The organism is Thermosipho africanus Ob7, assembly GCF_003351105.1.
Classification (GTDB): Bacteria; Thermotogota; Thermotogae; order Thermotogales; family Fervidobacteriaceae; genus Thermosipho; species Thermosipho africanus.
This window is the reverse complement of record NZ_NKRG01000004.1, coordinates 115,344-173,014: the sequence shown is the minus strand read 5'-3', so window position 1 is coordinate 173,014 and position 57,671 is coordinate 115,344. Positions and strand designations below refer to the sequence as shown.

Genomic DNA, 57,671 nt, shown 5'->3' with positions numbered 1-57,671 from the left:
ATTAATAACAATTCCAGATGGAATCTTCATCTCTCTAACTAAATCAACAGCTAGTGAAAGATCGTGTAACCCAAATGTAGTAGGTTCAGTAACAAGAATTGCAAAATCTATATTCCTTAAACTTTCAACAACTGGACACGAAGTTCCTGGCTGAGAATCTATTAACACTACATCAACATTTTCATCTATGTGTTTCTTTAATTGCCTTATTATTCTAACTCCAGACGGCTCACCTATATTCAAAAGCCCCATTCCAAATTTTAAATTATCATTTATCTTCCCCAATACAATCTTCCCAATACTTTTTGGAACTTCTGTAATAGCATTAACAGGACAAACCATCGAACATACACCACAACCATGGCACAAGTTTTTAAAAACTACAGTTGCATTTGGAAAGGAGGTAATAGCACCAAACTGACATGCCTTTGCACACTCACCACATCTTATACATGCATCATTATCAACTACCGGTAATAATATATCAACACTCTCTTCTTTTTCCACATTTACGTTAAAAAAAAGATGATCATTTGGTTCTTCAACATCGGCATCAAGTAATTGAACTTTATACTTTTTAGAAAGTGTATAGGCCAAATTAGTAGAAACAGTTGTTTTACCAGTTCCACCTTTTCCACTTAATATTGTTATCTTCATATCCAACCTCCTATCTTAAGTTAAAAGAGGGTTGGATTTCCAACCCTCTTTTAACGTATATTTACCACCAAAACCTTCCAAATCCTCGACCTGCCCCTCTACCAAATCCGCCTCGACAATATCCGGCAAATCTGCCATATCCTCTACCAAAACCTCTTCCATATCCTCTTCCATATCCGTAAAACCAACCAACTACTGGTTTAAACCAACCGTATCTTGGAGTATAAGGTGCATTTTTGTTAGAACATGGTCCCAATCTTCTTCCAACTGGTCCTGTTCCCATTGGTCCTGTGCCATCGAATCCTGGCATTATCTATCACCTCCTTGATAATTATCAAGTTCTCTTAATCTCTCTTCTACAAAACGCAATTCTTCTTCAAGATATCTTTTATAATCCATTAACATAGCTCTTTCTTCTTCAATTGAGGGTTCATAATAACCATAACCTGCTCCATATCCAAAGCCTCTACCAAAACCACGTCCATATCCTCTACCAAATCCTCTTCCGTATCCCATTCCTCTTCCATATCCGCCTCCGTATCCACCATAGAATGGCATATACCTCACCTCCTGTACTGGTCTTACTATTTCCATTATTTATTATATGATATTTTATTATATATGTCAAGTACATATATATACATAAAAAATAAAATTTTTCCAATAACCAATTTTAAAATTATTTAAAGTCTTTTAAAAACATATAAAGCAGAAATCTCAATTTTTTATCCACTTTGACCTTCACACCTTTTCTTTAAAAGCTCATATTCCTTCTTTAATTTATCATACTCTTCTTTTGGAACAAAGCCTGTCGATTTAATCAATTCAATTATATCTTTTTTCATATTGTCTTCAAATTCGTTAAAATGTCTGATCACTGCATTTCCAAGCTCTTTTGCAATATCTGCAGGTAATACTCCTTGATTTACAAGATCAAGGAGTATTTCAATAAAATCATCGGTATTTCCTTTAAATATCTTAATAAATCCCTGAATTAACTTTTCTACCATTTCTTTTTTTAAACTACCAAAAACTTTGCCCTTTATTCTTGCCTTCAAAAAAATTTCCTGGGTAATATCATTCCCCAGGTTATCAATAACCTTTACAGCTTCACCATTTTTAACAAAATTTGCAATATCGCTTAAAGTAATGAATTTTTTTATACTTGTATCATATAACTTTCTGTTTTTATATTTTTTAATTATCCTCACTGTATTCCCCCAAAAATCTGGGGGAGAACCCCCAGAAAGTTTAATAACTAACCTTTACACCGATCATCACTACATTTGTATCGCTATCATCTATTTTACTGTATAATCCTCTTGCAAAAAGTGCCGTATAATCATCAACATTATATGATCCTTCGTACATAACATCAATTTTTTCAGATTTCATGTTATATTTTACCATACCTTTTACACCAAATTCATCCTTTTTATAATCTCCATATACTGATATAGCACTATCATAATACTCAAAATCGTATAATCTTATGTATCCATCAAATCCTATAAGTCCTTGGGTTCCAATTTGATATTCTATGCCAAATACATTTTCTAAAACACTTGGCACTTTCTCCTCTATTTCCACTTCTCCTAATCCTTCAACTGGCAAATTAAATGTACTTTTATTTTCGGATTCAAAACCAGTGTAATTATGAACTATAAAACTGGTTGATGGTATTTGATAAACAAATGATAACGATGCAGTGTAAACAAATGGCCATTTAAGATGAACTCCATCTTCTAAAATTTTATCGACAACTAGATAATTTGACTTTTTATAAGCAAGCAAAACACCATAATCAACACCGAGTACATTTCCACTCCAATTTATGGCATAGGAAAAGTGATCTGCAAATTTTTGATCTTTAAAAACAATCGGTAATCCTCCACCCTGCATTGAAGCTAAAATTGCCATCTTTGTTTCATCAGGCAAATTTGTTTTTACAGTATAAACATACGAAGCTGGTGTAGAAGATGGCAAACTTTCAAATGTCGAAAAGGTGTAGAGCCCTAAAGTTCCGTAATTTGTTGTGTAAGCATACTTTGCACCTGTAATAGAAAGTTTTTCACCTGCTAGGTAACTTCCTATTTTATCGTATACTTTAAAAACTTCAGAATCCACTAGTTTTTCAACAAATTTTCCTACCTTTAAATCTCCAAAATTTGTATATGTTTCAACATACGCTTCATTTACATTTACAACTGCTAAAGGAACAAAAAATGACGCAGTAAAAAACTGTCCATCAAAGTATACATATGAATTATCAAATGTTTGATCAAATCTCAAAGAGGATTTTGTGTAAAATGTTCCATCAAACTTTGTATCAGTACTAAACTTTACAGGAATGAATGTTAAACTGTTAGTTTCAAGTGAAAAATCGTTTCCGTCATAGTATAAATATCCTCCTTCGAATAAAAGAGAATATGAAAATCCAAAACTTGCTAATATCACTAATAAAGCTAATACAACCTTTTTCATTACAAGTCACCCCCTAAAATTTTAATATTGGCTTTGAAATAGTCATAGGTGAAAAGAAACTTTCTGGTATACCTATGTCAAACTCTACATCATTTAAAATAATTTCAGTTTTAGTATTTTCCTTGATGTTGTTTGCCAATATCTTTGTTGGAACATTGTATCCTTGAATATTTTCAATCTTTTCAAAAGTTATAGTTTTATATTTTTCACCTTGCCAGTTAAAAAATTCGATATAGACAGGTATTTTAAGTTCTTTGTCTATCTTCATATTCAACTCTTTAAAATCCAATTCTGCATCATTATGTGTGATATGAAGGTAATAATATTTTTCATCCTCTTTTACAAGTTCTGCTTTATAATTTTTATCACTTACTTTGTAAACAAGTTCTATATCTTTGTATGTAAAATCTGATCCAGCAAATCTATCATTTTTTGCAGCTCCGCTTATTCTTTTTGTGGTTCTAAATGCAGGCATGTAAAGATATATGTTATCTGCACCTTTTACAAGTAATGTAAGTCTTTTATCAGAAACCGGTTTTTCAAAACGTATAATGGCGTACACATCATCTTCACTCTTTTTGTAAAGGTATATAACAAACTGCTTTTCCTTTACTGTGCCTTCTTCATCAGTCATCTTCAATGTAAATACTGCTTTTTCATCTTTTACATTTTGATAGTTATCCTTAACCATATCCAATACTTGCTGTCCCGTCAGTGAAAAAGCAAAAATTGAAAAAACTAGTATTGATACAACTGCCCAAACTTTCCTCATGACTTTCTACCTCCTTTATTTATTAGTAAGAACGCTGATGATAAGAATAATATTGTAATAATTGCACTCAAAAGTAAAGTTATGCCAGTTAATACTCCAAATTGTCTTAGCATCCTAATACTTGAAAAAAAGAACGTAAAGAAACCAAAAGAAACTGCAAGCGCATTAAATAGTATCCCTCTTCCACTTGTATATATTGTCCTTATAATAGCAGTTTTAGAATCTTTTATCCTCTTACTTTCAATCTTGAATCTTGAAATAAAGTGAATTGCATAATCAACCCCTGCGCCAATCGCAATAGCAGCAATAGATATAGTTGCGGTATTTAACGGTATGTTAAACATTCCCATAAGTGCAAAATTAAAGAACACTGTAAAGATAGAAGGTATAATACCAATTACCCCAACTTTGAAGGATCTCATTTGAAGCAAGAGAAGTAAAAATACAACTAAAAGTGTAAGTAACATCGATTGATATTGATTTTTAAACAACAAATCACTAACATAAAGAGCTATTTCCTGTGCTCCAGTATGGACAGCACTATAGGTAGGTTGATCCGATGGGTTATAAACACTATCTTCTGCAACAATCTTTAAATATTGTTCCGTGTTTTTGTTATATGGAACATTTAATTGTTCTGCAAAATACATTGCTTTCCATTTTTTGACACTTAAATAAAGCTCATTGTATAATGCATAGCCAAAGTCAGGATTATCTTCCATAATTTTCTCAAAATCTTCTTCAGAAAAATCTTTTAAGTTAATTACTCTTCTTAGAACTTCTTCTTTGTCATCAACTGAAAAACCATACATTTCTTCTATATGCCTAATTGAATTTAAAATATCTTCTCTATGCAGTTTCGAAAGAGTTGAAAAACTTACATTTTTAACAGCTTCGTACAACTTCTTTAGATTGTCCTCTTTGACATTTAAAATGTTAGAATAGTATTTAAAATCAACATCATTTGATACTCTAAATCCCTTTGGAATACTATTTAAAACTTTATCTATTTCTTTTAAAAGCCTTCTAGTTTCACTTTCACTCTCAGTCTTAACTGTTACTTGAATAATTCCCCTATTCAAATCTTTATTTACAACTGAATAAATAGTGTCATTACCAAGCAAGAAAAACCAGAGATTTGAAAGTTCATCTTTAGAAAATGGTATTGAATAAAAGCCAGTAAATGCTTCACTCAAATCCAAAATTGTATCCACAATTGAAAAAGTATTAACTACTCCAGGAATTTTATTTAATTTTCTTTCAATTTCATTCATCGCAATTAAAGTTGATGGATCCTTAAAATCTCCCTTTATATCAACAAACAAATAATCACTACCACCAAAATTTTCATCCAAAAATTCCTTATCAACTATTATCCGCTCATTTGGATTTAAGGAATTTACAATATCCATATCAGTTTTGATCCTAAGTAAGAAAGGAATACTTACAATTGCAAGGATAATTAGGATAGATATTGTAAGCTTTGGTTTTAAAATCAATTTGGAATGATTTTTATTTTCAACGTGGAAAACAGGTTTTGGATTTATGTAATACAGTAATGCGGGAACAAAAAAGAGTGCTATAAAGTTACATAACATTACTCCTATACTTGAAAATATTCCCATTATCCAAACCGGTTTTATATCAGCAGTCAAAAGTGAAAGAAATCCAACAGCAGTTGTAAGTCCGCTTAAAATAACTGCAAGACCAACATCTGAAATCGTTGAAATTACTCTTTGAGCTCTTTCTCCTTTTTCTTCATAATATTTATTTACAACATGTATAGAATAGGCTGTACCTATGGAAATAAGTGCAACTGGAATAATTGAATTTGCAACCGTTATGTTAAAACCAAATAATGCAATTAGGCCCATTGTCCAAATTACACTTACAATTACACCTAAAATGGGTAAAATTGCACCTGAAATTTTTCTGAAAGTTACTGAAAGAATAAGTATTACTATAAATATCGAAATTGGGACAAGCCTTAAAATATTTTTTAATGTAATTTCTTTTACCGCTTCGTTGACAGCAGCGACCCCAAAAAAATGTACATCTTTTGGGTATTTATTTTCAATAACTTCTTTTAATCTTGAAAAAGTCTCAGACTCTTTTCCACTCTCAAGAGAAACAAGCATCAAACCAGCTTTTGCATCATCTGAAATAAATTTATCCTTTAAAGTTTTATACTTTAAAAGATAGGTAGGATTAATATCCCTTGTTTTTAATATTTCAGAAACTGTTGAAACTTCTATTCCATAGTCTGTTTCAACAACTAAAGGAATATTCGTAAGAGAAGTTACATGCTCTACACCTTCAAGTTTTGAAATTTCCTGGGTTAGATTATCAATAGCCTTTAAATCATTAAACGAATCAATAGAAAATCCAACCATCAACATCGAATTAATACCAAATTCTCTTGCTAGCGAATCATACTTTCGAACCAAAGGATCATCCTTTGGCGGGTATTTGGTAATATCATCTTGTATTTGTAAATCCTTAATCTCATAGCTAAAAAATACGGTTAATAATACAGTGATCAAAACAACCCAAATAGCATTTTTTTGTACAAATCTTCCAAGTTTTTCCAAAATAACACCTCCTTATTATGCGTTGCATAATATACTTTAAAACATTTTATATTACAAATAAAGTATCAAATTTGTTAATTTTTTATGCAATGCATAATACACAAAAAAGATTTTCTAACAAAAAGAAAAGATCTATTTGTTTATACCTGTATATACAGGTATAAACAAATCTAATTGAACCTCAATGACTTTGACTTTATGTTAAACAAACTTGTAAAATCAAGTTAACAACCACAATAAAGGGGAGGTGTTTTCATGAAAAAATTTTTAAGTGTCATTATTGCAGTTTTAGTCGTAAGTATCTTATTTTCACAAGTAGAAGTAGTATTTTGGCATGGTCTTTCAAGAGATCCTGATAAAAGTAGTATTGACAAAATCATTGCAGAATTTGAAAAAGAAAATCCGGACATTAAAGTTAAAGTTGTACTTGTCCCTGCTGCAGAAACCGATTCAACCAAACTTTTAACAGCTGTAGCAGCCGGTACAGGGCCAGATCTAGTTTATCTAGATAGATTTACTGTCTCACAAAGAGCTGCTAACAATGTTCTTGAACCTATGGAAGATTATTTAAAAATGGCAGGAATAAATATCGAAGAAATGAAAAAGCAATTCTACGATTTTGCCATTGAAGAATGTATTTTCAATGGAAAAATGTGGGCTCTACCATTTGATACAGACGTTAGAATTCTTCTTTATAATAAAAAACTCTTAGAAAAAGCAGGCTATTCAAAGCCACCAAAAACTGTATATGAAATGATAGACGTAGCTGAAAAACTTACCGTTGAGGGAAAACGTGGAAGGTATGAAACTGTAGGCTTTATACCATGGTATGCACAAGGTTGGCCATATACTTGGATATATGCATTTGAAGGTAAAGTATTTGACAAAAAAACGGGAAAATTCGTATTCGCAACTGATCCAGGCGTTATTGAAGCATATAAATGGCAAAAAGAATGGGCAGATAGATTTGGCTATGAAGCATTAAATGCTTTCGGCTCACTGCAAATAGGGGATTTAAATCCATTTACGGCAGGAAAACTTGCAATGATCGTCGATGGAAATTGGACTATATCTGGGCTAAGAATGTTTGCTCCTAAAGATTTTAAATATGAAATCACTGGTATTCCAACAAAAAGTGGTCAACCAGTTACCTGGGCCGGTGGTTGGAGCCTTGCAATTCCAAAAGGTGCTAAAAATAAAGAAGCCGCTGCAAAACTTGCATATTTTATTGCTACAAAAGGTCAAGTAATTTACTCAGTTGATACGTTGCACCTTCCAACATATAAACCTGCAGTAGATGATTTTCTAAAGAAAGATCCTTCGCAAAAGGTTTTTGTAGATTTACTGGATCACGCAAAAACAAGACCACCACTTCCAGTCGGCGCACTTTTGTGGGACAAATTAGTTGAAGCAAGAGATTTTGTTTTAACAGGTCAAAAATCAGTTGAGCAAGCTCTATTAGACGCTCAAAAAGAAGTACAAGAAGAATACGACAGAATAATGCAAAGAGTAGGTGGTAAATAATGAAAAAAATAATTATTATATTATTCTCAATTCTTTCTATAGCTATTTTTGCACAAATTCCTGAAAGTTCATACTGGTATCCAAATGATATTTTAGATTGGTCCCCACAAACAGACTCACAAGCAATTTATAACGTTTCACATGTTCCACTCGCAAGAAGAGTTATAGGATCACCTATTACCGATAGTGCAAGCAAAGACATAAAAATAATGACTTTATCAATAATGAATCCATCAACCAGTGGAATGCCTTCTCAAGGAAGTAACAATTCTTTTAAAGCATACCCTTTCACTTTCTGGCAATATGTAGATTATTTAGTTGCTTGGGCTGGTTCAGCCGGTGAAGGAATTATTGTACCACCAAGTGCAGATGTAATAGATGCCGCCCATAAAAATGGTGTATACGTGCTTGGAACAATCTTTTTCCCTCCTAATGTATATGGAGGAAGAAGAAATTGGGTAGATCAATTACTAAGAAAGGAAAATGGAAAATTTGTCATAGCAGACAAATTAATTGAAATAACAAAATACTATGGTTTTGATGGCTGGTTTATAAACCAAGAAACAAACGGCTGTAAAGATTCGCATGTAAAAGATATGATAGATTTTCTAAATTACATAAAAGAAAAGGCTCCATGGATGAAATTAGTCTGGTACGATTCAATGTCAAATACTGGTGCTATAGAGTGGCAAGGTGAATTAAACGAGAAAAACGTTGTCTTTCTAAAAAACAATGATAAGTATATTTCCGACGCAATATTTATAGACTTTAGATGGCAATCACTTAAAAGACCAGAGACTATTGAAAACACAATAAATACTATGAAAAAATACAATATATCTAAAGACAGAGTATTTGTAGGATTTGATCTTCAAGCAAATGGATACTATACGTACTCAAACTGGCCAAAAATTATAGATGAAAATGGAAAATTAAAAGTATCATTAGGTTTTTATTGCCCCAGTTGGGCTTATTATTCCTCAAAAGAAATTAAAGAATTCTGGGATAAAGAAGAAACCCTTTGGATAGCAGACCATCCTGTGCTAAACTACCACTCAAAAGAAGATTTTTTCAAAATCGAATGGAATAAGGATTATGAACAATACAAGTGGCAATCTCCTGCAAAATTCGTTGTAGAAAAATCCCCTGTTACATCCCTTCCGTTTATAACATTCTTTAATGCAGGACATGGATACAAGTTCTTTATAGACGGAAAAGTCGCAAAAGATTCTGAATGGAATAATAGAAGCATGATGGATGTATTCCCAACATATAGATGGAAAATAGATGGAAATGATGTAAATATATCAGTTGACTATTCAGATGCATACTATGGTGGTTCATCACTAAAATTTGAAGGAAAACTCAAAAAAGACCAAGAGACAAATGTAACTTTATATATCACAGATTTAAAAATCAACGATAACACAACTTTAGAAAGTGTAATAAAGGGCACTGGAAATATAAAGGTATCCTTAGTTTTAAATTACAGCGACAACACTTCAAAAGAATTTCCTTTAAAATTCTTTAATGATTGGGTTAATACAATCTACAACTTAGAAAACAACAAAACCATTACATCAATTTCTCTCAAAATAGTGGCAATAGAAGATACAAGTTACAGCTTTAACTTAGGTATGATAGGACTTATACCTGTCAAAAATTATGATACACACGTAGGAGATGTAAAAATTGACAATATAGAATTCAAAGAAGGTCTCTATGCTCAAATTAATCTTCACTGTGAAAATTCAAAAGCTAAATACTATGAAATATACAGAATTCTTCAAAATGGTGAAAGAAGACTTGTATGGGTATCCTACAATCCTTACACATATATCACTCAGATCAAAAGAGATGGGAAAGAAAAATTTACCACACTGGAAGTTGTTGGAGTTTCAGAAGGATTTACAAAAAGTACTCCTAAAAAAGTTACATTTCAATGGCCTCCATATCCAAAGCCAAAGGCGAACTTTGAAGTAAGCAACACTATTATATTCCCAGAAAGTACTGTTACATTCAAAAATCTCTCTTCTGAAGTTACAGAAAAGGTCCTATGGATTCTTCCTGGAGCAACTCCAAACGTGTCTAGAGAATGGAATCCTACAGTAACTTATAAAGAAGAAGGAATATATCCTGCCATATTGGTCGCAATAAACAGCGAGGGGGAAGATGTAAAAATATTCAATCCACTAATTGTGGTTACAAAAAAAGCAAAAGAAATTAAAAATCTTGCTTTAAATAAAAAGACTTACGCAAGCTCTAATGTACCAGCAGAAAAACCTTCTATGGCTGTCGATGGAACAGTTGAAAACAATAGTAAATGGTGTGCAGTTGGAGATCTTCCACATTGGATAGTAATTGACTTTGAAAAAGAAGTAATAATTAGCAGTGTCACCATAAAACACGCTGAAGCAGGACATGAATCTGCTGACTGGAATACTAAAGATTTTAGACTCCAAGTAAGTAACGATGGAATAAACTGGAAAGATGTTGCAATAGTAAGAAATAATACAAAAGGAGTAAGCACACATTCATTTGCACCTGTAAAAGCAAGATTCTTTAGGTTATTTATTGAAACTCCTACACAAGTCGGAGATAAAGCTGCAAGAATCTATGAAATTGAAGTATATGGACTTGAATCATTCTAATCTATTTATCGCCCCATGTGCTCTAGCACGTGGGGCATTCACAGGAGGGATTTAGATTGAAAAAGAAAGAGCTAAGAGAAATTGGCAAAGGCCTTATATTTATTTCCCCTTGGTTAATTGGTTTTATAGTCTTTACATTAATTCCATTTATAGCTTCTTTTTACTATTCTTTTACCGAATTTAGTATTACAACGGATGTAAAATGGGTTGGAACAGAAAATTACAAAAGAATATTCAACGATCCTTTATTTTGGAAAAGCCTTAAAAACACACTTGTTTTTGCAATAGGACTTGTTCCACTTGGTCTTGTTGTGGCACTTTCAACAGCATTTCTTATGAACAAACCATTGAAAGAAGTTTCATTTTATAGAGCAGCAATTTATATGCCATCAATTGTCCCAGCATTTGCGTTTTCTGCAGTTGTAACATGGTTTTTCCATCCATACCTTGGACTCGTAAACAGCATTTTAGAACTTTTTGGAATTAACGGCCCGTTGTGGCTAAGTAGTGAAAAATGGGTAAAACCTACAATAATAATTGCGGCACAATGGGGTGTTGGAAGCGCAATGCTTATATTCTCAGCAGCATTAAAAGATATACCAAAAGAACTTTATGAATCTGCAAAAATAGATGGTGCAAAGAGTTTTACTATGTTCAGAAAAATAACCTTGCCATTAATAACGCCAACTATTCTTTACTATCTTATTACTTCAACTATAGGAGCTCTTCAAATATTTGATCTTCCAATGTTGTTGACAAATGGCGGACCTGCTAACGCTAGCATGTCACTTTCCATGTATATTTATAAACACGCATTTACATATACAAATATGGGGTATGCTTCTGCGCTTTCCTGGATATTATTTTTCTTGACATTTGTTTTGACAATAATATACTTTATCACTTCAAAAAAATGGGTTTATTATTTTGGAAATTAAGGGGTGAATGCAATGAAAAATACATATATAGTAAGAAGAATAATTCTTATCTTAATAACATTCATTTATTTACTCCCATTTTTCTGGATGGTTGGAACATCCTTAAAACCAGATAGTGAATTATTAACTTTTCCACCAAAAATATTTCCTGAAAATCCAGATTGGTCAAATTATGCAAAAGCTCTAGAAAAATTCCCTTTTTTTACATACCTTAAAAATAGTATAATAATAACCATAGGAAACTTAATTGGAGTTATTTTATCTGCTCCATTTGTTGCATATGGTTTTTCAAAAATAAAGTGGCGCGGAAGAGAATTTTTATTTGCTACAATGATGGCAAGTATAATGCTACCTGGAGCAGTTACAATGATACCTGTATTTTTAATATACAAAAAACTTGGCTGGTTAAACACATTCCTTCCACTTATAGTTCCAGCATTTTTGGGTGGAGGTGCTATGAATGTTTTTTTAATCAGACAATTTTTCAATACTATTCCAAACGAAATTCTTGAAGCTGCTAGAATCGATGGAGCAAGTGATTTTAAAATCTTCTTCAAAATTATGCTACCTCTTTCAAAACCAGTTCTTGCACTTATATCACTTTTTACATTCACAGGAAGTTGGAATAATTATATGGGGCCATTAATTTATATAACCAGTGAAAGTAAATACCCACTTGCACTTGGAATGCCTATGTTTATGAGTCGATATGGAACGTATTGGAATCAGGCAATGGCAGCCGCAACACTTACGCTCATTCCTACTATTATTTTCTTCTTTGTAGCACAAAAATACTTAATCGAAGGAATTAAGCTTTCCGGATTAAAGTAAGGAGGAGATCAAAGATGATTCCCTGGGAAGATAGACCAAAAGATTGTAGTGATGTTATATGGAGATATTCAAATAACCCTGTAATTCAAAGAAACCAAGCTAGAAATTCAAATAGTATATTCAACAGTGCAGTTGTAAATTTCAAAGAAGGTTTTGCAGGAGTTTTTAGAGTTGATGATACAGAAAGAAATATGAATTTAAGACGTGGTTTTAGCAAAGATGGAATAAATTGGAAAATTGATGATAATACTATAGATTTTATTCGAGAAAATGAAGAGATAGAAAGTGAATACAAATATGATCCAAGGGTAGTATATATAGAAGATAGATACTGGATTACTTGGTGCAATGGCTATCATGGTCCAACTATAGGTGTTGGATTTACTTTTGATTTTAAAAAATTTTACCAAATAGAAAATGCATTTTTACCATACAATAGAAATGGTGTGCTTTTTCCAAGAAAAATAAATGGAAAATACGCAATGCTTAGTAGACCGTCAGATAAAGGACATACACCTTTTGGTGATATTTTTTACAGTGAAAGTCCTGATATGATTCACTGGGGAAATCATAGATTTGTAATGGGGTCAGGATACAGTCCATGGCAATCACTTAAAATCGGAGCAGGACCTAGCCCCATAGAAACAAAGGAAGGATGGCTTTTATTTTACCATGGAGTACTTTTATCATGCAACGGTTATGTCTACAGTTTTGGAGCAGCTTTATTAGACCTTGACAAACCATGGAAAGTAATAAAGAGATCAAAAAAATATCTTTTATCACCACAAATGATATATGAACAGATCGGTGATGTTCAAAATGTAGTTTTTCCAGTTTCTGCACTGGTCGAAGACAATAAAGTTGCAATATATTATGGAGCAGCTGATACAGTTACTGCACTTTGCTTTGGCTATATAAATGAAATAATTGATTGGCTTAAATATGAAAATTAATAGGAGGAACGAATATGATCCCACTTTATCTGAAAATTGCAAATTATCTTGAAACTAAAATCTTAAAAGGAGAATATTTACCTGGAGATAAGATCCCATCAGAAAATATACTTTCAGAGCAATTTAATACAACCAGAACAACTGTAAGAAAGGCATTAGCAGAACTTGAAAAAAAAGGGATCATTACCAGAGTATTTGGCCTTGGCACATTTGTTACAGAAATAAATATAGTTTCAAAGAAAAAAATAGGGATTATAGTTCAAAACACAAAGATCGTTTATGGAATAATAAAATTCTGCTCTAAAATTGGAAGCAAATGTTTTGTTGTCGAAAGAGTAGAGAATCTTGAAGCTGAAAAACAGGCAATAAAACAACTTTTATCTATGGGTGTTGATGGAATAATTATGGAGCCAACTGTAAATAGCATAGCAAACGACATTTTAAAATCACTACTCCAAAATAATTTTCCAGTTGTATTTGTTGATAGATCTATCGATATAGGTTTTCCAGTTCCTACCGTAATTAACAACAACTACAGTGGAGGAAAAATGCTTGGTGAACACATGAGAAAAGTTCATAAAATAAAAAGTGCAATTTATGTAACCAGTGAAGATATGACAATTTCAAGCGTATATGAAAGATACAATGGTATAAAAGACGGGCTCAAATTTTCTCCAGAAATAATCAAAGTCCCAAAAATAGACGGAGATTATTCACAAATAATTAAATTTGCTAAAAAGGTAGATGCAATATTCTTCTGCAATGATATGATGGCTGTTAGGGGAATAACCACACTTTTACAAAATAACATCAAAATTCCAAATGATATTAAAGTTTTAGGATACGACAATGATTATGTTTCAAAAATCGTGAATCCAAAACTTACAACCGTAAATCAGGATTTATCTCTTATTGGAGAAACTGCTGCTTCATTAATGGTAAGTCTCATAAAGAACGAGAAGGTAGAACTTGAAAATAAAATTGAATCAAAACTCATAATCAGAAAATCTTGCGGATGCAAAGAAGAGGAGGAGAAAAATGTACAGAGGAAAAGACAAAGAAATTAGTCACTTAAAAAGAGCTCTTTCTGAAATATATCCATATTGCATTCTAAAACGTGAAGAATACAAAGGTTGGAAACATGATGGAAAAGAAATTTCTATACCATATGAATGGTCTCTCCAAAAAATTACATTCGAAAATGAATTTAAAATTGACAGTAAAAATACATACTTAAGAGCATGGTTTGGTGGTGAAACACTTATATTTATTGATGAACAACCAGTAGGAGAAATAAATCCATTTCATAAGGAATTTGATTTATCACCATATTGTGATGGAAATGTTCATTCAATAAAGGTTGAAACTGTTCCAAGAGGATTATTTGGAACAAAAGAAAATCCAGTTTTCAACGAATCCTTCTTAATTTACTACGACATTGAATTAAAAAAGGCCCTAAACTTTGTGTATAACGTAATTCAGGTTGCAGAAGAAACCTCGGACCAATATTTAGCACAAGCTTTAATTAATATTACCGATGAGTTTCTCTCATCGATTTATGTTCCAAGAAATACTAAAGAATATCTAAACAATGTTCTAGACAATCCGGCAATTATACAAGAAATTAAGAGTGTATGGAATCCACCCAAACTTGAATACACCAATTCCAGAAATAACAGTGACATTAAAAAGAGCGTTCTAGAAAAATTTAATAACTTTAAGGAAAAGGTTAAAAATATTCCATTTCCAAAGTATGGAAAAGTTTTTGTAGTTGGACATGCCCACATAGATTATGCATGGCTCTGGCCTACAAACGAAACAAAAAGAAAAATAGCAAGAACTTTTTCAAATGCGGTAACTCTTTCTAAAAAATACAAAGAGTTTATCTACACACAATCTTCTGCAAAAATGTACAAAGATATAAAGGAAAATTATCCTGAGTTGTTTGAAGAAATAAAAAAATTAGTTTCCGAAAATAGATGGGAGCCTGTTGGAGGAATGTGGGTTGAATCTGATTGTAATGTTCCTTCCGCTGAATCATTAATTAGGCAATTTTACTATGGCCAAAAATTTTTTGAAAAAGAATTTGGAAAAAAATCTAAAACTTGCTGGCTCCCCGATGTTTTTGGTTTTTCATGGATTTTACCACAAATATTAAAAGAAGCTAACATAGACTACTTTGTCACAACCAAACTTTACTGGAACGAATCAAACGAATTTCCATACGATTTATGTAAATGGCGCGGTATAGATGGCAGTGAAGTCATTTATTACAGCTACAAAAACATGGAAGAAGGCTATAACGGAAAAATTTCAGCTAAATCTTTAATTAACACATTTGAAAATTTTAGGCATAAGGATATAACATCTTCAATTCTTCTGTCCTTTGGATACGGTGATGGCGGAGGCGGTCCAACAGAAGAAATGTGTGAAAACTACTACGCTTTAAAGGAAATCCCAGGAATACCACAAGTTGAATACAGTACTGTAGATGACTTTACCAAAAATCTTCCAAAAGAAAATATTCCTGTCTGGGATGGAGAGTTGTATCTTGAGCTTCATAGGGGAACACTCACCTCACAATCTAGAACAAAAATATTACACAAAAAATGCGAAGATAAACTAAGAGAAATTGAAATATTAAACGCACTCTATGGAAAAAATTATCAAGAAGAAATTGATGAGCTCTGGGATATAGTTTTATACAATGAATTTCATGATATTTTGCCTGGTTCCTCAATTCACGAAGTATATCAAGACGCAGAAAGAGATCTCAATAAAGTTTTAGAAAAAGCAGAAACTATTAAAAGACAAATTCTAACAAAAACTAGTAAAAACAAACTCGTAATATTTAATCCTTCTTCATTCAAACAAAAAATATACTTTGAATCTAATAAATTATTAAATCTTGAATTAGATGGAAAATCACTAAAAGTTCAAAAAACGTACGATGGAAAGTATCTTTATTATATAGATAAATACATTAACCCCCTTGAAACTATACAGTTAAATATCAAAGATAAAATACCAGAATTTGAAGACAAACCATTTGAAAATAAATTAATAGAACTTATCATATTTGAAGATGGAAGCATAAATATATTCGACAAAAAAACTAATAAATATCTCTTCAAAAATAGTGGAAATATTTTAATGCTTTACAAAGACATTCCATATTACTGGGAAAACTGGGATATCGATGCAAATTATGCAAAAAGTGGAAGAAAACTCAACGCAAATAAAATCGAAGTAGTAGAGGAAGGACCAATAAGGAAAGTGATTAAAGTTGAATATAAAGTAGAAAATTCAAAAATTGTTCAATATTACATTCTTCAAAGAGATTCAAATTTGGTTGAAGTAAAAACAGAAATTGACTGGCATCTTAGAAGAAGCTTGCTAAAAGCTTTATTTCCAACTAATGTATTAAGTAGATACGCAAAATTTGATCTTGACGCCGGATACATTGAAAGGCCAACTTACAAAAATACTAATTTTGAAAAAGCCCGCTTTGAAGTTCTAGGACATAGGTGGGTAAATATTTCTCAACCTGACTTTGGAGTGTCTATAATTAACAATGGAAAATACGGTCACAGCGTTGACAACAACGTAATTGGGCTTTCACTAATAAAAGCTGGAACATATCCTGATTTTTTTGCAGATGAAGGCTTCCACGAATTTTCATATGCAATTGTTGAAAGCTCAAGTGTTAAAGATACTATACAAATCGCTGATAACTTTAATAAAAGAATATCTGCACTGGAAAAATTCGATACTAAGGGCTTTTCAGTAAGAATTTCTCCTGATAACTTTAAAATACTAGCACTAAAAAAGTTAGCGCAAAATACTATAGTGCTTAGACTTGCTGAAGTTGTTGGGACAAGCGGAACATTAGAAATCGAGATTGAAAACTTAAAAAAAGCATATTTTTCAAATATACTAGAGGAAGTTAAAGAAGAAATAAGTGTGAAAAATAATAAAATAATTTTAGAATACGAGCCATTTAAAATATACACATTCATATGCAAGCTTTAGAAAAATCCCCTTCCTTTAAATAAGGAAGGGGATTATATTTTTATTATATTATTTTTTTAACCGCTGTGTAGCCTACCTTTCCGTAATTCTCTTCAAGCCTTTTTGCTTAAAAAAATATTATATATTTAATAAAAAAGATATAAATATGTTACTTAATATTTTCTGATATGTAGTATTAAATTAAAATCTAATTGTTAGAATGAAAATGCCCCTTTTTCCTACAAAATCCCACCACAAAGAAAGGAGGAATCCTCATGCAAGTAAACTACATCACAAAAATCGAAAAAGTTCCACAACTTTCCGAGGAAGAAAAAAACAAGTTAAAAAAAGTGACGGAAAAGTACAAGTTTAGAGCTAATGATTATTATTTAAAATTGATTAATTGGGATGATCCAAATGATCCCATAAGAAATTTAATAATCCCACAAATCGGTGAGTTAGAAGAATGGGGAAGACTCGATGCCTCAAATGAAAAATCCTATACAATTTCTAAAGGCTTACAACACAAATACAGAGACACCGCACTTTTATTAGTCAACGATGTTTGCGGTGGATTTTGTAGATTTTGTTTTAGAAAGCGCCTCTTTATCAATGTAGGAGAAGAAGTAGTTAGAGATGTTTCTGAAGATCTAGAATATATAAAAAAACACAAAGAGATAACAAACGTGTTATTAACCGGTGGCGATCCACTATTACTTGCTACAAAAAAACTTGAAAAAATAATAAGTCAGATCAGAGAAATTGATCATGTTCAAATAATAAGGATTGGAAGTAAAATGGTCGCATTTAATCCATATAGAATCACCGAAGATCCTGAATTAATAGAATTAATCAAAAAATATTCAACTGATGAAAAGAAAATATACATCATGACACAATTTAACCATCCAAGAGAAATAACTAAAGAAGCTATTAAAGCTGTAAATATGCTTCAAAAAGCGGGGGCAATTCTTGCAAATCAAACACCTTTGATAAAAGGTGTTAACGCAGACTGGAAAACGCTTATGGAACTATTCAAAAAACTTTCATTCATAGGTGTTCCTCCATACTATGTATTTCAAGGAAGGCCAGTTGCAGGAAATAAACCTTTTGCAGTTCCAGTAGAAGAAGCCTATCAAATATTCTTAAAAGCAATCATGAATGTATCAGGACTTGCAAAAAGAGCAAGATTTGCAATGTCACATGAGACAGGAAAAATAGAGGTTTCTGCTCTTACAAAGGAACATGTTATATTTAGATATCAACGTGCACATGATCCAAAAAACGCTGGAAAAATAATGGTATACAAAAGAAATCCAAACGCATACTGGTTCGATGATTATACCGAACTTGTTGAAGAGTATGTTGTAGAAAATCCAATCCTTTAAAAATAAGCCATGGACATCCATGGCTTATTTTCTTCCTTAAACTTTTTTCCGACCTTCATTTTAATTTTTTCCCCCTTTAAGATATAATTTAATTGGCCAAACTATTATTTAGGGAGTGAAGATAATTGGAATTTGCACTCAGCATAGACTGTGGAACCCAAAGCCTTAGGGCTTTACTTTTTGATGAATTTGGAAATTTGCACGATATGGTAAAGATCCCATACACCCCATACTATTCACCAAATCCAGAATGGGCAGAACAAGATGCAAATATCTACTGGCAGTCTTTATGTAAAGCTGTTAATACTTTAAAAGAAAGAAACAAAGAAAAATTCAAAAAAATTATTGGTGTCAGTATAACTACACAAAGGGATACAGCGGTCTTGGTAGACGAAAATGGTGTTCCATTAAGACCTGCTATAATCTGGCTTGATCAAAGAAAATCTTCGTACAAAAATCCACTTAATTTTTTCGAAAATATTGCCTTTTCAATAATTAAAATGAAAGAAACTGCAATAAGAATATATAGAAAATCAAGACCAAATTGGATCAAAGAAAACGAACCCGAGATCTGGGACAAGACTCACAAATTCCTTCTTCTATCAGGTTATCTATTATTCAAACTCACAGGTAAATTCATAGATTCAACCGCCTCTCAAATTGGACATATCCCATTTGATTATAAACACCAAAGGTGGCCAAAAAACAAAAATAGTTGGAGATGGAGAGTATTTGGAGTTGAAAGAGAAAAACTTCCAGAGCTTGTTCCACCTTGCACAATTGTTGGAAAAATTTCAAAAGAAGTTGCAAGCCAAACGGGAATTCCTGAAGGTACACCTATTATAACTTCTGGATCAGACAAGGGATGTGAAACTATTGGTTCTGGATGTACATCTTCAGATTGCGCAAGTTTAAGTTTTGGGACAACTGCTACCATTCAGACTACTTCAAAAAAATATTTTGAACCTATTCCTTTCATACCACCATATCCAGCGGTTATTCCAAATGCATATAATCCAGAAATTGAAATATTTAGAGGCTATTGGCTTGTAAAATGGTTTATAAAAGAATTTGGAGAAAAAGAACTTGAATTATCAGAAAAATTAAACGTTGCTCCAGAGATAATATTAAATGGATTTCTTGATAACATACCCGCTGGATCTGAAGGGTTAATCTTGCATCCTATGTGGACACCAGGCCTTGATATGCCAAATGCAAGGGGAGCTATAATCGGATTTTCCGATTATCATACAAAAGGTCATGTTTACAGAGCAATTATAGAAGGTATAAATTTTGCATTAAAAGACGGAATGGAAAGAATAGAAAAAAGAGGAAAAATAAAAATAAAAAAGCTCACAGTCTCTGGAGGCGGCTCACAAAGTGAAAAAATATGTCAAATTACAGCAAATATGTTTAACCTCCCAGTTTATAAACCAAAAACTCATGAAACTTCGGGTCTTGGTGCTGCATTATGCGTCTTTGGTGCACATTCTACAATAGATGAAGCAATAAATAACATGATTCACTACAGTAAAGTTTTTTACCCAGACAAAGAAGAAGCTGAAATCTACAATGAATTATACAAAAAAGCATACAAAAAAATTTATTCTTCACTACGTAATATTTATTCCAACATCAAAAAATTAACAGATAACAACGATTAAAAAACTAGCGCCCAAAGGGGCGCTAGTTAAAATTAGTGAGATGAAAGAAATTTAACTATATTAACCGCAAGTTTTGCATCATCACCATAGCTCCAACCGTCGTGTAATATATCATTTTTATCCCCGGTTCCATCATCAAACGGAGAGCTATCTCCTATAGCAACAACAAAACCTTTTCCGTAACTACTTAAAACTAAATAAGGCTTTTTATTTATATCGGAAATTAAAATTTTTACATCATCTCTTAAAACCTGGATAGTACTTCCTGCCCAAACCCCAACATTATTTATTCCTTTTGTTATTTCGTGTTCATACACGTATTCTAATGGTTCTTCTTCTATACTATCCCCAGTAAATTTAAAACCAAAATTTTCTACAAATTCATTAAATATTCTTGGAGAATCCCAACCGTTCCCATTTCTATCTGAACCACCATGATCAGCTATTAAAAATAGACCACCACCATTTTCGACAAACTTTAATATTGCATCTATTTCCTCCGCTTTAAAAGGTCTGTTAGGCTCAGGGATAATAAATACTTTATAAAGGCTTAAAAGCTCATATGTAAGATTCTCTTTTGTACTTTCAACGTACATACCAAGCTCATTCTTAAGTGCTTCTGCAAAATCAGAATATGCTCCATATATTACCCAATCTGCATTTCCTGCCTGCTGTCCGTGTCCTTCATCAAATAAAACTCTTTTAGCAAATACATCTTTTTCAGGATTAATAGAAGCAATTACTGATCCCATCTGGTTTTCATTCATATCTTTTACAAACCTTATCATTATCTTAACTGTTGAATCTATTTTTTTATCAAGTTCAAGTATAACTACTCTATTATCAAAGTACATCGTGTGCCTTTTTATACTTCTTCCTGCAATTCTTATAGTCTTATTATCTAAAACGCTTTTTTCAGAAACTGGTTCATTAAAAACAATATATACCTTATCATCCTTTAAAAATACTGATTTTACTTCAGGCGGAAAGACATCTCCAGCTTCAATATCGTCCATACTTCTTGGCCAAAGTTCAAAAAATGATTGATATCTTCCAAGGACTCCCTTTACTTTAAGATGCATTCCAACTCTAAAATATGATGTAAGTATACCGGTATTTTCACGAATAAATACCATACCATTTCCACTTCCATCATCAATATATACCTTTCTTGGATCTGATTGCTCTATTTTTACTACATCACCCTCTACTTCTACAAACAATCCTTGATATTCTTCATTATTAATATCCTTTGTTGATATTTTCCTTGGTTGAGGTAAAGTATTGTTTTTAGATAAGACCTTTATGTAATACTTTTCTTTGTCAGCATCAATTACAAGTTCTCTATTTAATCTATGTGTCCACATGTATCCACTAATTTCAACTAAATCCCCTCTGTCTATACCTTCAAAATGACCTCCACGAAGGTAAACATTAATTCCTCCACTTTCATCCTGGATAAAGATAATGTTTACATCAAAAGGACCTGGTTCAACGGTAACAATTCCTCTGACAATTACATCTTTTCCATCGCTAAGAGCCTTTGCATCTGAAATACTAATAACTGATGAAAATAAAAATAATGGAACAAGTATCAAAAGCATAAAATAAAATTTTTTCATACCTTTCCCTCCCGTATTTTAATTTATCATATTATTGTATCATATGTTATAATTTCAATGAAAGGGGGTTTTAGTTTGATAAAAGATATATTCTTTGACCAGGTAAAGCCTGCGTATGGTTGCACCGAACCCATAGCTGTGGCATTATCTACAGCTACTGCAAAGAAATATTTGAATGAAACTTTAGAAGATTTAAAAGAAATAAATATAACTCTTGATAAAAATACATATAAAAACGGACTTGTTGTAAATATTCCAGGCACAAATATATTTGGCCTTGAAATTGCTGCTGCTCTGGGATACTTATGTGGAATTCCAGAAAAAGGACTTGAAGTCTTAAAAGATGTAAATTCTCAATGCTTGAGTAAAGCCACGAACCTTAAAAATAAAATTAAAATAGAAATTAATGATATGCCATATCTTTATGTAGAAACAATAGCTGTATCAAAAGATAATCACACCGTTAAAATTTTAATTGAAGGGAAACATGACAACATTGCAAAAATAACCATTGATTCTAATACAATCCTTGACAAACCCTTTAATCCATCAAAAACCACATTAGAAAACATAAAAAAATACTCAATCGATGAAATTATCGATTATGTAGAAAATCCGGACAAAGAAGTTTTAGATTATGTTGAAAAAGCAATTGAAATGAACATAGATATTGCAAAATATGGGATGCAAATGAAAGGAAATTTTTCAAATGCTGCAATAAACGAATATGTAAAATACGTAAGTGCAGGTGTTGACGCAAGAATGAGTGGAGTTTTAAAACCAGTAATGACTGTTGCTGGAAGCGGAAACCAAGGGCTTTCATGCATACTACCAATAGCAACAAAAAGAGAAGAATATGATAAAGAAAAAATCTTAAAAGCAACATTACTAAGTATATTAGTTACAATATACATAAAAGCATATACTGGTCTTTTAACCCCTATTTGCGGGGCAGGAAGTATTTCTGCCACGGGATCTGCAGCAGGGCTCACATATCTAAAGGGTGGTAATAGACAGCAGATCAAAAATGCAATTAACGACACAATTGGAACATTGTTTGGGTTAACTTGCGATGGGGCAAAAAGAGGGTGCGCTCTAAAGGCCGTCACAGGAACACTTACCGCTATTCAAGTAAGTGAGCTTGCAATAAATAACATTGATGTTCCCTGTGGAAATGGTATAGTTGCAAAAGATGTTGAAGAAACAATAAGACGCGTTGGAAAACTTACCAATTCTGTAAAGCAATTTGATAAAGATGTATTAGACTACATAGGAAAATGTTAGTGGAGGTGTAAAAGTTGAGGTGTCAGCACTGCAAAAAACAAGCGATATTAAAATCTCCAAGGCTATGCGAAGATCATTTTGTAGAATACTTTGAAAGAAAAATTGGTAAATTCTTAGAAAAGTATAAGATAAAAAACAAAAAATTATTGGTAGCCATATCCGGTGGTAAAGATTCAGTTGTTGTAAGCTATGTTCTCTCAAAACTAAAAGAAAAATTCAACCTTCAAATTGAGTATTTCTTTATAAGGCTTGGAATACCAACATTTACAGAAAAATCCGAAGAAATAGCTACAAGGGTAACAGAAAGTATAAATTATCCCCTAACAATATATGATTTGAAAAAAGAAGAAGGCTTTACTATCATGGATGTAAAATATAAACCATGTTCATATTGTGGAATGATTAGAAGATACATTCTTAATAAATATGCGTTTGAAAACGACTTTGATTACGTTGTTCTTGGCCACAACTTAGATGATGAAGTTTTCTTTATTTTCAATAATATGTTCAACAAAAATATCACACAGCTGCAAAGAACAGGTCCACTTACTCAAACTATAAAGGAGAAAAAGCTTGTTGGTAGAATAAAGCCACTATATTTCCTTACAGAAGAAGAAATTCTACTTTATGCTAAATTAAAAAATCTTCCACATATAGGTTGTGCTTGTCCAAATTCTCTAGAAAGCACCCAGAAAAAATTTAAAAAAGATATAAAATTTTCAAGGGATCAAAAATTAAACATCGTTTATTCGATACTTGAAATGAAAAAGTATTTGCCAGAAGAAAAAGTAGAACTTAAATTCTGTGAAAAATGTGGATATCCAACTACTTCTGATACATGTAAATTCTGTAGAACTAAAGAAAAAATTCTAAGCACGCTTTAAAAAGGAGGTCTATACCTTGCAAAATAAGACTTTCATGTATATCCTTATACTTGTTGTAATTGTATTTTTAATATTTGATCTATTTACAGTATTTAACAGACGTCCAAAGTTTGATATAACATTTTACAAAACTGTTGTTGAAACGGATTACTCTGACACCGCTACAATTACAACAATTGCTGGCCTTTCATTTAAAGACGAAAAATCAATGTATGAATATAAAGAGAGTTACACAAATGCATCATCAAAAACTTTCTTAAATTACTTTGAACAAATTTCAAAGGAAATTGGTAAAACAATTACTGTAGTTAGTTATGAAAATTCTGCAAAAGAACGTGCAGGAATTCTTGAGATAGAAGAAATTGCAGTATTAAAAAATCTTGTAGATGTTTCAAACAATACTTATACTCTAAACATGGGAAATATCCAAATAAATCCAAATCCCAATTCTCTTTTTATTGTTTACATACCAAAAGATGGTATTTTAGTTTCTTCAAATCCAACGCCAACTAGCTTTGAAAACAATAAATTAAGTTGGGATGGAGAAAGCCTCAAAAACTTTCCAACGGTTATCTATAGGAGGAAATGATGGGAATTATAGAATGGTTGGTATTAATTAGCACAATTTCAACTTTATCTTTTTCATGGGCAGTTTACTTAATAAATTTACATAACAGCAAAAATCTTCCTGAGAAAATCAAGGAAGATGAAGAACGTTTAATTCAACTTATGGGAAGAGTAAGAATCTTTGTCGATTCCAAAATAGAGATTTTAGAAGAAAAAATGAAAGAATTAAACGATTTAATATCTCAAGTAAATGACCTTTATTCAAAATTAGTTCTGGAAGTATCTGAATATCAAAAAAACATTAAAACTAATTCTAAAACATCATATGAAGAAAAAAAGGAAGTTGAGGCAAATTCAGAAAATTTTGAAAAAAATCTAGAAGGAACAATAGAAAAAAGAGAAACCAAAAAAACCGAATTGACAAGAGAAGAACAAATTATAGAGCTATACAATCAAGGAATTGAAGAAGCTGAAATTGCAAAGAAATTTGGAATGGGTATAGGAGAAGTACGACTTATTATAGACCTATTCCATAGAACAAAAAGTAAGTAATTGACTAAAAAAACCACAGTTAATAATATTAAATACAATCATAAGATTATTGAGATTTTCTTGGTTAAAAGATTATTTATATTTATAAGGTAGTATTTTGAGAAAAATATCACTTAACTAAGCTTTAATTGAGTTAAAAAGAGGTGTTTAATTTGAATTACCTCGATTTATTTAAACCCTTTGTATACAAAGGCGAATTTATTACTCTTCCTTACAGATTATTCTCACCAAAAATAGAAAATAATAAAAGATATCCTTTAATTGTATTTCTTCATGGAGCAGGAGAACGTGGAAATGATAATATAAAACAAATTACAGCAAATAAAGGTGCAACTGTTTGGGCATCTTTTGATGTTCAATCAGAAAATCCATGTTTTATTTTGGCTCCTCAATGTCCAGAAAATAGCTGGTGGGGTAGCTATAAAAAAGATGACTTTGTTTTTGAAGCTAATACTCTTTTATACACTGTTATGCTATTGATTAATAAAATCTCAAAAGAAAATCCAATAGACGAAAATAGAATTTACATCACCGGTCTTTCAATGGGAGGCTTTGGTACTTTAATCCTATTATCAGACTTTCCAGAAAAATTTGCTGCAGGTGTAGTTGTTTGTGGCGGCGGTGATCTTGACAAGGTGTCAAGATATAAAGATGTACCAATTTGGCTTTTTCATGCGGAAGATGATCCAGTAGTTTCCGTAGATTTTTCAAGAAAGCTTTTTGAAAAAAGCAAAAGTATAAGTGGGAATATTAAATACACTGAATATCCAAAAGGACTACTATCTTCACAAAAGATTCATCCTCACGCAGCTTGGGAGTTGGCATATAACGATAAAGCAATGATCAAATGGCTCTTTAATCAGGTAAAAAAGAGATAGGGGGAATTATTTTGCAAGAATTAATATATATAATTTTGACTACCTTAGGATTATTAGTAGGCGTGTCTTTAGGATACAAATTTGGATACAAAAAAGGGAAAAATGATAGGAATGCAGAAGAATTATTTTCTAATCTTTCTACAATCAATAACCTTTCTATTCAAATAGCAGAATTAAAAGCCAAATATGAAGAAATAGAAAAAGCAAGGTTTGAAGCTGAAAAGCAAAGAGAAAAGCTTAATGAAGAAAAAGAAAAAAGATTTAAAGAGTTTATAGAAAACACTCAAAGATTATTTTCAGAGATAAGCAACTAAACTATTAAAATTGATGAAGAAAAAGAGAAACGAATAAATGAGTTAGTTGAACAAATGAGAAAATTCTTTGAAGAGCAAAAGAAAAATACCGAAAAATTTTTAAACGAGCAAGGAAAATCGAGAGAAGAAATCGAAAAAAGAAGGGATGCCCAAATTGAAGATATGAAACGAATGATTTCTATATTTACAAAAACTGTTTCTGGAACGAAAACCAGAGGCATGACTGGCGAATTTCTTCTAAAAGAAGCATTAAAAGAGTCAATAAAGGTTGGATTAATTAAAACGAATTTAAAAACCGAAGGTGGAGAAGTAGAATTTGCCTGGGATCTTGGTGACGGAAAATATATTCCAATTGATTCAAAATTCCCAGATGTATTTCAGCTGTTAGAAGAATACGACAAAGTGGAAAGCTCAAAAGAACGAGATAAATTAAAGAAAGAAATTATAGATAAAGTTAAAAAAGAAATACAAAGAGTTCAAAAATATCAAAATCTTTTTAATACCATAGATAGTTGTATTTTAGTTGTACCCGAAGCTATCTTAGAAATTGCTCCTGAACTTGTTGGACTAGGCCGAGAAAATAATGTATTTTTATGTAGTTACAAAGATGTTTTTGTTATAGCTCATACATTACAAGATAAATATATAAAGCTAAAAGAAGAAGGCGATATTGGAAAATATAAGCAAATGGTTTCTTACTTTTTCAAATTATTGAAAACATTAATAGTAAGGTCTCTACAATTGATAAAGCATTAACTACAATAGCAAATGCAAACACTTTTATCAAAGACTATATTAATAAAGCTAAAGAAGCTGGCTCTAGTAATAATATAAATTAATATGGAGGTGATTTTATGATAGGAACCCATCCCTACGTTAAATGGGCTATTGAGGTTATTGAAAATTACATCTTACACTCAAAAGTAATAGAGCCCGATCAAAATTCTCTTCCAAAAGAACTTTTTGAAAAAAGAGCAGGCTGTTTTGTTACTTTACACACCAAAAATGGTAATTTAAGAGGATGTATAGGAACATTTGAACCTACTCAAGAAAACCTTGCTTTTGAAATAAGAAACAATGCAATTGCTGCAGCTACACAAGATCCAAGATTTCCACCAGTATCAAAAGGAGAGCTAGACAACATAGTAGTGTCCGTTGATGTTTTAAGTGAAATTCAACCTGTATCTTCTATCAGCGAACTTGATCCTAAAAAATATGGAATCATAGTTGCTAAAGGATTTAGAAGAGGTTTGCTCTTGCCAGATATAGAAGGAGTGGATACTATAGAAGAACAAATAAGAATTGCAAAGCTAAAAGCTGGAATTTTTGATGATGACTTTAAAATATTTAAATTTACTGTTGAAAGATACCATTAATTTAAGTATATTACATTCCATAGTTTTTCTATTTCACTTTCATATCTTTTAAAAACTTCTAAAACCTCCGGTGCAAAATGCGAAGGCTGTGTTCTTCCGTCACCTTCTAATATAATTTTCATAGCTTCTTCATGAGTAAAACTTTTCTTGTATGGTCTTTCTGAACGCAATGCGTCATATACATCAACAATATGAACAATCATTGCTTCAATTGGAATTTCAGATTTTTCCAAGCCATATGGATATCCTGTTCCATCATAATTTTCATGGTGATAAAGGGCAATATTGCGAGCAACTTCAAATTGGATACTATCACCTATTAACCTTGCTCCATATATAGTATGCTTTTTCATTTCTCCCCATTCTTCTTTTGTTAAATTTCCTTTTTTCATTAAAATTTCACGTGGGATAAATATTTTTCCAATATCATGAAGTGGTGCATGATAACGTAGATAGTACGCAATCTTTTTTGAAAGCCCCAATTTTTCTGCAATAAATGCTGCTAAAATACCCACTCTTTCTATATGATTTCCAGTGTTCTCATCATATCCTTCTGCAACTCTTGCAAGTCTCATACTAAAATCAATATAAGAATGTTCAAGTTCATTACTCATTCTCTCTATTTCTCTATAACTAGTTTCTAACTCTTCATTCATTGCATTTAACTCTTGCATATATGCAACCAATTCTTCAGCCATCAAAGAATATTGACTTGCTATTTCTTCTATCTCCTTTATTTTAAACTCGTATGGAATTTCTCTGTATAATTCTTTTTTACTTTTTAATTTATTAATATTGTTAATCAATACATCAAATTCACCTGATATATCTTTTGAAATCTTTGCAGAAAATCTGTATGTAACAAAAAAATCACAACAACAAAAATTACAGCTAAAAGGATAAAGATATAAAGTATTCTATAAACAACTGAAAAATCAAAAGAAATTTTTAATACCATCGGTCCAAAAATGCTATGAGCACTTTCTAAAATAATTGGATAATAAAATTCATAATTTTTCCTATCTATTTTTCTTTTATAACCTTCTTCTCCAATTATTTCTTGGAACCTCTCTTTTACAAAATCATTAACTTTACCATCAAGTGCTTTACCATCTTTCGAATAAAGTTCCACTAATTTGACAATCGAGAAATTAGCGTTTAAATTTCTCAAATTGTTAAAAAAGCTGTTTAATGTAGATGTAGGAAATTTCATAAAAATTAAATACACTTTATCTTCAATTCTGATATATAATCTATTTTCAAAATATCCATCATTTATATCTTTTACAGAATAATAAGTTATATTATCTTCATTTAGCTTTGTCCTTAAAAATCCCGTTATATAATTTATACTTAACTCTTTTAAAGAAATATCTTTAAAATAGTAAGGAGCTCTTGCAAGCAAATATATTAAATACAATTCAAAATTTTCCGGATTGTTTTTTATATTAAAAATTGTTTCGTCAATCTTTCTTTCAAAATTATAACTAACTTCGCTAACTGTATCGTTTAGTAATTCTATACTAACCTTAACAAAATTAGATGAAACACTTTGAACTTTTTCATTTGCTTGTTTCATAATAATATATACTATTAATGAAACTATTCCAAATAAAATAACAAGGCCTAAAATCACTGATTTAAAAAAATGCGTAATAAAATACTGTTTAAAACTCGCCATTTTTCACCTCAAATATTGTTAACTGACCTTCTGCAACTTTTTTTCTACTCTTTATTTGCCTTAATTGTCCTTCTTTTAAAACTCTTACCTTTTTCTCAAGTTCACTCTTTTTAGTTATAACCTCTAAAATTTCCTTGGCTCTTTCAACCACACCATCTGGAACTCCCGCAATTTTAGCAACTTCAATACCATAACTTCTATCTGCAACTCCATCAACCACTTTATGTAAAAAAACTATACCGTCATTTGTTTCTTCAACTTCTATCGTTAAATTTTTTATACCATTATACACATCAGAAAGTTCTGTAAGCTCTGTAAAATGAGTAGCAAATATTGTTTTACATTTTATCTCGTTGTATATGTACTCACTCATTGCCCATGCAATACTTATCCCATCAAAGGTACTAGTTCCTCGACCTACTTCATCTAAAAGGACCAGACTATCTTTTGTCGCTTTTGACAAAATTAATGCAACTTCACTCATTTCAACTAAAAATGTACTCTTTCCAGTTGAAATATCATCTCTTGCACCCATTCTAGTAAAAATTCTGTCAAAAATTGGAAGTTTTGCATTCTTTGCTGGAACAAAACAGCCAATTTGGGCCATAACTGCTATTAACCCAACTTGCCTTATGTATGTGCTTTTTCCGCTCATATTAGGTCCCGTTATAATATACATTCGTCTTAAACTATCCATGTATATATCGTTGGGAACAAAGTTTGATACATACCTTTCAACAACAGCATGTCTTGCCTCTTTTACAATAAATTTTTCATCATCAAACTCTGGTTTTACATAACCATAGAGCTGGGATACATACGCAAAGGTTGATAAAACATCTAACTCTGCTATTTTTTCTGCAGTTTTTTTAATGTCATTTACATATTTTAATATCATTTTAGTTAACTCATCAAACAAAGCTTTTTCAAGAATTTCAACCTTTTCTCGTGCTGACATTATCTTTTCTTCAAATTCTTTGAGTTTTTGAGTAATATATCTTTCCGAATTTACAAGTGTCTGTTTTCTTATATAATAATCTGGTACATTTTTCACCTGACCTTTTGGAACTTCAATATAATATCCAAACACTTGGTTAAAACCAACCTTCAATTTTTGAATATTTGTTCTTTCTCTTTCCTCTCTTTCAAATTCTTTCAATTTGTCTTCAGAGTGAAATAAAAGATTTCTATAATCATCAAGCTCAGGAGAATATCCATCTTTTATTACATTCCCATCTCCAACTGTACTTGAGGGGTCTTCATACAAAGACCATTCAAGCAAATCTACAACTTCTGGAAATTCTTCTATTTCTTGTACATACTTTGAAAATTTTTCATTTGTTTTCAAAGCTTCTAAAATATTTGGAATAATATAAAGCGTATTTTTCAAGGAAATTAAATCTTTTGGAGATACTTTTCCATATTGAAGCCTGGTTAAAATTCTTTCCACATCAAATATTCCATTTAAATATTCTCTTATCTCGTTTAACAATAATCTATCATTAAAAAATGCATCAACTATTTCTTGACGTTCAATTATATCCTTTTTTACCTTCAAAGGTTGCAAAATCCACTTCTTTAAAAGTCTTGAACCCATGGCAGTTTTTGTTTTGTTTAAAATATCGTATAAATTCTTTCCTTTTTCACCAGGAATTAGAGATAGATTATCAACTGTCTTTGAATCTAGAATCATCCATTTACTTTCTTCCAATTTTTTTGGTTCTTCCAATGCTAAATTACTCATTAGTGTGTATTCTAAATATTTTAACAATGCACCTAACACTCTTAGCTGTCCATTTGAAAGTTCAAAGTGATCAATCGAAACTATTTTAAACGTTTCCTTCACCTTGTCTTCAAACCCTTCAAAATACCAATCATCAAGCTTTTCTATAAATTTATTTGGTAAATTATCCTTTAATTCTTCAAAGATATTTTCTTCACAGATTATCTGAGATATATTTACTATAGAAACAAAATCTATTAGATCGTTAATTGTCTCAAAGTCTTTTACAAACAATTCACCGGTTGAAACATCAACAAAAGCAGTATTAAAATTTTCTCTAAATGCAACCGCCATTAAATAATTGTTTTCAGAGCTTAATAAATCTTCTTCAATCAAAGTGCCAGGAGTAATAACTCTTGTTACTTCTCTTCTTACAATACCTTTAGCTTGAGAAGGATCCTCCATCTGCTCACAAATAGCAACTTTGTAACCACTATCAACCAATTTTTTCAAATAATTATCGAGGGCATGATGTGGTATACCGGCCATTGGAGCATTTTGCCGTTTTGTTAGAACTATATTTAATACCTTTGAAATAATTTCTGCATCTTCAAAAAAAGCCTCGTAAAAATCTCCAAGCCTAAAGAGTACAATTGCATCTTCATAATTTTTCTTTATATCCATATATTGCTTCATCATTGGGGTTAAATTCTTCAATTTAACCATCCTTTCGTTGTTTCTTTTTTTCAAAATTAATTTCTGCAATAGATTTTTGGATATACAAAGGCTCAACTTTCTCGACAAAGTTTTCAACTTCTATTTCTTTTTCAACTAAGTAGCCAAGTCTAGAAGGTTCAGGATAGTTATATATCTCTGGAAGATTTCCACCAAAGTACTCAGCACCATCTCCTATAACCACAAAATTTTCCATCTTTTCAAACTCTTTTGAAAAATTCTCTATTGATTCAACAAAAGGTTCAACAATAGTATTTAAATATTCATCATATATTGCACCATAAATATAGCCTTGGCGTGCTTTTCTAGTGACAACTATATTTTTTCCACTATTCATTAAATTAGCTGCAATAAGTTTTGTCGAAGGAACAACAACTATCTTCTTATCTATAGAAAGCCCAAGAGCAAAAGATATTCCAACTCTAAGACCAGTTAAACTTCCTGGACCTATTCCAATACCTACAACATCGATATCTTCAAAGTTTATATTAAAATTTTTTAAATTATTCATTACTACACCTAAATTTCTTCCGTGTTTATCCTTTCCCATGTATGTCTGAGTGATAATCTTTTCAGAATCCCTATAATAGACTACAATTTTTGATGTTGAAGTATCCAATGCAAGTATTTTCATATTTATCCCTCCATTTCTATTTAATTTTATCATATTTAAAAAAATAAAAGAGGGTTTTATTACCCTCTTTTACCTTTTTAAAATGAATATTTACATTATTTATTTGAATTTATCTTGAGTAAAAAATAAAAAACACCAACATACACAAATATATCTCCTATACTAATTACATAATATTCTCTCCAAGGAAGTATAACTGGAATCCAATCTCCCAAAAATAATTTCCAAGAAAAGTTATCTACAACTAAATGCCTCATACCTACAGGAAGATCAAATTTTTCAACCCAATAACTTAAAACAGGCATTCTCCAATTATTAATCATCATAACAAAGGAATTTAAAATTGTTCCAATTGAAATTAATGAAAAACCAGGGATATGCTTGTTTAGTATCAACAAAACAAGTAAAAATGCAAAAGAAAGTGGCATTAAAATTTCTCTATAGCTTGGGATCATTTGTAGAATAAAAGGTATAGGAAATAAATAAAAATATCTATAATTTCTTTCTATTACATGTTTAATCCTTTTCGTAAATATAGAAATCAAAAAAGCTATCAAGAATATGTATACTATCATATACTACCACCTTCTATTAATTTTAAAAATATATTTACAATTTTAGGATCAAACATGATCCCTGCATTATCTTTTATAAACCCAATCGCTTGTTCTTTCGACCAAGCCTCCCTATATGGTCTATCACTTGTTAAAGCATGATAAACATCTGCTATCATTAAAATTCTAGACTCTAATGGGATTTCTTCACCGCTTATTCCCTCAGGGTAACCCTTTCCATCCCATCTTTCATGATGGTGTAAAACCCACTTTGCAATTGTATCTTTAAATTCAGTTATTTGACTTAAAATTTCATATCCTTTTTTCGGATGCTCTTTCATTATTTCATACTCATCACGTGTTAATTTTCCGGTTTTTGTAACTATAAAGTCAGGTATTCCAATCTTTCCAACATCGTGAAGAAGTCCTGCAATTTCTATCAAATTTAGCTCATTATCCTGCATTCCTAGCTCCTTAGCTATTGCTACTGAAATCTTTGCTACATTTTCCCCATGTCCGAATGTATAGCTGTCCTTTTCTTCCAAACTCTTTGCAAGCGCAGTAAGTAAATCAAGCTTTGCTTGCCTATATTTTGTCGCATAATAGTTTCCAAGCTGTATTCCTATAACTGTAAAAAATGAAACAGGAATTGCAGAAATACCGATAAATTTATATAAAATATAAACTATGAAAGTATTAATTGATGTTGAAAAAAGATTAGTAAGTCTTCCTTCCCCTATCAGCTTAAAAATGACATCTTTTGAAAATCGTCTATATACAAGTGTCAAAAATGATAAGACAAAAGAAAGATTTAAGACAAAATAAAAAATGGAAATCAAAGCAACTACAAAAGACGAAAATATTAAATTATTCTTTACAACATTTGGAAATACATTATATACCTTATAAGATAAAAAAACCAAAATTCCGATCGACGAGACATTAAAAATAAAGTAATAATAATTTTTTGAAAATAAAACATTAAATCTTAAAACCAAGAAAACTAAAAAAGGAATTATCAAAGCATTAGAAATATTTAAATGTATCGCCGACAAAACACTAACAATAAGCCCAGCACTTAAATATAAGTCATGTTCCTTATATTTCTCATCAAATTTATTTTCAAAAAAGGTTTGAAACCTTACAGGAATAAATTCAAAGAATAAAGAAAAAAGAAAAAAAAGATAAAAATCTATATTTGAATAATCAAAACCATATTTTTTAATAGCATAGAACAAGAGGGCCACATATATGGCCCCAAGAGCTAAAGTATATATATAAACCAAACCTTCTTTTAAATCTAAAGCTACACCTTTTTTCTTCACCCCATCACCTACTACTTATTTTTTAGACTCTCTAGTACAATTATACCACAGCAGCTATTCAAATAAAAAAACGAAATCACTTTCCACCTTTTCCTGGCCACAAGGTCAAGTTACCTACTGTTGAAATTACGAATGGAAGTGCTACCAATGCAAAAACTACCACCTTTTTCCAAATTTTTTTCATAACTCCTTCCCCCCCTTCCAAATTTTTAGAATTGAAACTTATTATTATCACAATATTCATTTTCGTTATTTATTATAAAACTAATTTACATTAATGTCAACACAGCTATGGAATCTTCCAAAATTATTTTTCAACCATCTTCTAATATTATTTTAAAACATTTTAACTACTTTTTCCTAATAAAAATTGTAATAAAAGAATGTTTTTCTTAATTTTCTTTATAAATTATTAATACAAGATTATTTGATATAATATATGTTAGGATGGTGAAAAAATGGAGAGAAAAACTTTATACAGTTTTCTTGAACTTTCAATAATAAATCTGATAATATTTATCCTTGATCTATTATTTAAAAACTACGGTTATATTACTGTAAATCCTAATCCCTATCTAATATTAAATTTATATGTTGCCATTAGATATGGAACAAATATATTCTTTGCTTCTGCAGCACTGAGTACTTTTTTTTACTTTTTATCTCTACATATTCAATATGGCCTAAACGTTTACTTGATTTTATTTTCTTGGCCAGTGTTAAAAATACCACTTTTCATTCTTTCTCTTGGTTTTCTTATTGCGTTTTTTAGAGATAGCTATGTACAAACTATAAATGAACAAGAAGAAAAAATAAAAATACTTTCTAAAAAAATTGAAACATTAGAAGATACAATAAGAAAATATGAAAATCTAACAAATGACCTGCAAAATAAATTACTACTGGAAAATAAAGGTGTTTCTATATTTGTCGATAAACTTAAGGACATTGAATACAATAATCCAGAAGATATTTTTAACGAAGCTGTTGAATTAATTTATGATTTTATTGAAGCAAAAACGGTGTCCATATATACATTAAGCAATAACGACTTTCTAAGACTAAAGGTGAGAAAAGGTCCACAAATTCTTCCGAATTCTTTTCCTCTTGAGAAATCCAAAGTACTTTCAACTGCAAAAGATTTAGGATTTGCCTCTGCTAGCATATTATACCTTTCTAATGTTGATATTGATTTTTCATTTGAACCAGCCATGGCTTCAAAAATTGAGCACATGGGAAAGATCTTAGGGGTTATAGTTATAGAAAATATAGACCCTGAAAAAATAAACAAAAACACAGAAACATACCTTAAAATACTCTCTGACTGGCTATCAAACATGTTGTATGTTTCCTCAGAGCTTGAAGAACAAATAATTAAAAACGAGCTTGAAAAATTTAATTTTATTTTTGAAAAGATCGAAGAAAGGTTTGAAAGATTCAAAATTCCTTACTCATTTATAAAAGCAAAAATAAAAGAAAATTCTAATATAGAAAATATCAAAAGATTCATTCGCGAAACAGATTTTGTATTTTTTGACGAAAAAAATTCAGAATTAAAAATAGTTCTAACATCGTGCAACTCTAAAGGTTTAAAAAGAGTTCTAGATAAATTGAAAGATTTCAAGCAAATAGAAATAGAGGAGGCATACACAAAAGAATGAGGAAATTCTTTGCCCTTGAATTTATACTATTTTTAATTGGATTATTTTCTCTAATATTTAAAGAATACTTCCTAATTCTTTTTCTATTATATATGGTAGGTAATGCTCTTTTTACAATGATATATAAGCTTGATTTATTTCAAGTAATCCTTTCAATTTTCATGTTCCCTTATTTTCCACTTATACAATTTTTTATTTTAAAAGGGCAAACGCCTCATTACGTACCATTGGATTTTGAATACAAGCCAATAGAAACTATCAATCCTTCATACAAAACAATTGATCTTGCTCCTTTTCATGTAATTCTAAAGTATGGTGATAAGGTGCAAAAAAAGGAAGCCATAAGATTAATTTTAGAGCTTACATCAAAAGAGGAAATTGATTTTAACGAAGGTCTAAAAATGATTTATACAACAATATCCAAAGAAAACGATCAAGATGTAATTCTTTATGCAACTGAAGCTTCAAATTATCTTGAAAAAATTTTACTGAGAAAACTATATGAATCAAAAGATAAAAATTCTGTTGATTATGCAAGATACTCTTACTATTACGCAAACTCTCCATTTTTAGAAAAAGAACAAAAAATTGAATTGTTAAACAACACAAAAAAATTTCTAGAAGATTTTATTAAAAAATATCCATACAATATAGATGCCCTTACATTACTTATTAAAATTCTAGAAGAACTAGAAGAACATGAAAAAATTGAAAAATTACTGGAACTAAAACTTTCAAAAATTAAATCTAGAGAACTTTTTGAAATAGCTATACTCTATTTTCTAAAATACAGAAAACATTCCAAGGTAAAAGAATTGTTAACAGAATTTAATAGCTATAAATACACATTCAAAAACGAAAGTCTCAAAATTCTATTGGAGGGATAAAATTGGATAAAATACTCTTTGGTCTGGTATTAATACTAATATTTTTAGTTATTGTTGTTAATATAAACCAAGTTGAGACAACATCAGCTGAAGAACTAAAAAAGCTTCCATTTGATAAGAGAAGTCTTTACATTAAAATGACCGAACTTTACGACAAACTTTACAAAAAAAACAATCTTACAATAGATGATATCAAAGATGTTGAAGAATTAATAAAAATATCTTCGATATTAAAAGAAAGAAAAAAGCATGATTTTGCTGAAAATCTTAAATTTTTAATCCTTACAAATGAATTAGAAAAACTTAATCTTACACCAACACAAAGGTTAGGGCTCTATATTCTTAAACATAAAAACATTTCAAAAGAAGAATTCCAAAAATTAATAGAGGGTGAATAAATTGAAAGTTGGAATAATTTTTGAAGGAACTTACCCTTATATTGTTGGTGGGGTTTCAAGTTGGGGAAATTCTTTAATTTCAAATATGAAAGATGTGGAATTTTGTGTTATCCACGTTGGTGATGTTCCAAAAAAGAAAGCCCCAAAGTATAATTTCCCAGAAAACGTCACAGATTATTTTGAATATTATCTTTTTGCAAACTATAAATTCCCCAAAAAAAGAAAAATAGGAAAAGAAATTACAAATGCTTTGGAAAATATAATTTCTTATCCATTTGATGAAAACCTTATGGGCAAAGATCTATATGAATTATTTAAAAAAAATCCCTCTCTTGATTTTACAAGTATATTTAAATCTCAATTTTATTGGGACACGATTGTAAGTTTTTACGAAAAGTATCTTCCATATGAAAACTTTACAAACTATTATTGGACATTATATTCAATGCTTATTCCAATTCTAAATTCTATGACAGTTGATCTTCCAAAGTGTGATATATACCATACTATTACAACCGGTTATGCCGGAATTTCAGCCATTCTAAATGGTTTAAAATACAATGTTCCTGTAATACTTACTGAGCATGGGATATACCATAGAGAAAGGCAGCTTGAAATCCTAAGAGCTGATTGGATAAAAGAAGAATTCAAAACAGGTTGGATTAAGCTATTTAATACAATAAGTTCTGTAGTATACAAAGGCTCTGACAAAATAACAACTCTATTTAGTGAAAATCAAAAATATGAAAAAGAATTTTGTTCTAAAGAAGAAAAATTTTTAATTATTCCCAACGGTATAGATACTAATAAATTTTCAAATCTTACATATAGGAAAAGCAAAACTCCATTCAATGTTGGTCTAGTTGGACGCGTTGTGGAAATAAAGGATATTAAAACAGCAATTAAGGCTGCAAAAATCGTAAAGCAAAGAATAAAAGATTTTAAACTCTTTATCATTGGACCAACAGATGAAGAGCCTGAATACTTTAGAGAGTGCAAAGAGTTAGTTGATATTTTAAATTTGCAAGACACAGTTGAATTTACCGGCATGGTCGATGTAAAAGAATATTACCCAGAATTAAATTTAATGATTCTATCCAGTGTAAGCGAAGGTCAACCCCTTGTAATATTAGAAGCATTTGCCGTAGGTATACCAGTAGTATCTACTAATGTTGGTGCATGCAGGGAACTTATATATGGAAGCAAAGAAGATTTTATATCACCTGCCGGAATTGTAGTAAAACCAAAAGATTTTATATCACTTGCAAATGCAATAATTTATATGTATGAAAATGATAAATTTAGACTCAACGCGTCAGAAACTGGAAAGAAACGCGTACATATGAGGTATAGATTGGATCAAATGATAGAAAACTACAAAAAACTATATCTCTCGGTGGTGAAGTAAATGGCAGGTGTGGGCTTCAAACTTAATAAATTATTCTACAAAAATCAAATATCAACAGACGTTCTTGCAGTGATATATTCAATTTTAACATCGTCGGGGCCTTGGATAATAACAACTATTTCTTTATGGGTTGTTATATATTCTCTAAAGTCGGCAGATATATACTTTAATATGGCTGTTATATATGCATTCATACTTTCAATTATCTTTTCTGGTATTTTTTCCATGTTTCTCTCACGAAGAACCTCAGATCTTATTTATTCGAAAAAATATGAAAAAATACTTCCTGAAACACTTTCAATAATCCTAGTAAATAACTTAATTGTAATTACTTATCTTATAATATTTTTTCTAATCTTTAAACACGACATCAAATTCATTCTTTCCTTTTCCTATTTAACCGCCTCACTTACGACGTTATGGTTGATATCGGTGTCATTACTTGCCACTGATTCAATAAATTGGTATATATTTTCATATTTAACTATGGGAATTTCTTCGATTATCCTATCAAAATATTTTGGAATTATAGGTTATGCAATTGCAGTAAATATAGGAATAATAATAAATGTATTCGTAGTTATTTATTATTTTGGTTCAAGTTCAAAAAGAATTTCCTTTGAATGGTTTAAAGAAGTAAAAAACTACTGGCAAAACCTATTAATTGGTTTTGCTTACTATCTTTCAATATGGATAGACGACATAATAGTTTGGAATCATCCAAAATTTGGTGAAGAACCAATTAGTGGATTTAAATTTTCATATGTATATGATAGTCCAATGTTTTTTTCTTATCTTACTATAATTCCAACAATAACAATGTTTATTCTTGTTTTAGAAACTAGATTCTACAAAAAATACAAAAGTTTTTATAACTCTTTGATCGAAGGTTATGTTTTATCTGAAATAATTCTATTAAAAAACTCTATGGAAAAAGAACTAAAGCAAAATATAAGCCTTACAATAAAAATTCAAACGCTTATAACAACAGTATTCTTCATCCTTAACGAGCTTGAATTGCTACCATTTTCTAATCAACTTTCAAAACCTATACTTCGTCTTGGATTAATAGGTGCCATGCTTAATGGATTTTATTTAATGATGCTCTTGTTAATACTTTATTTTGATTTTAGAAATCTTGCCCTTGCAATAAATCTAAGTGTCTTAGGATTAAATTCAATACTAAGTACCATATTTGTAAACAAAATTGGGTATGCAGCCCTTGGCTCAGGTTATGCATTTTCGTTTGCAATTGGAACTTTTATTTCATATTATTTGCTCAAAATAAGAGTAAACAAAATTATACAAATAGAATATTCAAGGCAAAAGGTTGATCTCAAAGAAGGATACTATCTAAGGTTAAATGAAATAGAACAAATTAGGGAGGAATTAAAATGAAAAAAGTATTAGTAATATTTTTAATGATAATTAGTGTTATTATATTTTCACAAAAAAAGTTTCTTCTTCTCTACAAAGGCTCAGAACAATATGGCGAATACATGTTAAAGAACTATGTAATTCCATATCTTGAGAAAAATAAAATAAACTATGAATTGCTTGATGTTGAAAGAATGAACTTTTACAGTATAAATTCTAGTGACTTTTCAACAATAATCACTTGGTATTATTCAAATGCTCTTGAAAACTCTGTATTATATCTTAGGCAACTTTCAATATTTATAGAAAATGGTGGAAATTTTTTCTTTTTTAACAACATTGGGGCAAATGCAGATGCAAGGGAATTAAATAATGTTTTCAACAAAATCGGCGTACATTACAAATATGGATACAAACAATTGAGCAATTATAATATAGAATACGATAAAAACTTTTTTAAGACATCCCCAAGCACTGATATAAGTAGGCCAGTTGAGGAATACGAAGTATTTAGCAAAGAAACGAAAATAATCCTTTCATTTAAAGTAAATGATAAAAAATATCCGATGATATTTCTTTCAAATAACGGCGGTGGTGCAATATTCAACAGTTTTATTGACAAAGAAGGAAATATTATACTAGATATTCAAAAAATATTACACTATCTTACAAACAAAAAAGTTGGAAGGGAAAATAAAATTTTAGTTGTTTGCGACAAATATGACAAAGAATTTTACCTTGAAAAACAATTTCAACTAAAAAAATTACTTGAATATGCCAAAATAAATTTTGAAACAGATTACGTTGAAAGATTTTTTGAATATTCATACATAGATCTTACACCTTTTAGATATATAATATGGATAACTGATTCAAAATTTATACATACTAATACTATTAAAAGATTTATAAATAATGGTGGAACATTGTTATTCATAACAGATCCATACAACACTCCATGGAATAAAAATATAGTGCTTGAAAAAAACAACATCGAAAAAATATTGTTCAATAAAGAATTATTCTTCTTGTCAAATACAGATGAAGGATGCGAATTTGATATAAATTTTGATATCGACTTTAATATTGAACTTGACGCCTCAAACATAGTACTTGCAAATCTTGTTGGAAGCAAGCCTATCCCAGCCATCTGGTACAAAAAAGAAGGAAGTGGTTACATAGGTTATATATATCCACCATTAATAAAGAAAGAAACAAGAGGATTAATTCTTCAGTCCATTCTTGAAATGCAGGATTTTAATATTTCTGGATTTCTTAATTCTTTTATATTTTACCTTGATGATTTTCCAATCCCCTCATATAATGTAACAAAAAGAGATGTAATAGATACAGATTTTTACTATAAGACGTGGTGGAAAGACATAAAAGCTTTTGCAAAAAGTTACAACATTAAATATACAATAGTAACACCGTTAAGTTATAATGGAGTTAGTAATCCTCCTTTTGAATTTTCTGAATATCTAATAACTCATTTTCCAAAAGATGCTCTTATAGAAATAGATAATTCAGATTTTGAACTAGGACTTCATGGATATAATCATTTATCTTTAACAAAGGAAAATTGGCCCAACCCTCAAAATATAATTGAAAGCCTTAGGGCAGCTAAAAAATTCTTAGAATCAATATTGGGTCATAAAATATTTTTAAATAGCTATGTGGCACCAAATAACATAATAGATGAATATGGTGTTCAAAACCTTATAAAAGCCTTACCAGAAGTAACCACTATAGGAACAACGTATAGTTCTACAGATGAATTTTCAGAATATATGATTTACAATAACAACGTTGTAATCATTCCAAGATCTACGTACGGTTATTATCCATTAAAAAGAATCCTTATTTCCAGTATAAATACACTTGCAAATTTTGGAAGCTTTCAACACTTCATACATCCTGATGATTTTTTTGCAAAAGATAGAAATCCAATGCAAAAAAATTGGGAAGAATTAATAACGATACTTGATAGATTTTACTATAAAATAAAATCTAAAATGCCTTGGCTAAAAAATTATACAGCTTCTGAAGCATATCCTTACTTTCTTGACTATTTAACTCAAAAATACGAATACAAGATAAGTGAAAATTATCTAGAAATAACTATTCCAAACTATTCATTAATGCCAAAATATTTTCTTTTAAAAACTAAAATCCCAGTAGAAAAAATAATTGGAGGTAAAATTATTTCATTTTATCTAGAAAATGATATATACATAATTCAAATGCAAGGAACAAGAATGAAAATTTTCTTTTTGAGGTGAAGACGTGGAAAATTTTATTAAGCTACTTACGATTGGAATACTACTCTTTTTAATCATACAACCATTATCCATTGAAAGAGTTGAGGTACCTCTTATATATCAACTTCAAAAAATTAATTTAAGAACAATATATTCATACTACAAGCCTAAATTTTTGATTATTGATGTTCAAGATATTGATGAAGAGGATATATACTATATTAAAAAACTTAAGGAAAACGGAACAACAATCCTTTCTTACTTAAGCATAGGTGAAGCAGAAGATTATAGAAGTTATTGGAAAAAAGAGTGGAATAAAAATCCGCCTGAATGGCTTGGAAGTGAAAATCCAATGTGGCCTGGAAATTACAAAGTAAAGTATTGGTATATAGAATGGCAAAACATTGTTTTTAATATGATCGATGAAATTTTAAAATATGAAGTAGACGGACTCTATCTCGATCTAATCGACTCATTTATTTATTGGTCTGAAAATGGCTATCCAAAAGAATTTACAGCATTGCAGATGATTGATTTTGTCTTTCATATCTCAAATTATGTAAAAAGTAAAGGAAATTTTTTAGTCGTGCCACAAAACGGGGAAAATATATTAGATTATGATACTTCAAACAATTATATAAATGCTATCGATGGTATAGGAATAGAATCTTTATTCTTTAAATACACAAAAAGAATTGATGAAAAAATTACTTTAAATAGGCTAAAATACATACAAAAAATCCAAAATCAAGGTAAATTTGTTCTTGTTACAGACTATATATTTTCACCTTTTTATGACAACAGTAAAATAATAAATGAATTTATAGAATTATGCAAAAAACATAATTTTTTTGGTTATCCAGCAAATAAAGACAAAAAACTTTCTGATATTTCTGGCGCACTTAAATATTTTAAAAAAGAGAAAGAGGCGAAATGATGGACCTACCCCCGTAAGTTGGACGAATAAAAAAGTTAATAATTTACTTTTTAAACAGCATGGCTTCGAGACTTTTTCGGAGCCATGTTTTTTAATCTTGCTTGATATCTTTCTTCGTTGTAGAATTTTATGTATTCTTCTATTAACTTTTTGTATTCTTCTTTTGTCTTTTCTTTGTTTATTTTTACCATTTTTTCTTTAAAATGACTAAAGAAGTTTTCCGCTGGTCCGTTGTCTTGTAGCATACCTTTGAATTGTACTTTCATCATTGCTTTTCGTATGTAATTCTTTTTCCTTATTCTTGCAAATAATTCCAGCTCTTTCATTAATCTATATACCTTCTTATGGTTTATATTCTTACCTTTTCTTTTCATTACCGTTGTTATTCTTCTGTATCCATATATTCCATTGTATCTAAAATATAATTCTCTAATCTCTTCTTTGATTTCTTTATCTCTATCCTTGCTCTTTAATATACGGTAATATGTACTCTTTGAAATACCAGCTATTTTACACAACAACTCAATATTAAATTCTTTTGACAGTTTATTTATTATCTCAACTTTTTTATTTCTCTTTCTTCAAGTATTTTTTCTATCAAAAGTTTTAAGTAAGCATTCTCAGCTTTTAATCTTTCTATTTCATCTTGAGTTGATTCTTTTTTGGTCTACCTCTTTTAAGTTCAATATTACAATATGTTAGATAATTCTTTATCCACAATCGCACTCTACTTTCATGGACACCTAAGAGAGAAGCAATAGTCTTTTTCGGAAGTTTTTCATCCATGTGAATTCTAATGATTTCTTGTTTCAATTTTGAAGAATACTTTCTAAACTTTTGTCCTTTCTTAGCCAAAGAAAAACACCCCCTTGTTGGTTTTATTGTACCACTTCGGGGGTGCTTTTTCATTTCTTTTTTCTTATCTCATTTCTTGGGGTCAGTGCAATAAACTGACCTCTTTAATTTCACACTATTTCATATCTTTGCCTTTCCCATTCTGTAACTGCAATTGAAAAATCTTTCCATTCAAGTCTTTTCATTTCCAAAAATTTATTGAAAATATGTTCTCCCAAAGTCTCTTTTATTAGCTCGCATTTTTCCATTTCATCTAAAGCTTCTTTCAAATTAGATGGTAAATGGTCAATTCCAAAATTATCCTTTTCTTCTTCTTTCATGTGATAAATATCCTTTTCAACTGGAAGAGGTGGCTCTATTTTGTCTTTTATTCCCTGTAAGCCAGCTTTAATTATCACTGCTAATGCAAGGTAAGGATTACAAGAAGGATCAGGAGACCTATATTCAATTCTTGTTGCCATTCCTCTTGCTGCAGGAACTCTAACAAGGGCCGATCTATTTGCAAGAGACCATGCAATATTTACCGGTGCTTCGTATCCTGGAACAAGCCTTTTATAACTATTAACAGTCGGATTGGTAACCGCAGTAATTGCCTTTGAATATTTTAATACTCCACCAATAAAGTATCTCATATGTTCAGAAATGTCTCCACTTTTTTCATCAAAAAACATATTCTTTTGCAAATCAGTTGACAACAAACTTACGTGAACATGCATACCACTACCATTTACACCAAAAAATGGTTTAGGCATAAATGTTGCATATAGATTATTTTTTATTGCTAAAGTCTTTATAACCAGTTTTACTGTTTGAACTGCGTCTGCCGCAGAAAGCGCATTGTTATATCTAAAATCAACTTCATGTTGGGATGGTGCAACCTCATGGTGAGTTGCCTCAACATCTATTCCCATTTCCTCAAGCATAACTGCAACTTCACTTCTCAAATGCTCTGCAATATCTACTGGCAAAAGATCAAAATACCCACCTTCATCCAAGAACTCAAACGAAGGTTTATTGTTCTTTCTTGGAAGAAGGAAAAATTCAACTTCTGGGCCTGCATGTGGGACAAATCCCATATCTTTTGCTTCTTGCATCACTTTTCTTAATCTAAAACGTGGGTCTCCTTCAAAAGGTGTGCCATCTTGTTTGTAAACATCACAAATGATTCTAGCGCTTTTTTGCCCTTCAAGAGTCCACGGTAAAATCGCAAAGGTGTCCGGATCTGGCTTTAAATACATATCAGATTCGTTGATTCTAACAAATCCCTCAATTGAAGAACCGTCAAACATAATACCTTTTTCAAACGCTCTTTTCAAATCTGCAGACGGAATTTCTACATTCTTCAAAGCTCCGTTAATATCGGAAAACTGGAGCCTTACAAATCTGATTTTCTCATCTTCAATTATCCTAAAAATCTCGTCAATCCCCACAGATAACACCCCCTACATTAATAAAAAAGAAAATAAGGCATTTAATGCCTTTATAGTCTAATTATAGCACTTTATCAATAAAAATCAATAAATTTCGGATAAAATCTTTAAAACTCTTTTAAAATCTTCTGGAAGAGGAGCTACAAATGTCATTTTTTCTTCTGTTGTGGGATGATAAAAAGAGAGTTTTAACGCATGAAGCATCTGCCTTGTAACGCCATAAACTTCATCTTTCTTTCCACTTCCGTATAATTCATCACCTAATAATGGGTGGCCTAAGTATTTCATATGTATCCTTATTTGATGTGTTCTTCCAGTTTTAGGGTATGCAAAAACAAGTGTTGCATCTTTAAATCTTCTTAAAACCTTAAAATATGTAAGTGCATTTTTACCCCAATCAACTGCGGCCATTTTTGTTCTTACAACCGGATTTCTTCCAACTGGAACTTCTATAGTTCCATAATCTTTTTTTACTATACCTTTTACAATTGCCGCATAAACTTTTTCGGTTACTCGATCTTTAAATTGCTTTGATAAACTCTGATGAGCCTTATCATTTTTTGCAACTACGATAACTCCACTTGTATCTTTATCAAGACGATGTACTATTCCAGGTCTCAACTCTCCACTTATTCCTTGAAAATCTTTGCAATGATACATTAATGCATTTACAAGTGTACCAGATGTAAAAGATGGAGTCGGATGAGTTATCATTCCCGCACTTTTGTTTACAACAACAATATCTTTATCTTCATATAAAATATCCAGCGGAATATTTTCAGGTAAAATTTCTACTTCCTTAGGCTTTTCTGGAAATTCCAAAAAAACAACGTCGCCAAGCTTTAATTTATAACTTGGCTTTCTTATTTCATCATTGACTCTTATCTCCCCACTCTTTATCGCTTTCTGAATGTACGTCCTTGAAATCCAATTCGGTGCTTTCTCCTGAACGAATTTGTCCAATCTCCAACCTTTCTCTCTCGCTGTTACGTTGATCTCCAATATCTCTCCTCCAAAGAAGTACTAATCCTATACCGATTCCACCAACTAAAATAAAAAAATCTGCTAAATTATAAATAGTAGGCCAGTAAGGCATAGTTATAAAATCTACAACATAACCAAATCTTATTCTATCAACAACGTTGCCAAGCGCTCCACCTATAATAAATCCCAAAAACATATTTGTCCAAAAATTTAACCTTTTAAAAAGCGGTATAATTGAAAGACCAATAATAATCGCAAGCGTTAAATAAATAACTATTTCCTTAGAGCTGGAAAATAAACCAAATGCTACACCTTTGTTTGTTGCATAAGTTAAATAAAAAAAGTTAAAAAGCCGCGTTGGATTAAATCTCCAATATTCTGTTGCAATATATTTTGTAATTTGATCAATAACAAAAGCAAGAGTAAGCCAGAACAAAAAACCACCTCACAGTTTTCTGTATATAAATGGTGATGCCACTTCAAATCCAAGTTGTCTGTAATTAAAAATTCTTTCTGTATTTCCAATAAATAATATTCCACCCGGTCTAAGAGCTTTTGCAAATTTTTCATACAATTCCATTTTTGTCTCCATTTCAAAATATATAACAACGTTCCTACAAAGAATCAAATCATATCCAGTTTCAAATCTATCTTGGAGAAGATTGTGCCTTTTAAAAATCACTCTATTTTTCACATTTTGTTTTACCCTGTATGTTCCTCTACTTGTTACTTCGAAGTATTTCTTTAAATATTGTGGCGGAGTACTTACAAATGATCTTTCCTCATATTCCCCCATTCTTGCCTTAGTAAGAACACCGATGTCAATATCTGTTGCATAAACTTTTGCACTAGATGGTGCCTTGAGTTCTTCAAGAAGTATTGCAAGCGAGTATGGTTCTTCTCCTGTTGAACATCCTGCACTCCATGCTTTAAATTTTGAGCCACTTTCCTTTAAAAGTTCAGGTATAAATTTATCTCTAAGTTCCCACCATTTTTCTGGATTTCTAAAAAATTCAGTAACATTTATAGTCATCCTATCAAAAAATTCATCCTTCTTTTTTTCATCTTTTTTTATAAGCTCATAATACTCTTTGTATGACTTTAAACCATACTTTCTTATTAACATCTCTATTCTTCTTTTAACTCTATGGGGCTTATAACCTGTAAGATCAAAATTGAAATCTTTTTTCACAACTTCTAAAAACCAGTTAAATTCTTCCATTGAAAATTCTTGTGTATTACCAGATAGAGAATTCAATTGAAAACTGTCTCTTTTCTTTTTGAAATCCTCCAACGACATATATTTCACCCCATTTCCAATTAAAATTTACCTCATCATCGTTTAAAAACAAAAAATTTTCATTATCTTTTAAAACAAAACCAAAATTTCCATTAACCGGTACAAAATAAAATCCCATATTTTCATTGTTAATATTTAATGCAAACTCTAAACCAAATCTATCGAAATAAACAACTATACCATTATATTCAAGCCCCAAAATATTTTCTGTACTATTTTCGAAAAAGAATCTATAATCATTATATTTTAATGCAAATCCGTACATATCTTCGTTAAATATAAAATCAAAAATATCGCTATTAAAGTAACTATAATTGCCATAAAATCCAGTAAATCCCCAAACAATATTTAAATTTTTTTCATAAGGATTTACACTTACATAAAATGGTATCTTCTTATGAAAATAACCATACTCAACCGAGTATGTTTCAGAATATAATTCAAAATTTATATCTAATTGTTCTGGTCTCAATAATGGAAAGCCCTGCTCCCAATTAACAGGCAAATCATAACGAAGCAGGGCTTTTATATTCCAAAATTCTATATTTTGACTTATACTAAATCCATATAATGCATTAAATGGATCAACCCAAAAACCTAAAATATTTGAAAAAATTGTTAGAGGGAACAAAAAGAAAAATATTACAATTTTCTTCATCTTATCCTTCTAGTTTTGACATTATTTCTTCAAGTTCTTTATCATCAATTTCAAAGTTTGCATAAACTTCCTGTACATCATCATTATCTTCAAGAACACTAACCAATTTTAATACTTTTTCAGCATCTGCACCTGTTACTTTAACGGTATTTTTTGGAATAAATGTTACTTTTGCCTCACCTTCAAAGCCGTTTTCTGCTAATTTATCTTTTACTTCAGTTAACATATCTGGAGCTGTAATAACTTGAATTGGATCATCTTCAATTATGTCTTCTGCACCAGCATCGATTGCAACCATTGCAAATTCTTCAAAATCAGCAATTTTCTCTTTTGGAATTTCAATTATTCCTTTTCTTTCAAATAGCCATGCAACTGAACCACTTTCTGCTAATGAACCACCGTGTTTACTTAAAAGGTGTCTCAACTCTTGAGCAGTTCTATTTTTATTATCTGTCATTGCATAAATGTAGAGTGCCACTCCGGCTGGAGCATATGCCTCATATATGATTTCTTGATAATCTACACCTTCTAATTCTCCGGTACCTTTCTTTATTGATTTTTCAATAGTATCTTTTGGCATATTTGCTGCTCTTGCTCTTTCTAAGACTGCCCTTAATCTTGGGTTTGTTTCTGGATCTCCCCCACCTTCTTTAGCAGCAACTATAATTTCCCTAATCAACTTTGTAAAAATCTTTGATTTTTTCGCATCTTGGGCAGCTTTTCTGTGCTTAATATTTGCCCACTTGTTGTGACCTGACATTTTTTTACCTCCTTCAAAAAATCCTTATCATCTACATTATACCATAAATCATTTTCTATCTTCCGGTTTTATAACCTTATCTATCAAACCGTAGTCTAAAGCTTCCTCAGGTGTCATAAAAAAGTCTCTATCTGTGTCTTTTTCAATTCTTTCGATTGGTTGGCCCGTATGAAAACTTAGTATCTCATTAATTTTATTTTTTATTCTTAAAAGCTCTTTTGTCATTATCTCCACATCTTTTGCAGGACCTTCTGCTCCACCAAGTGGTTGATGAATCATTATTCTGCTATTTGGCAAAGAAAATCTCTTTCCTTTTGTACCTCCAGCAAGCAAAACAGCTCCCATAGATGCTGCTTGGCCTATACAAATTGTAGCAACATCACATTTTATATACTGCATAGTATCATATATAGCAAGCCCTGCACTTACAGAACCACCAGGCGAATTTATATAAAGTTGAATATCTTTATCAGGATCTTCTGCTTCTAAAAACAAGAGCTGGGCTACAACCAAATTAGCGACATGATCATCTATTGCACTTCCTAAAAATACTATTCTATCTTTAAGAAGCCTTGAGTATATATCGTATGCTCTTTCATATTTTCCGTTGCTTTCAACAACCATTGGAACGTACTGATTAATTATTTCCTTCATCCTCGCCACCTTCTTTGTTTATATCAACAATTTCCCTCTCAACATTTTCTGAAATCTTATCTAAAACCTTATCAACAAAAATCATATTTTCTACTTCATTTCTTACTTCTGCCCTTTCTTTAACTAATACTTTTGCCCTTTCAACACTAATACCCCAATATGGAGCAAGAATTTCTGCATATTTTTCAAGCTCTTCATCAGTTGCTTTTCTTTCAATATTGTATTCTTTAGCAATCTTTTCAATTGCTGCTTCCTTTTTCAATTCGCTAACATAGTATTCTCTAATTGCTTCTTTAGCCTTATCTTCACTATCGTATTTTTTTACGTACTCTTCGTATTTACCTTCCTCTTTCATGTTGTTTACAATCAATCTTACTGCATAATCAATCGTTTTTTCTGAAATAAACAATTCTGTTGCTTCTGGAAGTTGTGCAAGAATTTGCTCTCTAATTGAATGCTTTATTTCATCATCGTATATTTTTGTACCTTCTTCTAAAATTTTATTTTTCAATTCATCAAGTGTTTCTAAATGCATTTCAGCCAAATTGTTCTTTACAAATTCATCGGTAAGTTCAGGAAGAATTCTCTTGTAAACATCTAAAATCTCTATTTTGTAGTTATAAACTATTTTTTCTTCTTCACCTTTTTGAAATTCTCTATCAAATTCAACAACATCGCCTTTTTTGTGTCCTACAAGATTTTGAATCGTAGGTCTTTCATCATCTTTATAGAGTACATACTCATCTTCATTACCATCGACCAAAACCTTTCCCGTTTCTTTGTTAGTTACGTATGTCTTAACTCTTACTAAATCATCAAACTCTGCTGGTCCTTCTTTTGGCTCTAATACTGCATTTTCCTCTCTTAATGTTTTTAATCTTAAATCAAGATAATTTTCTAAAACTTGATCTTTGTTTGCTACTTTCACCTTAATTTTCTCAAAATCTACTTTTGCTACTGGTTTTTTGTGAAAATTAACAACTATTCTTGCACTTTCACTATTTATTTCTTTTTCTGCAATTTCTGGTATAAGTAACAAATTTGACTCTTCCTCAAATGATTTATATGTTTCTTCAACTAATTGTTCGAAAACAAAATAATCATAAAAATCCTTTCCAAATCTAGCTTTAAAAACAGAAAGAGGAACTTTACCCTTCCTAAATCCCTCTATAGTGTACTTTCTATTAAGTTCGTTTAATGTTCTCTTTTCAGCTCTTTGTATCTCTGCAGAATCAAATATAAATTCTTTTGTCACAATGTTTTTATCAACACTAAGTTCTTTAATTTCCATACCGCACCTCCTCAAGAGTAAAAAAGGGGGTATTCCCCCTTACTCTTCTATTACAAGCTTAATTAATGACATTTCTGCACCGTCGCCTCTTCTTGGGCCAACCTTATAAATTGCTGTATATCCACCTTGTCTGTCTAAGTATTTTGGAGCAATTTCATCGACTAATTTGTTCACCAATCTTCTATCTCCAAGTGCTTTGAATATTTCTCTTCTCAATGCAACTTCTCTTTCCTTTTTATCAGCTTTTTTTGCTTTTACAGCCTTTGTCATTAACTTTTCAAAGAAAATTTGTACAGCCTTTGCCTTTGGAGTTGTTGTAATTATACTACCGTGTTCAACAATTTCTCTTGAGAGATTTCTTAAAGTTGCTTTTCTATGACTTCCATATCTACCTATTCTGTGTCTTTTCATTCGATGTCTCATTTCAACTTTCCCCCTTTCCGAAGCTGAGCCCAAACTTTTCCATCAACTTTTCTTTTACTTCATCAAGTGATTTTTGACCAAAATTTTTGATTTTCAATAGTTCCTCTTCTCCTCTACTCAACAAATCACCAATTGTTTCAATTTTATCGCGTTTTAAGCAATTTAGTGCACGCATTGATAAATCTAACTCATCAATTTTTCTACTCAAAATATCATTTTCATCAACAACTTCTTCTTCCTCAACTGTACTTACTTCACTTACTTCAGCGATATCATTTTCTTCATCAAATTCTCCGAAACTTTCTTCAATAATCCTAAAGTGATCATTTATTATTTTAACAGCTTTCTTTAATGCATCTGATGGCTTAATGTTTTTCTTTGTCCATATTTCCAATACTAACTTATCATAGTCTGTTTTTTTACCAACCCTAACATTCTCTGCAATCCAGTTAACTTTTAAAACTGGGTTATAAACTCCATCTAAAACTATCCAGCCTATATCAGGTTTTTCGTTTCTTTCTGCTGCAGGTACAAATCCTTTCCCTATAGTTGCATAAAGCTTTATTTCTAGGTCTGCATCTTCATTTAAAGTTGCAATATGTAAATTAGGATTTGTTACACTCACACCTGCTGGGACTATTATATCCCCTGCTTTTATCTCACCAGCACCTTTATGTTGAATTGTCAACTCAACTGGCTCTTCTACATAATCTTCCATTGAAAGCTGAACCTTTTTTAAATTTAAAAGAATCTCAAGAATATCTTCTTTTACACCTTCGATAGTATCAAATTCATGATATTTTTCTGGCCTTACAAATTTTACATCCGTTATTGCAAGAGAAGGTATTGAAGATAGCAAAACTCTTCTCAATGTATTTCCAATTGTTGTAGCATAACCTTTTTCAAGAGGAGAAAGCACATAACGTGCATAATAGTAATCATCCGATTCTTTGTGCTCCTCCATCTTAAGTCTTTTAGGCATAACAAATTCCATATTTTATCACCTCGAGTACAATTCGATAATTGCTTGTACATCAACTGGAAGATCAATAACTTCTTCTAGTTTTGGATTTCTTTCGTATGTACCTTTATAATTTTCATAATCAACTGTGAGCCAAGGCATTCTATTTTTATCTTTATTCAACTCAATTGCGTTTTTAACTGGTAAAATATCTCTACTCTTTTCCCTTATTTCTATTACATCACCTGGTCTTACTTGGTAAGAAGGAATAGTAACCTTTCTACCATTTACCAAAACATGTCCATGATTTACTAGCTGCCTTGCAGTTGTTCTATTAACTGCAAATCCGAGTCTATATACTACGTTATCGAGTCTTCTTTCTACTTGAACTACAAGATTTTCACGGGTATCTCCTGATTTTCTGGAAGCTGTTTCATAATATCTTCTAAATTGCGTTTCAAGAACTCCGTAAATTCTCTTCATTGTTTGTTTTGCCCTCAATTGAATTCCGTATTGAGTTAATTTTTTCTTGTCTCTTCCATGATCACCTGGAGCAAAAGGTCTTCTATCAAAAGCACATTTATCTGTAAAGCACCTTTCACCTTTCAGGTACAACTTCATTCCTTCGCGTCTGCAAAGTTTACATTGTGGACCTGTATATCTAGCCATTTATTTCCCTCCCTTAAACTCTTTTCTTCTTTGGCCTACAGCCATTGAATGGAATTGGTGTAACATCTTTTATTACTCCTATCTCGAGTCCAGCTGCTTGGAATGTTCTTATTGCAGCTTCTCTTCCTGAACCTGGACCTTTTACCAAAATGTCAACTTTTTTCATACCAAGCTTGACTGCTTCTTTAGCAACCTGGTCAGCTGCAAGCTGTGCTGCATATGGAGTACCTTTTCTTGTTCCTTGAAATCCTGCAGTTCCTCCACTACCCCAGGTGATTACTTTACCATCTGGATCGGTCAAAGTAATTATTGTATTGTTATATGTTGATTTTATGTGAACTACTCCACGATCAACTGTTAATTTCTTTTTTCTTTTTACTACTCTACGTGTTTTTTTGGCCATTTATGTCCCTCCCTATTTTTTCTTTTTGATTCTGCTTGGTCTTGGACCTTTTCTAGTTCTTGCATTTGATTTTGTTTTTTGACCTCTAACTGGCAAACCCAATTTGTGTCTAAATCCTCTATAACATCCAATGTCAATTAGCCTTTTTATATTTTGCATAACTTCAGTTCTCAATTCACCTTCAACTTTGAAATTTTGTTGAATGTATGTTGCTATTTTACTTATTTCTTCATCGTTTAATTCTCTAACTCTTTTATCTGGATCAATATTTGTTGCTTCACAAATTTGTTTTGCTCTTGTTCTACCAATACCGTATATATATGTAAGCGCTATTTCTACCTTCTTGTCGTTTGGTATTTCAACACCGACGATACGAGCCATCTATCTCCCTCCTCAACCCTGCTTCTGATTATGCTTTGGATTTACTTTACAAATTACATATACTCTTCCTTTTCTTTTTATTATCTTACAATGCTCGCATCTTTTCTTTACTGAGGATTGCACTTTCATAGTTCCTCTCTCCTTTCTTTTTATGACTTTTTCCTATAGACTATTCTTCCCTTAGTTAAGTCGTAGATAGTAAGTTCAACAACAACTTTGTCTCCAGGCACTAGCCTTATAAAATTCTTTCGCATTTTTCCACTAATATGTGCCAAGATTTTGTGGCCGTTTTCAAGCTCTACTCTAAACATTGCATTAGGTAAAGCCTCAACAATTGTACCTTCCATCTTAATAATATCTTCCTTATTCGACAAATCCATCACCCCGCCGGGTTAAAACTTCACATCCATCCTTTTTTACTAACAATGTGTGTTCAAAATGTGCCGCTCTTTTCCCATCTTTAGTAACCACAGTCCAACCATCATCCAAAATTACTACGTGCCAGCCGCCTTCAGTAACCATTGGTTCTATAGCAATTGTCATACCTTCTCTGAGTATTACTCCCGTTCCTTTTTTACCATAATTTGGTATTTGAGGATCTTCGTGTAATTTTTTCCCGACTCCATGCCCCACAAAATCTCTAACAACATTAAATCCATTTTCTTCAACATATTTTTGTATCTCGTATGATACATCTCCTAATCTAATTCCAGCTCTTACAGTCTCTATAGCTATTTCCAAAGACTTTTTTGTGACTTCTACTAACTTTGTACCAATCTCATCTGTTTCACCGATTATATACGTATACGCTCCATCACCATAGTACCCTTCATATATTGCACCAACATCTATTGAAACTATATCCCCTTTTTTAAACACTTTCTTTTTCAAAGGAAAACCATGAATAACTTCGTCATTTACTGAAACAGTTGTAATATATGGATAACCGTTATAACCTTTAAATGCAGGTGCACATTTCAACTCTTTCAAAATTTTTTCAGCAAGAAGCTCAATGTCCCAAGCACTAGCTCCTTCAACTGCTACTTTTTTAGCCTCTGATAATATAGTTCCAACCGCTTGAGAAGCTATTTTTATCTTTTCAATTTCTTCCTTTGATTTAATATAAATCAACTTCCTCACCTTCTGATAATATTTAATACTTCTTTTATTACTGAATCAACATCTAAAGCACCATTAACTGTAAAAAGTTTGTTAGATTTTTGATAATATTCTATTACAGGATATGTGTTTTCCATATAAACTTTGTATCTTTTTCTTACTACTTCTTCTTTATCATCTTCTCTTTGGTAAAGATTACCACCACAGACATCACATTTTCCATCAACCTTTGGAGGTAGTGTAATTAAATTGTATATCTTTCCACAATTACTACATATTCTTCTATTACTAATTCTTTTAACTACTTCCTCTTCATCAACTTCAAAATAAATCACATAATCTAAATCTTTTCCAAGCGACCTCATTATTTCATCTAATGCTTTTGCTTGAGCTACCGTTCTTGGAAAACCGTCCAAGATAAAGCCATTTTTACAATCTTCTTTAGACAATCTATCTTTGACAATTGAGTTAGTTAAATCATCTGGCACTAGATCCCCGCGTTTTAATATTTCCTCAACCTTTTTTCCAAGCTCACTTTTAGAAGCAACTGCTTCTCTAAACATATCACCAGTTGATATGTGTGGTATATTGAGCATTTCTACTAATCTTTTAGCATATGTTCCTTTACCTGCCCCGGGGGGCCCCAGGAAGACCATATTCATATTTATCATCTCCTTCCTGGGAGTTTACCCTTTTTAACAAAACCTTCGTAATTTCTCATAATCAAGTGTGCTTCCATTTGTTGAGCTATGTCAAGAGCCACACCAACTGCAATCAAGGCACTTGTTCCACCTAACCAAATATTTACCCCCGTCACACCTTGAACAAGATAAGGAACAAGTGCTATTGCTACCAAAAAGAGTGCTCCGACAAATGTTATTCTATTTAATACTCTTGTTATATATTGTTCTGTTGGTTTTCCAGGTCTTATACCAGGAATGTAACCTCCGTAGCTCTTAATATTCTGTGCAATATCTTTTGGATCAAAGACAACAACACTATAAAAGTACGTAAAGAAGAAAATCAACACTGCATAAATTGTAATTACTAATGGACTGGTCATTGAGAATAAGGATTTTGCCGTCTCAGAGTTTGTAAGTTGTGCAATTCCAACTGGAATGGAAACAATTGCCCAACCAAAAATTATAGGTATAACACCACTGTGATTAACTTTAATTGGTATATGGGTTGATGTTCCACCATAAATTCTTCTTCCAACCATTCTTGAAGCATATTGAACCATTATTCTTCTTTCTGCTTGTTGTACATAAATAATTCCAATAACCATCAAGAACATTACACCAAGTAAGAAAATCCATTCAAAGATATTCAAACCACCAAGAACTGCTGTTCTAAAGTAAGTTGGATATCTTGCAACAATTCCAGCAAATATTAAAACACTAATTCCGTTTCCAATACCTTTTTCGGTAATCCTATCACCAATCCAAAGTAAGAACATTGTTCCAGCAAGAAGAGAAACTGTTGCCAAAAATACAAAAGTCCAAAGTGGAATGACAAGAATATTTTCAAACCCTCTTGCAAGTCCAAAGGAAATAACAAATGCTTGAATTGCACCAAGTAAAACTGTTAAATTTCTTGTTATTCTTTGGAATTTCTTTCTTCCTTCTTCTCCTTCTTTCAACATTTCCTTTAATGAAGGAATAACTGAAGAAAGCAATTGCAAAATAATAGACGCGTTAATGTAAGGTGTAACACTCAAAGCAAAAATAGAAAAACTTCTAAACGCACCACCGGTAAATACATCATAAAAACTTAACAAGCCCCCTGCACTACCTGTACCCATTTGAGAAAAGGCAGCCCCCCATGCCTTTAAGTTCACCCCAGGAACCGGAATATATATACCTAGTCTAAAAACAATTAACATTAACAGAGTAAATACTATTCTATCGCGCAATTCAGGAATTTTAAATGCGTTCTTTAACGCTTTCCACATTATTAAATCACCTCTGCCTTGCCGCCTACGGCTTCAATCTTCCTCCTGGCACTTGAACTAAAGGCATGGGCTACTACTGTCAGAGGTTTTGTAATTTCTCCATTTCCTAAAATTTTAACTCCATCATTGATTTTCTTAATTAAACCAACTTCAAGTAATTTTTCAGGTGTTACTTCATCACCAGAATTAAATTTTCTTTCAAGATCTTCAACGTTAACAACTGTATATACTTTCTTAGTAAAGTTTTTGAATCCAAATTTTGGAAGTCTTCTATGAATAGGTGTTTGACCACCTTCAAACCATGGAT

Annotated in this window: 59 protein-coding genes (2 of these 59 cut by a window edge); 24 read left to right on the top strand and 35 right to left on the bottom strand. The window is 31.1% G+C overall.

Features of this window, described 5'->3' with window-relative positions; genetic code table 11:
• The 7 genes from OB7_RS05790 to OB7_RS05760 all read right to left on the bottom strand — a co-directional run.
• Positions 1-657, bottom strand: the 5' portion of a protein-coding gene (locus tag OB7_RS05790; protein ID WP_114702748.1) for a P-loop NTPase. 192 nt of this gene lie to the left of the window's left edge; 657 of the gene's 849 nt are visible here — the first part of the coding sequence; its start codon is at positions 655-657; its stop codon lies off the left edge, out of view.
• A 61-nt stretch (positions 658-718) separates the two neighbouring features.
• Entirely contained in the window at positions 719-967 is a 249-nt protein-coding gene (locus OB7_RS05785) for a DUF5320 domain-containing protein (protein WP_004101593.1), read from the bottom strand.
• Positions 967-1,215 (bottom strand): DUF5320 family protein, encoded by a 249-nt coding sequence (locus tag OB7_RS05780; protein WP_004101592.1) that lies wholly within the window; start codon positions 1,213-1,215, stop codon positions 967-969. The genes OB7_RS05785 and OB7_RS05780 overlap by 1 nt, the downstream gene beginning before the upstream one ends.
• A 167-nt stretch (positions 1,216-1,382) precedes the next feature.
• Positions 1,383-1,868 carry a polyhydroxyalkanoate synthesis regulator DNA-binding domain-containing protein gene (locus OB7_RS05775; RefSeq protein ID WP_114702747.1) on the bottom strand — a complete coding sequence of 162 codons (486 nt, stop codon included), beginning with the start codon at positions 1,866-1,868 and terminating at the stop codon, positions 1,383-1,385.
• 40 nt (positions 1,869-1,908) lie between these two features.
• Positions 1,909-3,141, bottom strand: a complete 1,233-nt coding sequence (locus tag OB7_RS05770; RefSeq protein WP_114702746.1) for a hypothetical protein — start codon at positions 3,139-3,141, stop codon at positions 1,909-1,911.
• A 13-nt stretch (positions 3,142-3,154) separates the two neighbouring features.
• On the bottom strand, positions 3,155-3,913 hold the full coding sequence (locus tag OB7_RS05765) for an outer membrane lipoprotein-sorting protein (protein ID WP_004101586.1): 759 nt from the start codon (positions 3,911-3,913) through the stop codon (positions 3,155-3,157).
• Positions 3,910-6,504, bottom strand: a complete 2,595-nt coding sequence (locus tag OB7_RS05760; protein ID WP_004101584.1) for an efflux RND transporter permease subunit — start codon at positions 6,502-6,504, stop codon at positions 3,910-3,912. Before OB7_RS05760 ends, OB7_RS05765 begins: the two co-directional genes overlap by 4 nt.
• A gap of 255 nt (positions 6,505-6,759) precedes the next feature.
• Between OB7_RS05760 and OB7_RS05755 the strand changes: the two genes are divergently transcribed.
• The 9 genes from OB7_RS05755 (at position 6,760) to OB7_RS05715 (ending at position 20,464) form a co-directional block, all read left to right on the top strand.
• Positions 6,760-8,028 (top strand): ABC transporter substrate-binding protein, encoded by a 1,269-nt coding sequence (locus OB7_RS05755; RefSeq protein ID WP_004101583.1) that lies wholly within the window; start codon positions 6,760-6,762, stop codon positions 8,026-8,028.
• Complete coding sequence (locus tag OB7_RS05750) at positions 8,028-10,679, top strand: endo-beta-N-acetylglucosaminidase (RefSeq protein WP_012580126.1); 2,652 nt, start codon at positions 8,028-8,030, stop codon at positions 10,677-10,679. The genes OB7_RS05755 and OB7_RS05750 overlap by 1 nt, the downstream gene beginning before the upstream one ends.
• 56 nt (positions 10,680-10,735) lie before the next feature.
• Positions 10,736-11,617, top strand: a complete 882-nt coding sequence (locus OB7_RS05745; protein ID WP_004101579.1) for a carbohydrate ABC transporter permease — start codon at positions 10,736-10,738, stop codon at positions 11,615-11,617.
• Positions 11,618-11,629: 12 nt separating this feature from the next.
• On the top strand, positions 11,630-12,448 hold the full coding sequence (locus OB7_RS05740) for a carbohydrate ABC transporter permease (protein WP_004101577.1): 819 nt from the start codon (positions 11,630-11,632) through the stop codon (positions 12,446-12,448).
• A 14-nt stretch (positions 12,449-12,462) separates the two neighbouring features.
• Positions 12,463-13,401: a glycoside hydrolase family 130 protein gene (locus OB7_RS05735; RefSeq protein WP_012580125.1), complete on the top strand. Its 939-nt coding sequence runs from the start codon at positions 12,463-12,465 to the stop codon at positions 13,399-13,401.
• Between the two features lie 14 nt (positions 13,402-13,415).
• The gene (locus tag OB7_RS05730; protein ID WP_012580124.1) at positions 13,416-14,468 is read left to right on the top strand and encodes a GntR family transcriptional regulator; all 1,053 of its coding nucleotides are present in this window, start codon (positions 13,416-13,418) and stop codon (positions 14,466-14,468) included.
• Entirely contained in the window at positions 14,440-17,433 is a 2,994-nt protein-coding gene (locus tag OB7_RS05725; protein ID WP_012580123.1) for an alpha-mannosidase, read from the top strand. The genes OB7_RS05730 and OB7_RS05725 overlap by 29 nt, the downstream gene beginning before the upstream one ends.
• A gap of 254 nt (positions 17,434-17,687) precedes the next feature.
• Positions 17,688-18,800, top strand: coding sequence for a KamA family radical SAM protein (locus tag OB7_RS05720; protein ID WP_012580122.1), 1,113 nt, complete (start codon positions 17,688-17,690; stop codon positions 18,798-18,800).
• Positions 18,801-18,925: 125 nt separating this feature from the next.
• The gene (locus OB7_RS05715; RefSeq protein WP_114702745.1) at positions 18,926-20,464 is read left to right on the top strand and encodes an FGGY-family carbohydrate kinase; all 1,539 of its coding nucleotides are present in this window, start codon (positions 18,926-18,928) and stop codon (positions 20,462-20,464) included.
• A gap of 32 nt (positions 20,465-20,496) precedes the next feature.
• Here the strand turns inward: OB7_RS05715 and OB7_RS05710 are convergent, their stop codons facing one another.
• The gene (locus OB7_RS05710; protein ID WP_114702744.1) at positions 20,497-22,086 is read right to left on the bottom strand and encodes a DNA-binding protein; all 1,590 of its coding nucleotides are present in this window, start codon (positions 22,084-22,086) and stop codon (positions 20,497-20,499) included.
• 75 nt (positions 22,087-22,161) lie between these two features.
• Here OB7_RS05710 and OB7_RS05705 point away from each other — a divergent pair, with 75 nt between their 5' ends.
• The 8 genes from OB7_RS05705 (at position 22,162) to amrA (ending at position 27,941) form a co-directional block, all read left to right on the top strand.
• A complete protein-coding gene (locus tag OB7_RS05705) occupies positions 22,162-23,370 on the top strand; it encodes an L-cysteine desulfidase family protein (RefSeq protein WP_114702743.1) in 1,209 nt (402 codons plus the stop codon).
• 14 nt (positions 23,371-23,384) lie between these two features.
• Positions 23,385-24,254, top strand: coding sequence for a PP-loop family protein (locus OB7_RS05700; RefSeq protein WP_012580119.1), 870 nt, complete (start codon positions 23,385-23,387; stop codon positions 24,252-24,254).
• Positions 24,255-24,270: 16 nt separating this feature from the next.
• A complete protein-coding gene (locus OB7_RS05695) occupies positions 24,271-24,843 on the top strand; it encodes a DUF4897 domain-containing protein (RefSeq protein ID WP_114702742.1) in 573 nt (190 codons plus the stop codon).
• Positions 24,840-25,373 (top strand): DUF6115 domain-containing protein, encoded by a 534-nt coding sequence (locus OB7_RS05690; protein WP_249031029.1) that lies wholly within the window; start codon positions 24,840-24,842, stop codon positions 25,371-25,373. Before OB7_RS05695 ends, OB7_RS05690 begins: the two co-directional genes overlap by 4 nt.
• Positions 25,374-25,525: 152 nt before the next feature.
• Positions 25,526-26,251 (top strand): carboxylesterase family protein, encoded by a 726-nt coding sequence (locus OB7_RS05685; RefSeq protein ID WP_004101561.1) that lies wholly within the window; start codon positions 25,526-25,528, stop codon positions 26,249-26,251.
• Between the two features lie 11 nt (positions 26,252-26,262).
• Positions 26,263-26,565: a hypothetical protein gene (locus OB7_RS10020; protein ID WP_249031028.1), complete on the top strand. Its 303-nt coding sequence runs from the start codon at positions 26,263-26,265 to the stop codon at positions 26,563-26,565.
• A gap of 54 nt (positions 26,566-26,619) precedes the next feature.
• On the top strand, positions 26,620-27,321 hold the full coding sequence (gene rmuC, locus OB7_RS10015; RefSeq protein ID WP_004101557.1) for a DNA recombination protein RmuC: 702 nt from the start codon (positions 26,620-26,622) through the stop codon (positions 27,319-27,321).
• 98 nt (positions 27,322-27,419) lie between these two features.
• Positions 27,420-27,941, top strand: a complete 522-nt coding sequence (gene amrA, locus OB7_RS05675; protein ID WP_114702740.1) for an AmmeMemoRadiSam system protein A — start codon at positions 27,420-27,422, stop codon at positions 27,939-27,941.
• Here amrA and OB7_RS05670 read toward each other — a convergent pair.
• The 6 genes from OB7_RS05670 to OB7_RS05645 form a co-directional block, all read right to left on the bottom strand.
• Positions 27,938-28,747, bottom strand: coding sequence for an HD-GYP domain-containing protein (locus tag OB7_RS05670; RefSeq protein WP_249031027.1), 810 nt, complete (start codon positions 28,745-28,747; stop codon positions 27,938-27,940). The genes amrA and OB7_RS05670 overlap by 4 nt on opposite strands.
• Positions 28,744-29,622 (bottom strand): hypothetical protein, encoded by an 879-nt coding sequence (locus OB7_RS05665; protein WP_114702739.1) that lies wholly within the window; start codon positions 29,620-29,622, stop codon positions 28,744-28,746. The genes OB7_RS05670 and OB7_RS05665 overlap by 4 nt, the downstream gene beginning before the upstream one ends.
• A complete protein-coding gene (gene mutS, locus OB7_RS05660) occupies positions 29,609-32,071 on the bottom strand; it encodes a DNA mismatch repair protein MutS (RefSeq protein WP_114702763.1) in 2,463 nt (820 codons plus the stop codon). Before mutS ends, OB7_RS05665 begins: the two co-directional genes overlap by 14 nt.
• Positions 32,064-32,714 carry a tRNA (adenosine(37)-N6)-threonylcarbamoyltransferase complex dimerization subunit type 1 TsaB gene (gene tsaB / locus OB7_RS05655; protein ID WP_114702738.1) on the bottom strand — a complete coding sequence of 217 codons (651 nt, stop codon included), beginning with the start codon at positions 32,712-32,714 and terminating at the stop codon, positions 32,064-32,066. The genes mutS and tsaB overlap by 8 nt, the downstream gene beginning before the upstream one ends.
• Positions 32,715-32,809: 95 nt before the next feature.
• A complete protein-coding gene (locus tag OB7_RS05650) occupies positions 32,810-33,289 on the bottom strand; it encodes a DUF5317 family protein (protein WP_114702737.1) in 480 nt (159 codons plus the stop codon).
• Positions 33,286-34,593 (bottom strand): HD-GYP domain-containing protein, encoded by a 1,308-nt coding sequence (locus tag OB7_RS05645; RefSeq protein WP_114702736.1) that lies wholly within the window; start codon positions 34,591-34,593, stop codon positions 33,286-33,288. Before OB7_RS05645 ends, OB7_RS05650 begins: the two co-directional genes overlap by 4 nt.
• A 458-nt stretch (positions 34,594-35,051) precedes the next feature.
• On the opposite strand from OB7_RS05645, the gene OB7_RS05640 reads away from it, so the two are divergent.
• The 7 genes from OB7_RS05640 to OB7_RS05610 are packed head-to-tail and all read left to right on the top strand — an operon-like array spanning position 35,052 to position 43,522.
• Positions 35,052-36,254 (top strand): hypothetical protein, encoded by a 1,203-nt coding sequence (locus tag OB7_RS05640; RefSeq protein WP_114702735.1) that lies wholly within the window; start codon positions 35,052-35,054, stop codon positions 36,252-36,254.
• A complete protein-coding gene (locus tag OB7_RS05635; RefSeq protein WP_004101536.1) occupies positions 36,251-37,141 on the top strand; it encodes a hypothetical protein in 891 nt (296 codons plus the stop codon). Before OB7_RS05640 ends, OB7_RS05635 begins: the two co-directional genes overlap by 4 nt.
• Before the next feature lie 2 nt (positions 37,142-37,143).
• On the top strand, positions 37,144-37,539 hold the full coding sequence (locus OB7_RS05630) for a hypothetical protein (protein WP_004101534.1): 396 nt from the start codon (positions 37,144-37,146) through the stop codon (positions 37,537-37,539).
• Positions 37,532-38,947 carry a GT4 family glycosyltransferase PelF gene (gene pelF, locus OB7_RS05625; protein ID WP_249031026.1) on the top strand — a complete coding sequence of 472 codons (1,416 nt, stop codon included), beginning with the start codon at positions 37,532-37,534 and terminating at the stop codon, positions 38,945-38,947. Before OB7_RS05630 ends, pelF begins: the two co-directional genes overlap by 8 nt.
• Entirely contained in the window at positions 38,948-40,345 is a 1,398-nt protein-coding gene (pelG, locus tag OB7_RS05620) for an exopolysaccharide Pel transporter PelG (RefSeq protein ID WP_114702733.1), read from the top strand. It begins immediately after the preceding gene.
• Positions 40,342-42,606: a DUF2194 domain-containing protein gene (locus OB7_RS05615; RefSeq protein WP_114702732.1), complete on the top strand. Its 2,265-nt coding sequence runs from the start codon at positions 40,342-40,344 to the stop codon at positions 42,604-42,606. The genes pelG and OB7_RS05615 overlap by 4 nt, the downstream gene beginning before the upstream one ends.
• 4 nt (positions 42,607-42,610) lie before the next feature.
• Entirely contained in the window at positions 42,611-43,522 is a 912-nt protein-coding gene (locus tag OB7_RS05610) for an MJ1477/TM1410 family putative glycoside hydrolase (RefSeq protein ID WP_114702731.1), read from the top strand.
• Between the two features lie 50 nt (positions 43,523-43,572).
• Here OB7_RS05610 and OB7_RS10010 read toward each other — a convergent pair whose 3' ends face one another.
• From OB7_RS10010 to rplO, 21 genes are all read right to left on the bottom strand, one after another.
• A complete protein-coding gene (locus OB7_RS10010) occupies positions 43,573-44,040 on the bottom strand; it encodes an IS3 family transposase (protein WP_249031025.1) in 468 nt (155 codons plus the stop codon).
• Between the two features lie 118 nt (positions 44,041-44,158).
• The gene (locus OB7_RS10005; RefSeq protein ID WP_041427211.1) at positions 44,159-44,377 is read right to left on the bottom strand and encodes a helix-turn-helix domain-containing protein; all 219 of its coding nucleotides are present in this window, start codon (positions 44,375-44,377) and stop codon (positions 44,159-44,161) included.
• A 110-nt stretch (positions 44,378-44,487) separates the two neighbouring features.
• The gene (glnA, locus tag OB7_RS05600; RefSeq protein WP_114702730.1) at positions 44,488-45,807 is read right to left on the bottom strand and encodes a type I glutamate--ammonia ligase; all 1,320 of its coding nucleotides are present in this window, start codon (positions 45,805-45,807) and stop codon (positions 44,488-44,490) included.
• An 84-nt stretch (positions 45,808-45,891) separates the two neighbouring features.
• Positions 45,892-46,770 (bottom strand): RluA family pseudouridine synthase, encoded by an 879-nt coding sequence (locus OB7_RS05595; RefSeq protein ID WP_249031033.1) that lies wholly within the window; start codon positions 46,768-46,770, stop codon positions 45,892-45,894.
• Positions 46,679-47,227, bottom strand: coding sequence for a signal peptidase II (gene lspA / locus OB7_RS10000; protein WP_004101518.1), 549 nt, complete (start codon positions 47,225-47,227; stop codon positions 46,679-46,681). The genes OB7_RS05595 and lspA overlap by 92 nt, the downstream gene beginning before the upstream one ends.
• A gap of 9 nt (positions 47,228-47,236) precedes the next feature.
• A complete protein-coding gene (locus OB7_RS05585; RefSeq protein ID WP_114702728.1) occupies positions 47,237-48,091 on the bottom strand; it encodes a CheR family methyltransferase in 855 nt (284 codons plus the stop codon).
• Entirely contained in the window at positions 48,030-48,749 is a 720-nt protein-coding gene (locus tag OB7_RS05580) for a hypothetical protein (RefSeq protein ID WP_114702727.1), read from the bottom strand. Before OB7_RS05580 ends, OB7_RS05585 begins: the two co-directional genes overlap by 62 nt.
• Position 48,750: 1 nt before the next feature.
• Positions 48,751-49,509 carry a YebC/PmpR family DNA-binding transcriptional regulator gene (locus OB7_RS05575; RefSeq protein WP_012580086.1) on the bottom strand — a complete coding sequence of 253 codons (759 nt, stop codon included), beginning with the start codon at positions 49,507-49,509 and terminating at the stop codon, positions 48,751-48,753.
• A gap of 48 nt (positions 49,510-49,557) precedes the next feature.
• Positions 49,558-50,163 (bottom strand): ATP-dependent Clp endopeptidase proteolytic subunit ClpP, encoded by a 606-nt coding sequence (gene clpP, locus OB7_RS05570; RefSeq protein ID WP_114702726.1) that lies wholly within the window; start codon positions 50,161-50,163, stop codon positions 49,558-49,560.
• Positions 50,147-51,454, bottom strand: coding sequence for a trigger factor (locus OB7_RS05565; RefSeq protein WP_114702725.1), 1,308 nt, complete (start codon positions 51,452-51,454; stop codon positions 50,147-50,149). The genes clpP and OB7_RS05565 overlap by 17 nt, the downstream gene beginning before the upstream one ends.
• Positions 51,455-51,493: 39 nt before the next feature.
• On the bottom strand, positions 51,494-51,877 hold the full coding sequence (gene rplQ, locus OB7_RS05560; RefSeq protein WP_004101498.1) for a 50S ribosomal protein L17: 384 nt from the start codon (positions 51,875-51,877) through the stop codon (positions 51,494-51,496).
• Between the two features lies 1 nt (position 51,878).
• A complete protein-coding gene (locus OB7_RS05555; RefSeq protein WP_114702724.1) occupies positions 51,879-52,871 on the bottom strand; it encodes a DNA-directed RNA polymerase subunit alpha in 993 nt (330 codons plus the stop codon).
• A 6-nt stretch (positions 52,872-52,877) separates the two neighbouring features.
• The gene (rpsD, locus tag OB7_RS05550; RefSeq protein ID WP_114702723.1) at positions 52,878-53,507 is read right to left on the bottom strand and encodes a 30S ribosomal protein S4; all 630 of its coding nucleotides are present in this window, start codon (positions 53,505-53,507) and stop codon (positions 52,878-52,880) included.
• A gap of 13 nt (positions 53,508-53,520) precedes the next feature.
• A complete protein-coding gene (rpsK, locus tag OB7_RS05545; RefSeq protein ID WP_012580084.1) occupies positions 53,521-53,910 on the bottom strand; it encodes a 30S ribosomal protein S11 in 390 nt (129 codons plus the stop codon).
• 12 nt (positions 53,911-53,922) lie between these two features.
• Positions 53,923-54,291, bottom strand: coding sequence for a 30S ribosomal protein S13 (rpsM, locus tag OB7_RS05540; RefSeq protein ID WP_004101491.1), 369 nt, complete (start codon positions 54,289-54,291; stop codon positions 53,923-53,925).
• A 12-nt stretch (positions 54,292-54,303) separates the two neighbouring features.
• Positions 54,304-54,420 (bottom strand): 50S ribosomal protein L36, encoded by a 117-nt coding sequence (gene rpmJ / locus OB7_RS05535; RefSeq protein ID WP_012057198.1) that lies wholly within the window; start codon positions 54,418-54,420, stop codon positions 54,304-54,306.
• Between the two features lie 20 nt (positions 54,421-54,440).
• Positions 54,441-54,671 carry a translation initiation factor IF-1 gene (gene infA / locus OB7_RS05530; protein WP_038042330.1) on the bottom strand — a complete coding sequence of 77 codons (231 nt, stop codon included), beginning with the start codon at positions 54,669-54,671 and terminating at the stop codon, positions 54,441-54,443.
• A complete protein-coding gene (gene map / locus OB7_RS05525; RefSeq protein WP_004101478.1) occupies positions 54,655-55,422 on the bottom strand; it encodes a type I methionyl aminopeptidase in 768 nt (255 codons plus the stop codon). The genes infA and map overlap by 17 nt, the downstream gene beginning before the upstream one ends.
• 5 nt (positions 55,423-55,427) lie before the next feature.
• Complete coding sequence (locus tag OB7_RS05520) at positions 55,428-56,072, bottom strand: adenylate kinase (RefSeq protein ID WP_114702722.1); 645 nt, start codon at positions 56,070-56,072, stop codon at positions 55,428-55,430.
• A gap of 5 nt (positions 56,073-56,077) precedes the next feature.
• On the bottom strand, positions 56,078-57,364 hold the full coding sequence (secY, locus tag OB7_RS05515) for a preprotein translocase subunit SecY (RefSeq protein ID WP_114702721.1): 1,287 nt from the start codon (positions 57,362-57,364) through the stop codon (positions 56,078-56,080).
• Between the two features lie 2 nt (positions 57,365-57,366).
• A protein-coding gene (rplO, locus tag OB7_RS05510; protein ID WP_004101471.1) for a 50S ribosomal protein L15 crosses the window boundary here: on the bottom strand, positions 57,367-57,671 show its 3' portion. The gene runs 139 nt beyond the window's last position; only the last 305 of its 444 coding nucleotides appear in the window; its start codon lies beyond the right edge, outside the window — the gene reads right to left on this strand; it ends in the stop codon at positions 57,367-57,369.

Excerpts from the sequence above, each read along its gene's own strand:
- OB7_RS05735 (WP_012580125.1), top strand. The coding sequence starts at position 12,463 with ATGATTCCCTGGGAAGATAGACCAAAAGATTGTAGTGATGTTATATGG.
- OB7_RS05640 (WP_114702735.1), top strand. The coding sequence starts at position 35,052 with ATGGAGAGAAAAACTTTATACAGTTTTCTTGAACTTTCAATAATAAAT.
- OB7_RS05750 (WP_012580126.1), top strand. The coding sequence starts at position 8,028 with ATGAAAAAAATAATTATTATATTATTCTCAATTCTTTCTATAGCTATT.
- OB7_RS05580 (WP_114702727.1), bottom strand. The coding sequence starts at position 48,749 with ATGAAGAAAATTGTAATATTTTTCTTTTTGTTCCCTCTAACAATTTTT.
- OB7_RS05635 (WP_004101536.1), top strand. The coding sequence starts at position 36,251 with ATGAGGAAATTCTTTGCCCTTGAATTTATACTATTTTTAATTGGATTA.
- clpP (WP_114702726.1), bottom strand. The coding sequence starts at position 50,163 with ATGAAGGAAATAATTAATCAGTACGTTCCAATGGTTGTTGAAAGCAAC.
- pelG (WP_114702733.1), top strand. The coding sequence starts at position 38,948 with ATGGCAGGTGTGGGCTTCAAACTTAATAAATTATTCTACAAAAATCAA.
- OB7_RS05785 (WP_004101593.1), bottom strand. The coding sequence starts at position 967 with ATGCCAGGATTCGATGGCACAGGACCAATGGGAACAGGACCAGTTGGA.
- tsaB (WP_114702738.1), bottom strand. The coding sequence starts at position 32,714 with ATGAAAATACTTGCATTGGATACTTCAACATCAAAAATTGTAGTCTAT.
- OB7_RS05650 (WP_114702737.1), bottom strand. The coding sequence starts at position 33,289 with ATGATAGTATACATATTCTTGATAGCTTTTTTGATTTCTATATTTACG.
- rplQ (WP_004101498.1), bottom strand. The coding sequence starts at position 51,877 with ATGAGACATCGAATGAAAAGACACAGAATAGGTAGATATGGAAGTCAT.
- OB7_RS05615 (WP_114702732.1), top strand. The coding sequence starts at position 40,342 with ATGAAAAAAGTATTAGTAATATTTTTAATGATAATTAGTGTTATTATA.
- secY (WP_114702721.1), bottom strand. The coding sequence starts at position 57,364 with ATGTGGAAAGCGTTAAAGAACGCATTTAAAATTCCTGAATTGCGCGAT.
- rpmJ (WP_012057198.1), bottom strand. The coding sequence starts at position 54,420 with ATGAAAGTGCAATCCTCAGTAAAGAAAAGATGCGAGCATTGTAAGATA.
- amrA (WP_114702740.1), top strand. The coding sequence starts at position 27,420 with ATGATAGGAACCCATCCCTACGTTAAATGGGCTATTGAGGTTATTGAA.
- OB7_RS05555 (WP_114702724.1), bottom strand. The coding sequence starts at position 52,871 with ATGGAATTTGTTATGCCTAAAAGACTTAAGATGGAGGAGCACAAAGAA.
- OB7_RS05770 (WP_114702746.1), bottom strand. The coding sequence starts at position 3,141 with ATGAAAAAGGTTGTATTAGCTTTATTAGTGATATTAGCAAGTTTTGGA.
- OB7_RS05765 (WP_004101586.1), bottom strand. The coding sequence starts at position 3,913 with ATGAGGAAAGTTTGGGCAGTTGTATCAATACTAGTTTTTTCAATTTTT.
- rpsD (WP_114702723.1), bottom strand. The coding sequence starts at position 53,507 with ATGGCTAGATATACAGGTCCACAATGTAAACTTTGCAGACGCGAAGGA.
- OB7_RS05780 (WP_004101592.1), bottom strand. The coding sequence starts at position 1,215 with ATGCCATTCTATGGTGGATACGGAGGCGGATATGGAAGAGGAATGGGA.
- OB7_RS05710 (WP_114702744.1), bottom strand. The coding sequence starts at position 22,086 with ATGAAAAAATTTTATTTTATGCTTTTGATACTTGTTCCATTATTTTTA.
- OB7_RS05520 (WP_114702722.1), bottom strand. The coding sequence starts at position 56,072 with ATGAATATGGTCTTCCTGGGGCCCCCCGGGGCAGGTAAAGGAACATAT.
- OB7_RS05720 (WP_012580122.1), top strand. The coding sequence starts at position 17,688 with ATGCAAGTAAACTACATCACAAAAATCGAAAAAGTTCCACAACTTTCC.
- OB7_RS05730 (WP_012580124.1), top strand. The coding sequence starts at position 13,416 with ATGATCCCACTTTATCTGAAAATTGCAAATTATCTTGAAACTAAAATC.
- mutS (WP_114702763.1), bottom strand. The coding sequence starts at position 32,071 with ATGGTTAAATTGAAGAATTTAACCCCAATGATGAAGCAATATATGGAT.
- OB7_RS05585 (WP_114702728.1), bottom strand. The coding sequence starts at position 48,091 with ATGTCGTTGGAGGATTTCAAAAAGAAAAGAGACAGTTTTCAATTGAAT.
- OB7_RS05690 (WP_249031029.1), top strand. The coding sequence starts at position 24,840 with ATGATGGGAATTATAGAATGGTTGGTATTAATTAGCACAATTTCAACT.
- OB7_RS05575 (WP_012580086.1), bottom strand. The coding sequence starts at position 49,509 with ATGTCAGGTCACAACAAGTGGGCAAATATTAAGCACAGAAAAGCTGCC.
- OB7_RS05755 (WP_004101583.1), top strand. The coding sequence starts at position 6,760 with ATGAAAAAATTTTTAAGTGTCATTATTGCAGTTTTAGTCGTAAGTATC.
- rpsK (WP_012580084.1), bottom strand. The coding sequence starts at position 53,910 with ATGGCCAAAAAAACACGTAGAGTAGTAAAAAGAAAAAAGAAATTAACA.
- infA (WP_038042330.1), bottom strand. The coding sequence starts at position 54,671 with ATGGATTTGTCGAATAAGGAAGATATTATTAAGATGGAAGGTACAATT.
- OB7_RS05725 (WP_012580123.1), top strand. The coding sequence starts at position 14,440 with ATGTACAGAGGAAAAGACAAAGAAATTAGTCACTTAAAAAGAGCTCTT.
- rmuC (WP_004101557.1), top strand. The coding sequence starts at position 26,620 with ATGAGAAAATTCTTTGAAGAGCAAAAGAAAAATACCGAAAAATTTTTA.
- OB7_RS05565 (WP_114702725.1), bottom strand. The coding sequence starts at position 51,454 with ATGGAAATTAAAGAACTTAGTGTTGATAAAAACATTGTGACAAAAGAA.
- OB7_RS05740 (WP_004101577.1), top strand. The coding sequence starts at position 11,630 with ATGAAAAATACATATATAGTAAGAAGAATAATTCTTATCTTAATAACA.
- rpsM (WP_004101491.1), bottom strand. The coding sequence starts at position 54,291 with ATGGCTCGTATCGTCGGTGTTGAAATACCAAACGACAAGAAGGTAGAA.
- OB7_RS05665 (WP_114702739.1), bottom strand. The coding sequence starts at position 29,622 with ATGGCGAGTTTTAAACAGTATTTTATTACGCATTTTTTTAAATCAGTG.